General features: G+C 61.7%; 61 protein-coding genes, 3 pseudogenes and 1 riboswitch (2 of these 65 only partly in view). Of the genes and pseudogenes, 25 read left to right on the top strand and 39 right to left on the bottom strand.

What is annotated here, in order from left to right; all coding sequences use genetic code 11:
• Both DEM27_RS33465 and DEM27_RS03055 read right to left on the bottom strand, forming a co-directional pair.
• Positions 1–411, bottom strand: the 5' portion of a protein-coding gene (locus DEM27_RS33465) for a hypothetical protein (RefSeq protein ID WP_128755428.1). It extends 288 nt beyond the left edge of the window; the window shows 411 of its 699 coding nt (coding positions 1–411); it begins with the start codon at positions 409–411; its stop codon lies beyond the left edge, outside the window.
• A gap of 389 nt (positions 412–800) precedes the next feature.
• Positions 801–1,382 carry a recombinase family protein gene (locus DEM27_RS03055; RefSeq protein WP_109456690.1) on the bottom strand — a complete coding sequence of 194 codons (582 nt, stop codon included), beginning with the start codon at positions 1,380–1,382 and terminating at the stop codon, positions 801–803.
• A gap of 503 nt (positions 1,383–1,885) precedes the next feature.
• Between DEM27_RS03055 and DEM27_RS03050 the strand changes: the two genes are divergently transcribed.
• Both DEM27_RS03050 and DEM27_RS03045 read left to right on the top strand, forming a co-directional pair.
• Positions 1,886–2,506, top strand: coding sequence for a hypothetical protein (locus DEM27_RS03050; RefSeq protein ID WP_128755427.1), 621 nt, complete (start codon positions 1,886–1,888; stop codon positions 2,504–2,506).
• Between the two features lie 39 nt (positions 2,507–2,545).
• Positions 2,546–3,001 (top strand): hypothetical protein, encoded by a 456-nt coding sequence (locus DEM27_RS03045; protein ID WP_109456688.1) that lies wholly within the window; start codon positions 2,546–2,548, stop codon positions 2,999–3,001.
• A gap of 5 nt (positions 3,002–3,006) precedes the next feature.
• Here DEM27_RS03045 and DEM27_RS03040 read toward each other — a convergent pair whose 3' ends face one another.
• Entirely contained in the window at positions 3,007–3,786 is a 780-nt protein-coding gene (locus DEM27_RS03040) for an IS1595 family transposase (protein ID WP_128755426.1), read from the bottom strand.
• Between the two features lie 54 nt (positions 3,787–3,840).
• Positions 3,841–3,987: pseudogene (locus DEM27_RS35160) on the bottom strand (transposase); the annotation flags it as partial.
• A gap of 332 nt (positions 3,988–4,319) precedes the next feature.
• On the opposite strand from DEM27_RS35160, the gene DEM27_RS03035 reads away from it, so the two are divergent.
• A complete protein-coding gene (locus tag DEM27_RS03035) occupies positions 4,320–5,315 on the top strand; it encodes a hypothetical protein (RefSeq protein WP_128755425.1) in 996 nt (331 codons plus the stop codon).
• Positions 5,316–6,016: 701 nt separating this feature from the next.
• Here DEM27_RS03035 and DEM27_RS03030 read toward each other — a convergent pair.
• The 6 genes and pseudogenes from DEM27_RS03030 to DEM27_RS03005 form a co-directional block, all read right to left on the bottom strand.
• The gene (locus tag DEM27_RS03030) at positions 6,017–6,499 is read right to left on the bottom strand and encodes a DUF6641 family protein (RefSeq protein ID WP_128755424.1); all 483 of its coding nucleotides are present in this window, start codon (positions 6,497–6,499) and stop codon (positions 6,017–6,019) included.
• Positions 6,500–6,581: 82 nt separating this feature from the next.
• Complete coding sequence (locus DEM27_RS03025) at positions 6,582–8,606, bottom strand: flagellin N-terminal helical domain-containing protein (protein WP_109456684.1); 2,025 nt, start codon at positions 8,604–8,606, stop codon at positions 6,582–6,584.
• A 625-nt stretch (positions 8,607–9,231) separates the two neighbouring features.
• A pseudogene (locus DEM27_RS03020) lies at positions 9,232–9,666 on the bottom strand (terminase large subunit domain-containing protein); the annotation flags it as partial.
• A gap of 328 nt (positions 9,667–9,994) precedes the next feature.
• Positions 9,995–10,588: a hypothetical protein gene (locus tag DEM27_RS34340; protein ID WP_205908856.1), complete on the bottom strand. Its 594-nt coding sequence runs from the start codon at positions 10,586–10,588 to the stop codon at positions 9,995–9,997.
• A gap of 165 nt (positions 10,589–10,753) precedes the next feature.
• The gene (locus DEM27_RS03010) at positions 10,754–11,377 is read right to left on the bottom strand and encodes a LysE family translocator (RefSeq protein WP_109456683.1); all 624 of its coding nucleotides are present in this window, start codon (positions 11,375–11,377) and stop codon (positions 10,754–10,756) included.
• A complete protein-coding gene (locus DEM27_RS03005) occupies positions 11,374–11,841 on the bottom strand; it encodes a YcgN family cysteine cluster protein (RefSeq protein WP_109456682.1) in 468 nt (155 codons plus the stop codon). The genes DEM27_RS03010 and DEM27_RS03005 overlap by 4 nt, the downstream gene beginning before the upstream one ends.
• A 194-nt stretch (positions 11,842–12,035) precedes the next feature.
• Here DEM27_RS03005 and DEM27_RS03000 point away from each other — a divergent pair, with 194 nt between their 5' ends.
• From DEM27_RS03000 to DEM27_RS02990, 3 genes are all read left to right on the top strand, one after another.
• Positions 12,036–14,189, top strand: coding sequence for a transglycosylase domain-containing protein (locus DEM27_RS03000; RefSeq protein WP_420028789.1), 2,154 nt, complete (start codon positions 12,036–12,038; stop codon positions 14,187–14,189).
• 190 nt (positions 14,190–14,379) lie between these two features.
• The gene (locus DEM27_RS02995) at positions 14,380–14,970 is read left to right on the top strand and encodes a DUF1214 domain-containing protein (protein ID WP_109456680.1); all 591 of its coding nucleotides are present in this window, start codon (positions 14,380–14,382) and stop codon (positions 14,968–14,970) included.
• Positions 14,963–15,511, top strand: a complete 549-nt coding sequence (locus DEM27_RS02990) for a DUF1254 domain-containing protein (RefSeq protein ID WP_109456679.1) — start codon at positions 14,963–14,965, stop codon at positions 15,509–15,511. The genes DEM27_RS02995 and DEM27_RS02990 overlap by 8 nt, the downstream gene beginning before the upstream one ends.
• Positions 15,512–15,613: 102 nt before the next feature.
• Here the strand turns inward: DEM27_RS02990 and DEM27_RS33835 are convergent, their stop codons facing one another.
• Positions 15,614–15,784, bottom strand: a complete 171-nt coding sequence (locus tag DEM27_RS33835) for a hypothetical protein (protein WP_165823330.1) — start codon at positions 15,782–15,784, stop codon at positions 15,614–15,616.
• A gap of 492 nt (positions 15,785–16,276) precedes the next feature.
• Between DEM27_RS33835 and DEM27_RS02980 the strand changes: the two genes are divergently transcribed.
• A complete protein-coding gene (locus DEM27_RS02980) occupies positions 16,277–17,353 on the top strand; it encodes a DUF2336 domain-containing protein (protein WP_109456677.1) in 1,077 nt (358 codons plus the stop codon).
• 3 nt (positions 17,354–17,356) lie between these two features.
• Here the strand turns inward: DEM27_RS02980 and DEM27_RS02975 are convergent, their stop codons facing one another.
• The 3 genes from DEM27_RS02975 to DEM27_RS02965 all read right to left on the bottom strand — a co-directional run bounded on the left by DEM27_RS02975 (position 17,357) and on the right by DEM27_RS02965 (position 20,231).
• A complete protein-coding gene (locus tag DEM27_RS02975; protein ID WP_109456676.1) occupies positions 17,357–17,710 on the bottom strand; it encodes a DUF1491 family protein in 354 nt (117 codons plus the stop codon).
• Positions 17,711–17,821: 111 nt separating this feature from the next.
• On the bottom strand, positions 17,822–18,709 hold the full coding sequence (locus DEM27_RS02970; protein WP_109456675.1) for a peptidoglycan-binding domain-containing protein: 888 nt from the start codon (positions 18,707–18,709) through the stop codon (positions 17,822–17,824).
• Entirely contained in the window at positions 18,681–20,231 is a 1,551-nt protein-coding gene (locus tag DEM27_RS02965; RefSeq protein WP_420028788.1) for a sensor histidine kinase, read from the bottom strand. The genes DEM27_RS02970 and DEM27_RS02965 overlap by 29 nt, the downstream gene beginning before the upstream one ends.
• A gap of 448 nt (positions 20,232–20,679) precedes the next feature.
• Between DEM27_RS02965 and DEM27_RS02960 the strand changes: the two genes are divergently transcribed.
• The gene (locus DEM27_RS02960; protein WP_109456926.1) at positions 20,680–21,099 is read left to right on the top strand and encodes a DUF5330 domain-containing protein; all 420 of its coding nucleotides are present in this window, start codon (positions 20,680–20,682) and stop codon (positions 21,097–21,099) included.
• 181 nt (positions 21,100–21,280) lie between these two features.
• Entirely contained in the window at positions 21,281–21,700 is a 420-nt protein-coding gene (locus DEM27_RS02955) for a SufE family protein (protein WP_109456674.1), read from the top strand.
• Between the two features lie 4 nt (positions 21,701–21,704).
• On the opposite strand, the gene DEM27_RS02950 is transcribed toward DEM27_RS02955, so the two are convergent.
• The 10 genes from DEM27_RS02950 to DEM27_RS02905 form a co-directional block, all read right to left on the bottom strand.
• Positions 21,705–22,517, bottom strand: a complete 813-nt coding sequence (locus DEM27_RS02950; protein ID WP_245445622.1) for a DUF6456 domain-containing protein — start codon at positions 22,515–22,517, stop codon at positions 21,705–21,707.
• A complete protein-coding gene (locus DEM27_RS34525) occupies positions 22,510–22,944 on the bottom strand; it encodes a helix-turn-helix domain-containing protein (RefSeq protein WP_245445620.1) in 435 nt (144 codons plus the stop codon). Before DEM27_RS34525 ends, DEM27_RS02950 begins: the two co-directional genes overlap by 8 nt.
• Positions 22,945–23,153: 209 nt before the next feature.
• Positions 23,154–23,582, bottom strand: a complete 429-nt coding sequence (locus tag DEM27_RS02940; protein ID WP_109456673.1) for a Ros/MucR family transcriptional regulator — start codon at positions 23,580–23,582, stop codon at positions 23,154–23,156.
• A 468-nt stretch (positions 23,583–24,050) separates the two neighbouring features.
• Positions 24,051–24,389 carry a monovalent cation/H(+) antiporter subunit G gene (gene mnhG, locus DEM27_RS02935; protein WP_109456672.1) on the bottom strand — a complete coding sequence of 113 codons (339 nt, stop codon included), beginning with the start codon at positions 24,387–24,389 and terminating at the stop codon, positions 24,051–24,053.
• Entirely contained in the window at positions 24,386–24,754 is a 369-nt protein-coding gene (locus DEM27_RS02930) for a cation:proton antiporter (RefSeq protein ID WP_109456671.1), read from the bottom strand. Before DEM27_RS02930 ends, mnhG begins: the two co-directional genes overlap by 4 nt.
• Complete coding sequence (locus DEM27_RS02925) at positions 24,754–25,227, bottom strand: Na+/H+ antiporter subunit E (RefSeq protein ID WP_109456670.1); 474 nt, start codon at positions 25,225–25,227, stop codon at positions 24,754–24,756. Before DEM27_RS02925 ends, DEM27_RS02930 begins: the two co-directional genes overlap by 1 nt.
• Complete coding sequence (locus tag DEM27_RS02920; protein ID WP_109456669.1) at positions 25,224–26,777, bottom strand: Na+/H+ antiporter subunit D; 1,554 nt, start codon at positions 26,775–26,777, stop codon at positions 25,224–25,226. The genes DEM27_RS02925 and DEM27_RS02920 overlap by 4 nt, the downstream gene beginning before the upstream one ends.
• 3 nt (positions 26,778–26,780) lie before the next feature.
• Positions 26,781–27,158, bottom strand: coding sequence for a Na+/H+ antiporter subunit C (locus DEM27_RS02915; RefSeq protein WP_109456668.1), 378 nt, complete (start codon positions 27,156–27,158; stop codon positions 26,781–26,783).
• Positions 27,158–27,577 (bottom strand): Na(+)/H(+) antiporter subunit B, encoded by a 420-nt coding sequence (locus DEM27_RS02910; RefSeq protein ID WP_109456667.1) that lies wholly within the window; start codon positions 27,575–27,577, stop codon positions 27,158–27,160. The genes DEM27_RS02915 and DEM27_RS02910 overlap by 1 nt, the downstream gene beginning before the upstream one ends.
• A 4-nt stretch (positions 27,578–27,581) precedes the next feature.
• Positions 27,582–29,915, bottom strand: a complete 2,334-nt coding sequence (locus DEM27_RS02905; RefSeq protein ID WP_109456666.1) for a putative monovalent cation/H+ antiporter subunit A — start codon at positions 29,913–29,915, stop codon at positions 27,582–27,584.
• 170 nt (positions 29,916–30,085) lie between these two features.
• Here DEM27_RS02905 and msrB point away from each other — a divergent pair, with 170 nt between their 5' ends.
• A complete protein-coding gene (msrB, locus tag DEM27_RS02900; RefSeq protein WP_109456665.1) occupies positions 30,086–30,493 on the top strand; it encodes a peptide-methionine (R)-S-oxide reductase MsrB in 408 nt (135 codons plus the stop codon).
• A gap of 148 nt (positions 30,494–30,641) precedes the next feature.
• Positions 30,642–31,157 (top strand): hypothetical protein, encoded by a 516-nt coding sequence (locus tag DEM27_RS02895; RefSeq protein ID WP_128755423.1) that lies wholly within the window; start codon positions 30,642–30,644, stop codon positions 31,155–31,157.
• On the opposite strand, the gene trhA is transcribed toward DEM27_RS02895, so the two are convergent.
• A complete protein-coding gene (gene trhA / locus DEM27_RS02890) occupies positions 31,158–31,811 on the bottom strand; it encodes a PAQR family membrane homeostasis protein TrhA (RefSeq protein WP_109456663.1) in 654 nt (217 codons plus the stop codon).
• Between the two features lie 154 nt (positions 31,812–31,965).
• Between trhA and DEM27_RS02885 the strand changes: the two genes are divergently transcribed.
• Complete coding sequence (locus DEM27_RS02885) at positions 31,966–33,336, top strand: tetratricopeptide repeat protein (RefSeq protein ID WP_109456662.1); 1,371 nt, start codon at positions 31,966–31,968, stop codon at positions 33,334–33,336.
• 17 nt (positions 33,337–33,353) lie between these two features.
• Here DEM27_RS02885 and DEM27_RS02880 read toward each other — a convergent pair whose 3' ends face one another.
• Complete coding sequence (locus DEM27_RS02880; RefSeq protein ID WP_109456661.1) at positions 33,354–33,674, bottom strand: TraR/DksA family transcriptional regulator; 321 nt, start codon at positions 33,672–33,674, stop codon at positions 33,354–33,356.
• Positions 33,675–33,684: 10 nt separating this feature from the next.
• Positions 33,685–34,095 carry a universal stress protein gene (locus DEM27_RS02875; protein ID WP_109456660.1) on the bottom strand — a complete coding sequence of 137 codons (411 nt, stop codon included), beginning with the start codon at positions 34,093–34,095 and terminating at the stop codon, positions 33,685–33,687.
• A 241-nt stretch (positions 34,096–34,336) separates the two neighbouring features.
• Between DEM27_RS02875 and DEM27_RS02870 the strand changes: the two genes are divergently transcribed.
• The 3 genes from DEM27_RS02870 (at position 34,337) to DEM27_RS02860 (ending at position 37,754) form a co-directional block, all read left to right on the top strand.
• Positions 34,337–35,248, top strand: coding sequence for a VOC family protein (locus DEM27_RS02870; RefSeq protein ID WP_245445650.1), 912 nt, complete (start codon positions 34,337–34,339; stop codon positions 35,246–35,248).
• A gap of 91 nt (positions 35,249–35,339) precedes the next feature.
• Positions 35,340–36,476 (top strand): AI-2E family transporter, encoded by a 1,137-nt coding sequence (locus DEM27_RS02865; protein WP_109456659.1) that lies wholly within the window; start codon positions 35,340–35,342, stop codon positions 36,474–36,476.
• Positions 36,477–36,509: 33 nt separating this feature from the next.
• Entirely contained in the window at positions 36,510–37,754 is a 1,245-nt protein-coding gene (locus tag DEM27_RS02860; RefSeq protein ID WP_109456658.1) for an NAD(P)/FAD-dependent oxidoreductase, read from the top strand.
• A gap of 79 nt (positions 37,755–37,833) precedes the next feature.
• Here DEM27_RS02860 and DEM27_RS02855 read toward each other — a convergent pair whose 3' ends face one another.
• Both DEM27_RS02855 and DEM27_RS02850 read right to left on the bottom strand, forming a co-directional pair.
• Positions 37,834–38,571, bottom strand: coding sequence for a polysaccharide deacetylase family protein (locus DEM27_RS02855; RefSeq protein WP_109456657.1), 738 nt, complete (start codon positions 38,569–38,571; stop codon positions 37,834–37,836).
• A gap of 91 nt (positions 38,572–38,662) precedes the next feature.
• On the bottom strand, positions 38,663–39,052 hold the full coding sequence (locus DEM27_RS02850; protein WP_109456656.1) for a DUF930 domain-containing protein: 390 nt from the start codon (positions 39,050–39,052) through the stop codon (positions 38,663–38,665).
• A gap of 202 nt (positions 39,053–39,254) precedes the next feature.
• Between DEM27_RS02850 and DEM27_RS02845 the strand changes: the two genes are divergently transcribed.
• The 7 genes from DEM27_RS02845 to DEM27_RS02815 all read left to right on the top strand — a co-directional run bounded on the left by DEM27_RS02845 (position 39,255) and on the right by DEM27_RS02815 (position 45,847).
• Positions 39,255–40,448, top strand: a complete 1,194-nt coding sequence (locus DEM27_RS02845) for a DUF4214 domain-containing protein (protein WP_109456655.1) — start codon at positions 39,255–39,257, stop codon at positions 40,446–40,448.
• A 128-nt stretch (positions 40,449–40,576) separates the two neighbouring features.
• Complete coding sequence (locus tag DEM27_RS02840; protein WP_109456654.1) at positions 40,577–42,685, top strand: S9 family peptidase; 2,109 nt, start codon at positions 40,577–40,579, stop codon at positions 42,683–42,685.
• Between the two features lie 381 nt (positions 42,686–43,066).
• A complete protein-coding gene (locus tag DEM27_RS02835; RefSeq protein WP_109456653.1) occupies positions 43,067–43,414 on the top strand; it encodes a hypothetical protein in 348 nt (115 codons plus the stop codon).
• A gap of 114 nt (positions 43,415–43,528) precedes the next feature.
• Positions 43,529–44,002, top strand: a complete 474-nt coding sequence (locus DEM27_RS02830; RefSeq protein WP_109456652.1) for a hypothetical protein — start codon at positions 43,529–43,531, stop codon at positions 44,000–44,002.
• Positions 44,003–44,118: 116 nt separating this feature from the next.
• Complete coding sequence (locus tag DEM27_RS02825; RefSeq protein WP_109456651.1) at positions 44,119–44,544, top strand: MerR family transcriptional regulator; 426 nt, start codon at positions 44,119–44,121, stop codon at positions 44,542–44,544.
• Positions 44,545–44,760: 216 nt separating this feature from the next.
• The gene (locus DEM27_RS02820) at positions 44,761–45,249 is read left to right on the top strand and encodes a GNAT family N-acetyltransferase (protein ID WP_109456650.1); all 489 of its coding nucleotides are present in this window, start codon (positions 44,761–44,763) and stop codon (positions 45,247–45,249) included.
• Positions 45,250–45,274: 25 nt separating this feature from the next.
• Positions 45,275–45,847, top strand: a complete 573-nt coding sequence (locus DEM27_RS02815; protein ID WP_109456649.1) for a DJ-1/PfpI family protein — start codon at positions 45,275–45,277, stop codon at positions 45,845–45,847.
• A gap of 85 nt (positions 45,848–45,932) precedes the next feature.
• Here the strand turns inward: DEM27_RS02815 and DEM27_RS02810 are convergent, their stop codons facing one another.
• The 8 genes from DEM27_RS02810 to DEM27_RS02775 all read right to left on the bottom strand — a co-directional run bounded on the left by DEM27_RS02810 (position 45,933) and on the right by DEM27_RS02775 (position 50,590).
• Positions 45,933–46,220, bottom strand: a complete 288-nt coding sequence (locus tag DEM27_RS02810) for a hypothetical protein (RefSeq protein WP_109456648.1) — start codon at positions 46,218–46,220, stop codon at positions 45,933–45,935.
• 62 nt (positions 46,221–46,282) lie between these two features.
• The gene (locus DEM27_RS02805) at positions 46,283–47,023 is read right to left on the bottom strand and encodes a CbtA family protein (RefSeq protein WP_109456647.1); all 741 of its coding nucleotides are present in this window, start codon (positions 47,021–47,023) and stop codon (positions 46,283–46,285) included.
• A 15-nt stretch (positions 47,024–47,038) separates the two neighbouring features.
• The gene (locus DEM27_RS02800) at positions 47,039–47,227 is read right to left on the bottom strand and encodes a CbtB domain-containing protein (protein WP_109456646.1); all 189 of its coding nucleotides are present in this window, start codon (positions 47,225–47,227) and stop codon (positions 47,039–47,041) included.
• Between the two features lie 183 nt (positions 47,228–47,410).
• A riboswitch (cobalamin riboswitch) is annotated at positions 47,411–47,625 on the bottom strand.
• A 92-nt stretch (positions 47,626–47,717) separates the two neighbouring features.
• The gene (locus DEM27_RS02795) at positions 47,718–48,047 is read right to left on the bottom strand and encodes a type II toxin-antitoxin system HicB family antitoxin (RefSeq protein WP_109456645.1); all 330 of its coding nucleotides are present in this window, start codon (positions 48,045–48,047) and stop codon (positions 47,718–47,720) included.
• On the bottom strand, positions 48,044–48,229 hold the full coding sequence (locus DEM27_RS02790; protein WP_245445618.1) for a type II toxin-antitoxin system HicA family toxin: 186 nt from the start codon (positions 48,227–48,229) through the stop codon (positions 48,044–48,046). The genes DEM27_RS02795 and DEM27_RS02790 overlap by 4 nt, the downstream gene beginning before the upstream one ends.
• Before the next feature lie 63 nt (positions 48,230–48,292).
• Positions 48,293–49,210 carry a cytochrome c gene (locus DEM27_RS02785; protein WP_109456644.1) on the bottom strand — a complete coding sequence of 306 codons (918 nt, stop codon included), beginning with the start codon at positions 49,208–49,210 and terminating at the stop codon, positions 48,293–48,295.
• Between the two features lie 85 nt (positions 49,211–49,295).
• Positions 49,296–49,733, bottom strand: a complete 438-nt coding sequence (locus DEM27_RS02780; RefSeq protein WP_109456643.1) for a c-type cytochrome — start codon at positions 49,731–49,733, stop codon at positions 49,296–49,298.
• A gap of 215 nt (positions 49,734–49,948) precedes the next feature.
• Complete coding sequence (locus DEM27_RS02775) at positions 49,949–50,590, bottom strand: LysE family translocator (protein ID WP_109456642.1); 642 nt, start codon at positions 50,588–50,590, stop codon at positions 49,949–49,951.
• A gap of 133 nt (positions 50,591–50,723) precedes the next feature.
• Between DEM27_RS02775 and DEM27_RS02770 the strand changes: the two are divergent.
• A pseudogene (locus DEM27_RS02770) lies at positions 50,724–51,414 on the top strand (helix-turn-helix transcriptional regulator).
• A gap of 31 nt (positions 51,415–51,445) precedes the next feature.
• Here DEM27_RS02770 and DEM27_RS02765 read toward each other — a convergent pair.
• Both DEM27_RS02765 and DEM27_RS02760 read right to left on the bottom strand, forming a co-directional pair.
• Entirely contained in the window at positions 51,446–52,039 is a 594-nt protein-coding gene (locus DEM27_RS02765) for a YdeI/OmpD-associated family protein (RefSeq protein WP_109456641.1), read from the bottom strand.
• Between the two features lie 45 nt (positions 52,040–52,084).
• On the bottom strand, positions 52,085–52,531 hold the full coding sequence (locus tag DEM27_RS02760; protein WP_109456640.1) for a MarR family winged helix-turn-helix transcriptional regulator: 447 nt from the start codon (positions 52,529–52,531) through the stop codon (positions 52,085–52,087).
• 74 nt (positions 52,532–52,605) lie between these two features.
• Here DEM27_RS02760 and DEM27_RS02755 point away from each other — a divergent pair, with 74 nt between their 5' ends.
• Together DEM27_RS02755 and DEM27_RS02750 are read left to right on the top strand one after the other, a co-directional pair.
• A complete protein-coding gene (locus DEM27_RS02755; protein WP_109456639.1) occupies positions 52,606–53,334 on the top strand; it encodes a DUF899 domain-containing protein in 729 nt (242 codons plus the stop codon).
• Positions 53,335–53,500: 166 nt separating this feature from the next.
• Positions 53,501–54,057, top strand: partial view of a VOC family protein gene (locus DEM27_RS02750; RefSeq protein ID WP_109456638.1) — the 5' portion only. It continues 232 nt past the right edge of the window; only the first 557 of its 789 coding nucleotides appear in the window; it begins with the start codon at positions 53,501–53,503; its stop codon lies beyond the right edge, outside the window.

The following is a 54,057-nucleotide window of genomic DNA, read 5'->3' as shown; positions in this document are numbered from 1 at the left end:
TGGTTTGCCGGCATCCAAGGCAATAAGTTTCTGCTGCTCCTCCTCGACATATCGAACGAGGTCAAAGTCTCCGCGTGTTTTCGGTGGCAAAAGAACAAACGCGTGCACGTGACAACCATCATTGATTGATGCCTGAGAAAGGGTCGTTTTCGAGTCTTTTGGAACCGGCCAATCTTGGCAAAAGACCCACAGCGGTAAATCAGCAAGATCCTTGGATGGACGCCTTGTGATGCGGGAAAGAAGATGACCGTATATGCCATGCATAGAGTCGATCATTTGCTTTCGAACACCTTCATCTCCACCAGATAATTGGTTGAACATGAAGGTGAGAATGAATGGTTTGAATCCTTTCTCGATTCGATCAGTCGTCATTTCAATGTATGCATGGGTAATGTCTGTTGGTTTAATCATTAGTATATCTTTACATTAGGTAATACATAATCATATGGCGACCCGGAAGGATTGCCATTGGTAATTGGTGTAGGCAGCATCTTGTATCGTGGCTATCCGACGAAGACCTTCTGCTGCCGTTGCATTTCTTCCAACCTTCAAATGGACGACGCGCATTCGCTTCGTTCCTTTCTGGTGAACGGTTTCGGAGACCTTCGATTTCAGGAATCGCGAGTCTTTTTGACCCGCATAAAGGAAGAGCCCCTGCTGTTGTCGGTCAGCAAGAGGCTCTTCATGTGGAGGCGAACTTGACAATCGACGCGAACAAATCTCATTCGCTGCCGACAACGTTTGAGTTCAGCCTTATTTATATCATGGCTGGTTCGTGAACCGCAATTTATAATTGCAGATCATGCTTGATGCACTTCTCTTGTTCGCATGATCGTTTGCCTGCTCACGCGAAAGGTTTTCGCCAAAAGCGATATGCTTGCTCCACCAGTAAGTCGGGATCGAACCTGCTGCTTTTGATCTTCAGTAAGCCTTGGTGGTCTTCCAAGAATTTGTCCTTCGGCACGTGCACGTCGAAGTCCCGATTGCGTTCGTTCGATCAGAAGGTCGCGTTCAAACTGCGCAACAGCATTCAGCAATTGCATTGTCATTCGACCTGCTGGACTCGCCAAATCGACTCCTCCCAAAGCTAAGCAATGGACTCGGACGCCAAGCTTTTCGAGTCGGCCAACCGTTGTCGTTACGTCGATTGCGTCTCGCCCCAAACGGTCGAGTTTCGTGACGATCAAAACATCATTCCGCTCAAGCTTATCGAGCAGGCGTGAGAATCCCTTTCGTTGCGAAGTGGGCGTGCTACCGGAAACAGTTTCGGTTACAATCCGATGCGGTTCGATTTGAAAGCCTGCTGCTGCAATCTCGAGCAACTGGTTTTCAGTTGTTTGAACGAACGTTGAAACGCGGACATATGCAAAGATGCGTGACATCGATTTCCTTTTTGCACAAAAACGATGTCCACAACATCGCTCCGTTCAGAAATCAGTCAATCTATATTTTGGACAGCAGCATCTAATCTGCCCAAAAACGGTCGTTTGGTGATTTCCTCTTCTCAGATTCTGTGACGATTTGACGAAGACTGCTTACTTATTCCTGAATTTCCATCCAATTTCATGAAAAGCTGACTTTTTGAAAGGAGGGAATATTCGGGAGTGCGCACTGCATTTTCGCACCTGCTCTGACAAGTAACGAAAACATTCTTCGAATTTTATTCCATTTTTCGATAATATTTTAAAAAATGATTAACTATTGCAATCGCTTTTTGTTGTGCAATTTAGGAAACGTGAGATTGAAAGTTTGTTCTCACCACTTGGTCGCGATGTTCTTGGCTTCGGAAAATCATAAATCGTCGTAACTGGAGAGATCAAATAATCTGCTGTTTAGCTGAGAATATATTTCTCAGCCTTATCCAAAAATGAAAGGTGATATTGAAATGAATGCTATCGTAAGAAATACTTCTAGAACCTCCATGATTAATAAATTTGCGGAACTAGAAAAGGAGCGAATTGAATGGGAATCTAACGAGCAAAAAGCCGCTCATGAACGACTATACCAAATCATCGCCAGAACCTATAAGCTGTATGACGGTGCAACGCTTGCAGATATTAAGGCCGTTGCTGCAAAAGGGAAGATCAAAGTCACGAAAGCCACCACAGGTGCGCTTCTTGCGGCCAAACTTGTTTTTGGCAATGAAGACACCAAACGCAACAGCGCTATCTCCAAGGTGTTGAAAGCAGCCAAGGCTCAAAAGCTAACAGCCGAAGAGGTGCCTGATTGGATCAAAAAGAACGGCGGAATTGAACGCATTCGTCTCAATAAGCAGAGGGCAAAGAACATCTCAAAGGCCCAAAATGGACGATCCATTGCAAGATCAGAGACGGCTGTAAAATACACCATATCTGCCGAAATGAACTTCGAAATCCCCCTTGATGACGAAGGGTTTTCGGTGCTTTTATGTCGAAAGAACCCTGAAAGAGGTCATGATGTTTTTTACGCATTGAACGACAAAAGCGCGGAATTAGGTAGCAACTGCCACCAGACTCTCTGCCACTGAACTCTTAGGATCGACGCGATCCTAAAGGAGTGGTTGCGTATGGTTCTTGTCGCGGATGAATTGAAGAGAAAGCGGGCGAAGCTCGGCGAGCAGATTGAAGGGCTGCGAATCCAGATTGCCGCGCTGGAGCAGCAGCAGATCGCTTTCGATCTCGTCATTCGAACCTACGAACCCGACTACATGCCAGATGCATCAGGCACAGTTCGCCGCTCGAAGCGGGCGGCTCCCAGTCCCAACAGCATTACCCAGCTTTTCAAGGGCTTTGACCGCCGAAGCTTTGTCCTCAGAACTCTCCGCAAGGCTGAAAGCCCGATGTCTACAGCAGACTTCGCTCGCGTCTTCGCGACCGAAACGGGCCTTCCAGAAGACGACGCCAGACTGGGTCAGATCGGTAGCCGCTTCTCCCAGGTTCTTGATCAGCTCGCGAAGGCCAACCGCATCAGGCGGGCCGGAATGATCGACGGCCGCCGCTACCAGTGGGAGGTCGCGGCCTAGCCCTGCTATGCGTCAGGGCTTTCGCCGCCTTTCCAAACCAGATCCGGCGGATGGTTCCCCTGCCAGTATCCGCATAGGTTTCTCGACGTCGGCCTCGACAGCCCCTTGTAGATCATGCCCCAGAGCAGCATGCCGTTGTCGACGCGGCGATTGTCCTCGCGCCAGGCCATCTCAGCCGCGTACCAGTCGAAGTATCTGACCGAAAAGCGATGGTGGATGCCCACGTAGGCGCGCTGGATGCGGCTGAAGAAGCTCTCGACGTGGTTCGTGTTGACCCCGCCCTTCGCCTGATATTCCTCGCTGTGGTTGACGCGGTGGAGTTCCTGAAGACCTTCGAGATCGTCGTAACTGAAGTGCTCGTCCGCGTGCAGGCGAGACCCCTTGCGGACGTGCTTCCTGACCATCTCCCATGCCTCGTTGGAATCCTCGCTCCGGATGACGCGCGTCAGCGTCCGCTCTCTGCCGCGGCCGAACGGCGACTTCTCGCGCATCGTCAGGATTGTCAGGCGCTTGTTGTTCTGGTTCTCGGCTCGTCGTCGATCGACGCGATCTTCCTTTCGGTTCTCCGGCTTGATGTGGCCGCCCGCGTATTTGCCGTCGATATGAATCTCGCCCTCGAGCATCATGTCCAAGCGCCTAGACGAGATCGCCTCGCGCATTTTCATGAGAATGACCCAGGCCGTCTTGTACTGGACGCCCAGTTCGCGAGAGAGCTGCAGGGCGCTCTTGCCCTTGACCGAGTTCACCGAGAACCACAGCGCTGTCAGGATGTCGAGAAAAGGCATCTTCCGGAAGGCGAAGACCGTCCCGGTGGTGACCGAGAATTCCCGGCGGCATGCCTGGCACTTGAAGCGCTTGCGACGGATCTCCCAGCAGCTCCTGTGGCCGCAGCGCACGCACTCCGGCTTCCCGTGGCTGTCCGGCCACCGAAGGAAGCAAAAGACCTTGTAGGCCTTGTCCTCGTCGAACGTCCTGAGGTTCTTAATCGTGAAGGTGCGGCAGTAGGGCGACAGCAGGAAGTGCTGGTTGCCCCAATATTTCTACCCTCCGAAGTGCCTCCAGTTCAGAGGAGATGGAGGGCTGCGACGGACTGGTGGCGGGAAGGTTGATCGGCATGTTCGGTCCCTTGATGACTACGCGATACGACAGGGCGCCGCCGGGGTCGGCGGGCAGAAAATCAGCGTTGTCGTATGTCTATGGGCCTGAACATACCGCGGACCTTACCAACGTCCCGACGAAGAGTCGATCGGAATCTTGAACGCCCACGTTGCGCCGGCTGAGCGGTCCTTCCACGCTTAGATGTTGCGTGGAGTTTATGATGCTTTATCAGAAAATGTATAAGTCTGACGGTGAGTTAGACGCCGATCTTGTCGCGAAAACGTGCATCCTCTACTCCGATAAGGTCTATGCCTCCCCGATCAGCAAGCTTTTCGATCACGACAATCCACGCGATGCTTTCGCGGACTTTCACGACGGCACCCGAGTAGAAGACACAACGATCTACGCGATGTGCGAAGCAGCCCGCTTCGAGTATGTCAGAGCTCGCGTGTCACAAGGTGGAAGGCTGTTGATTGCGACAGTAAGATCACTGGTCGATGGCTCCCTATTTCGTGCGCGACGGAAAATCAGCGACCTGAGCGACGGAACCATCAAGAGCCGGAGCCATAGTGTCGTCATCGAGGATCGAAGAGAATTTCTTAGCGTCTTCAGTCCAACGCACCAGATCCGGGTGCATGTTCGAACCCTATGTTCTCGACATGGCGTGAGAGAAGCTCGGTCGATGAAAGTTCTTTACATCGGGAAGGGGAATGGATCCACCTATTCCGATGGCTCCCTTGATAGGTCACTCGGCGGGCACAAGCAGTTGCCGAGAGCTATGAACATGGTGCGGCACGGCCACGAGGTATGTCTGGTGTTGATGAGAATTGACCCAAACATTCTATACAGGAATTTGAATGTGGAAGCGCCGAATGAGCTTGTTAATGACACCGACTGGTACACTGAACTGTTTGAAGCCAGCTTGATTAATTATTTCAAACCGCCCCTTAACAAAAACCATGTAAGCGACAGTACCTTCCCCTCGAAAGGTCTCGTTGACAAGATCAACAACGCAAAACTCGACTTTTTGATCTGCGACATCGACACAAGTGATACCGACGTGGATCTGTGCTCAGACCGCGCAGGACTGTCGTCTGTTCACTTGATCACTACGTTTTCCAGGAAACCCGATTACGAGGAGGATCAGCCTGAGCTGCGAGCCTTCATTCGTAAGAGTGGTGAAGAGTGGCCGATGCTTCGCCAGGTCGTCTTCTAAACGTCATCAACGGACTTGGTGGCAGTTGCTACATAATTCCGCAAAAGCGTTCTCAATGCCTTCTTTGCCTGGATTGGAAAACCCGAAAATGCAAAGGAAGCCGATCCTCCAGCAACTCCTAACAACAAAACCACTGCACTTTCTGCAATGCCACAGCAAGCAGCCTAACTTTTCGTGTAACACGACATTCCCGAATTCGCATCGTTCGGGAAATGTCATTCGCAATCCGTTAGTTTCCCCTCCTTCTCCTCAATTTCGTATGGTAATTGTCTTTCCGTCTTCAATCTCAAACTGCATACTTGCTCGCCAAGTCAGAACTGAAAAGTCAGAACTGAAAAGGGCTCTTCCTTGGTTTGTTGATCCATCTCGTAACGGACCCAGAAGGGATTTTTCTCCCTCGACTTGGGTGATGCAGAGGAAGCCCGTCAATCAGCAGTTCATGCATAAGAAGCAAAGCACGATCGGTAGCTTCGGATTCTGAATTGGCAATCGTAGAATGTCCCTTTCCATGGGGGAAGTTTTGAAAATGCCCTAGTGGGGTATCGCAGGGGTTAGCAAATGAATCGGGAATGACCGGATGGCCGACCGCCAAAAAACAAAGGAACTTGCGTATGAAGCCTTTAGGTTCCCCTACCCCACAAACGTGAAAAGACACGGACATGTAATCCGTGTCCTTTTTCAGTTGACAATGCTCGAGGCGATTATCCGGCTTTGCGCAAAAGCTTGCGACGTTCAGCAGTTGCAGTTGTGAGATGCGTATCGAGTTCACCGGCACGAACAGCTTCCATCAGTGTGTCTAGGACACCCGGAAGATTGGAAAACTCACCGACCTCGATGGCGTTCTTGTCCTTCGCAAACTCGATAATCTTACCAGCATAACGCACAGAGAAGAATAGCTTGCCACTTGCATCATTGAACCAACCTTGACGCAATCGTTTCGGAACTTCGACCTTGACGAGCTTTCCTTCGTCATTTTTACGACGAATGATATGAGTTGGAGCGAAAGTCTGACCGGTGATTTTTGCTTCCACCATCCGTTTCTGTTCAGTCAAAGCAGAGATCATTTTTTCTCGATCCTTTTGAATCGGATCGATATTCGTATTAATCGAAGCAACAGAAGCGAATTTTAGAGATTTTAGGTGTGAAATGCGAAAATCCTTTCCTGAATATTCTTTGATATCCATAGATATACAGCTTATTCAGGAAAGGTCGAGTCATAATTACCTGATTCATGCAGTATTTAAATCCCGTATTTCCTACGGTGATTTATTGGTTAAACAGCTGCAGAATGTTTTCGGCGTTGCTGTTTGCAATCTGCAATGCTTGAATCCCCAATTGTTGCTGAGTTTGCAAAGCTTTCAAACGGGTTGAAGCCTCACCCATTTCAGCATCGACTAATCGACCAATTCCCTTATCCAATGTGTCCATGAGGGTATGTGCAAAATCCGTTTGGATATCAACGCGGGTTTTGATTGCACCCAACGCTGCAGCCGAATTCACCACCCGCTCAAGCATGGCATCAACCCCGTCAATGTAGTTGTCGAGATCATTCACAGGATCAGTAATATCGACATCCACAATGTCAAAATCCGCACCACGATACTTGACGTTGTCACTTACATCACTGATGAGGAAATTAGCGCTAAATCCTTGTGCTGGATCGATATCAAAAATAACCTGCGAACCGCTGGAAGTCACAGTTACATCCTGTCCCGTTAGAGCTTGGCTTAGAACGGTCGCCATGGCTGCTGCGGAGTTCACAAGGCCATCCGATGTACCAAGGGCGGCATCTACAAGGTTACGGTCGATGTTTATTGTTGTCTGAGTCCCCGTCCCCACTTTAACATCGAAGCTAATGAGAGAACCAGACGTAACAGTAAACGGCGTTGTAAAAGTGTATTGTGCCTGCGCGTAATATCCATTTGCCCTTACATAAGCCGCACTTCCAATTGAACCACCACCTGCTAAACCACTTGCTCCTGATGGCGTCCTGACAATATTGCTTAGCGTTACGCCACTAAAAGAACCGCCGGATGATTCAGTGCTTGTGAAACGTATTGATGAGCCAAATACCTTCATGACCTGAATATTGCTACCGGCTCCTGCATTGATCAATGCCTGCGTTAACACTGCAACGTAGTCATCTGCGTCATTGATGGTTCCATTAACTACGCCAAGCGAGGAGTTGATAAGAGAATCATCAATTGTGAGCGTTTGTGAAGCTAGACCATCGACGCTGATATCTAGGTTTATCTGTTCACCAACAGAGAGAACCAGCGGCAGTCCAGTTGTTGCACGTTGTTCATACCCCGAAGAGAAACCGGTAGGACCAGGTGGGTTGCGAGTAATGTTATCGACGACAACACTCGATGTTGGCGCTCCAGTATTACCCTTGCTGATAAACGTCAGTTGAGAACCCGTGAGATCGGCATAAACATAGGAATCAACGCCAGCCGCAACCAGTGCTTGATTTAGTACAGTTGCGAATGCAGCATGCGTTGCGATATTGCCATTTGCAATGCCGAGAGTTGCATCCACTAGGGTTTTGTCTATCGTAACTGTTTGTGAGATCAACCCGTCCACAGCAACATCAAAGCTGATGACATCGGAACTCGTAAGAGCAAATGGAAAACCGGTTGTAGCTCGTATGTCAGTTCCGCCAACTCCGACTGCATTAAGAGAAGCAGTTCGAAAGCCTCCTATGGTACCCAGGGAGCCTGGAGATTTTTGCAGAGACCCGCCTCCACCTAAATTGAAAAGACTAATCTCAGCGACGTCAATTGTTGTAGTGCCAACCCTAACGGAGCCATCAGACGAACGAATAAATGAGGAAACAATATCAGTGGGTAAACTCGGCAAATGCCGCAGATTTTGTGGTACATTAGTCTCAAGCCAATTGACACCGCTAAAGCTGGATGAAGCTGCAATCGATTTTAGTTGCTCCTTGAATTGATTCAATTCTTTCTGAATTTTGCTTTTGTCAATTCCAGGCTCTTTAGCGGCAACCAATTTGGCGCGAAATTCACTCAAAATATCGACCGTGGATTCAAGCCCTGTATAGGTGGTGTCAATTTTTGCAGCACCTAAACCTAATGCGTCTGCAACTGTTGAAAGTGCCATGTTGTCGGATCGCATGGTCGTCGAAATCGACCAGTAAGCAGCATTATCCGAAGCCGTTCTGACTCGCAGACCCGAACTGATCCGCTGCTGGGTCGCCTCCAAGTGATTGTTGATTGAACGGAGTGTATCAAGCGCGGATATAGCTGCGCCGTTGGTCAGGATGCTTGTCATCGAGGCCACCTATAGAATTGATTTTTAACGAAAATGCCCGTTTGGCGAGACGACGAAGTCTTTATGTCTTCGGTTACGCGAAAAGAAGAAATCAACCTGAAGTCGATTCGTCTTGAATGATTAATTCTTAGCGAGAAGGTTAATATGATGTCAATCGACATTAACGCATTTTAACGCGAAAAAACTTTGTAACTGGCTGAAATTAGTTGATATTTTTCAACGTTTGTTAACGTTAAATTAACCTATCGCAACCTGCCTACGCTGTTTCAGCCAAGACTGGTTGTCACGATAAAGTTGCGCCCAACAGAGATTTGGCACCATGGGTTTTTAAATTAAAAATTAGAAACAGATGAAATATCAACAGGCTTCTGAGACAAACAATATTTCTGGCTTGTTGTGTTGGAGCAAGCTTAGAAAGCGCACTTCGTTCGCTTCCCAAAAACAATTAGATCCGAACCTAACGCGGTGAGTCGACATTTAACACACGCCTTTTCGATGGAGCTTTTAGACGTGGAGGTTCGAATGAAAGCGGTCGTGCGCACCTTTGCACCTAGAAGCGGCCACGTCATTTTTCAATAAATGCAACGGAAGGAGTATCGCTGGCTTATCCGCTTTTCATAAAGTCCAGCTCGTCGCACCAGGCAAAGTGGAATTGCGGCCCGCGCAAACTCTCCGGGTCCTCGGAGGAAAAGATCTGCGCCATCGCCCCGTTCGGCCAGACGAGCCGCCGCCGCGACGCCTCGAAGGATGGCCGCATCCGCCGGGCGATCCGGCAGATGCCGGATACCCCGTCGATCATCACCTCGCGGGCATCGCCCAGCGTCTCCGCCACCAGTGCGATCCGCAACTCGCCCGCCAGGGGATGTCCCGTCGCCAGCCCATGCACCCATTCGGCGCCGGCCCGCGTCTTGCCCGAACCGCGCCCGCCCAAGATCAGCCAATTGCGCCAGTCACCTTCGGGCGCCTGCTGTTCGCGGCGTCCCTGAAAACACCATTCGTGCAGCAGATGCGCGGCCAGATCCTGCCGGATGTCCGATCCCCGCCTCTCCGAAGGCGACATCACCGCCGCTGCGCCCCGCAAACCATCCCCGCGCCCCGCAAAATCGTCACCGCCGGGCCGTTGCGTAGAGACTTTCGCATCTTCCCGACACGTCGTCGCCGCTTTCGACGTCACGATAACCGCCTTGCCTTCACCGGGCGCCCCATTCGCTTCGCCACCATCTCCGGCATACGCCGTGACACCGACGCCTTGGGTCTCCGCCGCCACCCGCCGTCCAGCCCAAACCGCCGCCGCGGCCGCCATGGCCAGCGGCGTCAAAACCTTGCGTCCGTCGCCGATCACCGCCATCTCGCCCGCATGCCGTTGCAAAACCTCGCCGGCCCGGCGCTCAACCGCCTCCAGCACCCGCCGAGTCTTGCGATTGCCCGCCACCGTCATCGGCTCCGGGCGGAGCACGCGCTGCAAGCCAGTCGCGCTTGAACTGTTCGAAACGCCGTCCGGCTTCCTCGGCGGCGCGGCTGTCGATGAGAGACAGGAAATACGTCCTGGCATCCGCCAGTCCGGCCGTATCGACATGGCGTTCCGCCTCCATGGCCCGATCATGGGCAAGCTGCCGCTGCAGCGCATCGACCTTTTCCAGCGTGCGCACGATCAGCGACATCGCATCCGTCGCAGCCTTCACATCCGCCCGCGCCGCCTTCGCCGCCGCCTCGTCGGCCTCGCCGTCCGTCAGCCGTTCGGCAGCGCCGCGAAGCTGGCGAAAATAATCGAATTGCGCCCGCATCTCGCGGGTCATGTCGTTGAGCAGCAGCCGCAGGTCCTCGCCGCCGTCCTCGCGCGACTTCACCTCCAGCACCACCCGCCGCGCCGCCGCCTGCAGGCCGTCTTCCGCCTCGCGCTCCGCCGTCGACCGGCCGTCATAGACCGGCGCCGCCGGCCAGGTCCCGAACAGTCCGGCATCGAATTCCACCACCGCCGCCATGCCACCCACCTGAAAAAAGCCAACAAAAAAGCGGCCCGCGCTTTCGCGCTGCCGCTTCGTCCCCGATCCGCCGCGCCCCATCCGGCCGCAACTTTCCGACTATGCCAAAACCCTATCAGACCACCGTCACGCCGTCAAGGATTATTTTCCTATTCGCGGATTTTCTCATTTCGCCGTCGTCCAGGCAAACCACAGCGCCACCAGCGCCAGGCCGACGGAAAGCGCCCGCCGCACCGCCGTCTCGCGCCCGCTCTTGCCGACAAGGCTCGTGAAGGTGCCGCACAGGGTGACGATGGCGGCATGCACCAGCGTGGCGACCGCCACATAGGCAGCCGTCAGCGTTGCGATCTGCCCGCCCGGCGGTGGCCCGGGGGCGACGAAGGTCGGCAACACGGCGATGTAGAAGATCGCCGCCTTGGGATTGAGCAGATTGGTCGTCAGCCCGCGCAGAAAGGCGCGGCGCAGATTGATGGTGAGATCCTGCGGCCCCGCCGCCGGTTCCCCGCGCCATCCGTCATAGGCCAGGTAGAGCAGGAAGGCGACACCCGCCCAGCGCAGCGTCTGGTAGAGGACGGCGGAGGCCTGCACCAGTTCGGCAAGGCCGATCGCGGCGGCCGCCCCCAGCAATCCCAGCCCCAGCCCGATGCCGGCAACGGCGGCGTAACCCCGCAATCGTCCTTCCACGACGGCCAGCATCGCCAGCCAGGTCATGTTCGGCCCCGGCGTCAGCTCGATGAGAAAGGATGCCAGCACGAAGGTCCAGAGTTCGGGCGGCAGTCCCTCGATCATTCCCGCCCCTCACCCACGGTCAGCGGCCATTCAACGACATAGTCCTCGAAATCCTCGACATCCACCTCCTCTTCGCTCACCGTCCGGCCCTGCGCGGAAATGCCCGCCTGGTGCACCGTCTCCGGATCGCCCGAAACCAGCGGGTGCCACCAGTAGAGGTCCTCGCCGTCGCGCACCAGCCGGTAGCCGCAGGTCGGCGGCAGCCAGGTGATGTCGCGGACGGTCTTCGGCGTCAGCTGGATGCAGTCCGGCACGGTCGCCTGGCGGTTCGGGTAGTCGGAGCACCGACAGCTCTCGCCGTCGAGCAGCCGGCAGGCGACGGAGGTGAACACCACCTCGCCGGTGTCCCAGTCCTCCAGCTTGTTGAGGCAACAGAGCCCGCAGCCGTCGCAGAGGCTTTCCCATTCCGCCTGGTTCATCTGGTCCAGGCTCTTGTTTTTCCAGAAGGGCTCGCCGTCCGTCATCGCATCTTTCCATACCCGCCGCCCGCGGTTTGGAATTCCGCCGGCACCGCCTTGTTCTTTTCCAGCAAATCGACCAAAAATTGCCCCATATCGGTTCTTTAACCAAACGAGCGTATCGGTATGGCTTCATGCTCTGGCGGCTCGATGTGGCCACGTCAAGGCTGAAGCGCCATTCAGCGGGAATTTGAATTCAGGTGCAGGACCCTTTCTCCCCCGAAAACCGCCCCCGCAGGAAGCGCCATCTCCTGTTGCGCATCGATTCCTGGATCGATTCCACCGTCTGGAATGCCGGCTTTCGTTTTGCCGAGATCTGGGAAGACGTCACGATCTTCTTCCGCCGTTTTCGCGTCCGCGGCTGGAAACGGGCGGTGTTCGAAGTCGTCGGCGAGGCCGCCACCCTCGGCACCGCCGGCGCCGTGGTGATGCTGACGCTCGCCCAGCCCGCCTTCGAGGAAACCAAGGACGACTGGCGCAACCACGGCGATTTCGCCGTCACCTTCCTCGATCGCTACGGCAACGTCATCGGCCACCGCGGCATCATCCATGAGGATTCCGTCGCCATCGACGACCTGCCGGATTATTTCGTCAAGGCCGTGCTCGCCACCGAAGACCGCCGTTTCTTCGATCATTTCGGCATCGATTTCATTGGCCTCGCCCGCGCCATGAGCGAAAACGCCCGCGCCGGCGGCGTCGTGCAGGGCGGCTCGACGCTGACGCAGCAGCTCGCCAAGAACCTGTTCCTCACCAACGAGCGCTCGCTCGAACGCAAGATCAAGGAAGCCTTCCTTGCCCTGTGGCTGGAAGCCAACCTCTCCAAGAAGGAGATCCTGCGCACCTATCTCGACCGCGCCTATATGGGCGGCGGCACCTTCGGCGCGGCGGCGGCGGCGCAGTTCTATTTCGGCAAGTCGATCACCGAGGTCGATCTTGCCGAAGCCGCGATCCTCGCCGGCCTGTTCAAGGCCCCGGCGAAATATGCGCCGCACGTCAACCTGCCGGCCGCCCGCGCCCGCGCCAACGAGGTCCTGAGCAACCTGGTGCAGAGCGGCATGATGACCGAAGGCCAGGTGATCGCCGCCCGCCGCAACCCGGCGACGGTCATCGACCGTAACGAGATGGAAGCTCCCGATTTCTTCCTCGACTGGGCCTTCGACGAGGTGCAGCGTCTGTCCAGCCGTTTCCCCGAACATTCCCTGGTGGTGCGCACCACCATCGACATGGGCCTGCAGAAGGCGGCGGAAGATTCGGTCGAGACCAGCCTGCGCGAATATGGCGAGCCCTACCGCGTCAAGCAGGGGGCCCTCGTGATGATCGAGAACGGCGGCGCCGTGCGCGCCATGGTCGGCGGGCGGGATTACGGCGAGAGCCAGTTCAACCGCGCCACCAAGGCGCTGCGCCAGCCGGGCTCCTCGTTCAAGGTCTATACCTATGCGGCGGCGATGGAAAAGGGCATGACGCCGCAGACGGTCATCTCCGACGGGCCGATCACCTGGCGCGGCTGGTCGCCGCAGAATTACGGCCGCTCCTATGCCGGTCGGGTGACGCTGGCGGTGGCGCTGGCGAAATCGATCAACACCGTCCCCGTCCGGCTTGCCAAGGACGTTCTCGGCATCGACACCATCGTCAAGACCACCAAGGATTTCGGCGTCGAAACGCCGATCCGCTCCGACAAGACCATTCCGCTCGGCACGTCGGAACTCACCGTGCTCGACCAGGCCACCGGCTACTCCGTCTTCCCCGCCGGCGGCCTGCAATCGCGCCGCCACGGCCTCAGCCAGATCATCAGCTACGACGGCCGCATCCTCTACGATTTCGACCGTGACGAGCCGCCGCCGCATCGGGTGCTGTCGGAACAGGCGACCGCCTCGATGAACTACATGCTGTCGCAGATCCCGGTGTCCGGCACCGCCCGCAAGGCGGCGCTCGACGGCGGCATCGTCACCGCCGGCAAGACCGGCACGACGCAGGCCTATCGCGACGCCTGGTTCGTCGGTTTCACCGGCAACTACACCTGCGCCGTCTGGTTCGGCAACGACGACTATACCTCGACCAACAACATGACCGGCGGCTCTCTGCCGGCGATGACCTTCAAGCGGCTGATGGATTACGCCCACCAGGGCATCGAGCTGAAGGCCATTCCCGGCATCGAGAATCCCTTCCCGAGCGGCAACCATGTCGGTCCTGCCCTGGTGGCGAAAACCACCGAAAAAGGCTCCGAAACCGGCCTGCCGCCGCTCATCCGCCCGCGCTCGCTCTCCATCGACGTCACCCGCCTGCTGCGCGACGTCGGCGACAAGCTGAAGAACGCACCGCCGCTCGGCACCCAGAAGGTCGCAAGCGCCGAGTGAAGCGGCGAAAAGGTGCAACAATAGGCAATCAGCCGGGAGCGGTGCCGGAGCGGACCTTGCAACCGCCTTGCCCCGCGTTCCCGGTGCAAGCACAGCCGATGCCGTGCCATTCCGATACACCCTGCCCATTTCCCCCCGGCAGAATCAATGCTAACCCTCGAACCCTTGTGATCAAAGGCTTGCCATAGACGTGTTCCGGGTTCCCCTCCTCATCGCGCTCGCACTCAGCATTGCTTTCGGCGGCGGCATCGTTTCAACGCTTTACGCGCTGAACGTGACGACCGGTTTCGGGGCGATCCGGCTCGGCGCGTGGGAGGCTTTTCCGAATGCGCAGACCGCGGCGGCCGATCCCTATGCCAAATCCCACCGCGCCCGCGCCGGCAACCTTCTCTACGGCAATGCCGAAGGTCTCGCCTTCAGCGCATCGGTCGACGATGCCGGCGGCAGGCTCGTCAGCGGCTGCAGCTATGCGGTCTCGGGCCAGACGCCGCATGCCCGCCTGTGGACGCTGTATGCCGGCAACACCGGCGGCCAGCCCTTTGCCGTCAACCCTGCGCTGCCCGCCGGCCTCAATTCCTGGACGGTGGTGCGCGAAACCGACAGCAGCTTCACGATCACGGTTTCCGCCAGGGCGCAGCCCGGAAACTGGCTGCCGCTGCCGACAGGCAACGTGCCCTTCCGGCTGACGCTGACGCTGCTCGATACGCCGACGGCCGGCAGCTCCGGGCTTATCGACCTCTCCATGCCCAAGGTCAGCCTGCTCGGGTGCGGCGATGCTTAAGATCCTGCTCGCCATCGTCGTGGGATTGGTCGGCGCGGTGCTGCTGCACCTGATCATCATCCTGTCGCTGCCGCATTTCACCGGCCTCGATGCCTATACGCGCATTCTGGCGCGCGGCGATCTCAATCGTTTTCATCTGCTGTCGGCAAAGCCTGATAAGGCCGGCCTGTCGGTCGCCGATCCGTTCATGCATGTTGCGGTCTGCAGCTTCGATGTCGATGCCGTGCCGCTGAGGCTGCAGGCGCGCGGCAGCGTGCCCTTCTGGTCGCTCGCCATCTTCGACAGCGCCTCGAACGAGATTTTCAGCATGAACGACCGGACGTCGGTCGGCGGCGGGCTGGATGTCGTCATCGCCTCGCCGATCCAGCTCACGGCGCTGCGCAAGGCGCTGCCGGAGCAATTGGCGCAGTCCATCCTGGTCGAAGTGCCGAGACCGGACGGTTACGCCGTGGTGCGCACGCTCGCGCCGCGCAGAAGCTTCGATCAGGCCGCCCAGGCCTTCCTCCAGGAGGCGAGCTGCCAGGATTTCACCGGCCGCTAAACCCACGCCGGCAAAAATGTGCCGCGGTTTTGTGTCCGGAATTCAGACCGTATCGGAGCCTTGCCGCATTCGGCGAGAAAACGGAAATGCGCCGGCACGGCCTCAGTGCTGGTTCGCCGGCTGCGCGCTCTTTGCGTCCTGCGTGGTGACGGCGAGATCACGACGCTCATACCGGACACCGGTAAACAGCAGGATCTGCGCATCGAATTTCTTCGTCTGCGGTTGCCGCGGCAGGCGTTCAAGCCTGTCCCATATACGTACTACATCTGCCATTCTCATCTCCAAAGGTTCGAAGTCTGAGACGGATGAAGAGGGTATGGATTTCACCCTGCCCTTGAGGGGGCCGATGCATCTCCGGTCAATTCCCGAAGTCATCTGCACCGTTCTCACATATCCGGCCTGTTCCTGTTCTCGCATGAACGCGCCGGATCTGCTGTTTCGCACGGGACAGGTTGACGTCCGAGGCCGGCCCCTTGCAATTCCATTGATCTATGGCCCCGGTTAACGAAGCCTTAAAACGAATAACAACACTTACTAATACAAAGTAATAGAGCGGGCTTTCGTGGCGCTGAAGCCACAATACAGCCCCGTTTTGGCCCGAAACCCGGCAAGAGCGGCCCTTTGTATCATTCCGGCACAGGCGAACGGCCATTGCCGCCGCAACCGCAACTCTTCGTCATTCGAATCAGGGTGCCGATAGTTAATAGGCCGCTAACACATTTGTTCTAATTTGAACGGATCCTTTGCGTTGTAGTGAGTAAGCCCGTGAGCGATCGGTTTCGAGAACTTGAAAGTCCCCTGGCCAAGAGGAAGAAGGATGTCGTGTTGATGGCCACCGTGTCGAGTTTCGAGAACCTTCAGTTTCCGACAAAGTCGGAACTGCGGCAGTTCGCGGAACTGTTTGCGCCACTGTTCAAGGCCTCCTCGGACGAAGCCAGGCGGCAGGCGGTCGCCGCCCTGTCGCAATGCCCGCAGGTGCCGCAGGCCGTGGCGCTGTTCATCGGCAGCCAGCCGATCGGCGTTTCGGCGATCTTCCTCACCTGCTCCCAGTCGATCAGCGACGAAACGCTGATCACCATCGCCCGCACGCAAGGGTCGGCGCATGCCCATGCGATCACCCGCCGCGAAAACCTCTCGCCGATGGTCATCGACGCCCTCGTCGACGTCCGCCAGGCCTATCCGATCAGGGGCGCCGCCGATCAGCCGCAGCCCGTGCCGGCCCCCCTTCTCGCCACGCCGGTCTCGCCCACGCCGCTCTTTGCGCCGCCGGACGTCACCGCCGAGCCGGCCGCCCCCGCGGAGACGCCTGTCGTCAACCGCGAAGAGGCCATCCGCCAGGAATTGAAGGGTCTCGTGCGCCACCTTTCGCACCCGAAGGAAGACCGGCTCGGCCTGCGCACCGCCACCGAGATGCAGGAAGCGCTGCTGGTGCGTTTCGCCCGCACCCGCGAGGCGGAGCATTTCGCCACGACGCTTGCCGACAGCCTGTCCGCCAGCCGCTGGCTTGCCGAACGCATCATGCTGGATATCTCCGGGCTGCAACTCGCCACCACGCTCGTCAGCCTCAACCTCAGCGACACGGACACCGCACTCGTCCTGACCCGCTTCTATCCGCACCTGGCCGAACGCATCGGCGATACGACGCGGGCGGAAGCCTTGCTGCAGGGTCTCGATCCGGCAGAATGCGACGTCCGCGTCGAAGCCTGGCGCCGCGCCGACAGCTACACCTTCGGCAACGGCCAGCGCGGCTCGGGCGACGACCGGGCACCGGCGGCCGCCCAGAACCGTGGCGCCCAACAACTGCGCCCGGACAGGGATCTGCGCATCTTCGGCCGTCGCTGACCGTCAGGAACCCTTGCCCTCGTCGGCGACAGGAAGCAGGTCGCCGATGTCGTCGATTTCCACTTCCACCACCCAGAGGTCGGAATCGAACCTGCTCTCGCGGGCGAGAAGTGCGGCGACATCAGCCGGTTCGACCCGGGCGAGCCGGCGCTCGAACAGCCGTCCGCCTGCATCGTCCTCACCGAAGGCATATTGCGGTGCCGGGGCATAAAGGCTTTCCAGCCCGTCGCGAAAGCGCTGGCGCACGAAGATGGCGCCGGCTTCCGCCGCGCCGTGCCGCTCGACGGCGGCAAAACCGCCGAGGCCGAAAACCCGCCGTGTCAGCGCGGCAACGAAGATGTCCGATTTCAAACGCATGCGGGTTTCATAACGCTGCCGGCGCCGGCCGGCAATGGCTCAAGGCACGTCTCCGCGACATGGAAGCCGACGGTCCGGGTGCAATTCGAACGGCGCACCCGACACCATGGCTTACAACGCGCCGATTTCCTTCATCTTCTTGAGCACGGCCTGGCTGGGCTCGCCGGTCTGGGGAAGACGGTAATGCTTTTCGAAATGGCGGATCGCGTCGCGGGTCTGGGCACCGGCGACACCGTCGACGCGGATATCGGCATAAGCGAGGTTGCTCAGCCCCTTCTGGATCTTCATCACCAGTTCCGGATCGGCGATGGCCACCGCCGGCTTCTGTTTCCGGGTCTCGGCATCGCGGATGGCGGCGGCCACCGGATCGATTTCCGATGCGCTGGAGGCAACATCCTCCGCAGGGCGCTCCTTCGGCAGAACCTTGTCGCCGCTCGCCGCCGTTCGCAGCGCCGCCAGCAGTTCCGGCGTGGCTTCGCCGTTCTGCGGCAGGCCGGCGCGGATCTCGAAAGCGAGGATGGCGGCGGCCGTGCGCGGGCCGCTGACACCGTCGGCCGCACCGTTGTAGAGGCCGCGGCCGATCAGCTCCGTCTGCACGTCGCGCACCAGCGTCGAGACGGAGGACTGCGCCGGCACCGCTTCGCCGGAGGCGGCGATGACATCCTCGATGCTGGCGGTTTCCGTCTGGTCCGGCCGCTCGATCTTGAAGGTGGTCACCTCGCCGGTTTCGGTGCGCGGTTCGGTGCGCTGGCCGGAAAAGGCGTTCGGTTCGTCGGGATTGCGCGTGCGGAAGAACGGCGAGGGATGCTCGCCGTGCTGGTACCAGAGCGCATTGGCGGAAACGAAGGAAAAGATGACGATGAAGGCCGCCGTCCCGCCGACCAGGGCGGGATTGCGGCCGATCAGGTGCAGCACGCCGTCGAAGGCCCGCGATGCAAGCCCTGGAGGGCGGCGGACGGGCTTCCTCTTGTCAGGCGCTTTTCGCGGTCGCTTGCTCATGGACATCATCCTCATGCTGCACTTCGATGGCGCCCGAAGCGCCCTTCAGGCGCGGCGGGAATTCCACCGTTCTTGCCCAGTCCGCCGCATCATCGGCGCTGGAGGCACCGGAGCCATCCATCGGCACCGTAATCGTGATCACCGTACCCTCGCCGGGCCGGCTGGAAATCGCAAAGCAGCCGCCGTGCAGCGCCACCAGGCCCTTGACCAGCGACAGGCCAAGCCCCGTACCTTCGTAGCGGCGGGTATAATCGTTCTGGACCTGTACGAACGGCTGGCCGAGCGTCGCAAGCTTGTTTTCGGCAATGCCGATGCCGGTGTCGCTGACCGTCAGCACCAGGTCGAAGCCGTTCGATGCCGCGTCGACGGTGACGACGCCGCCCTCGTCGGTGAACTTGATGGCATTGCCGACCAGGTTGATGAGGATCTGCTGGATGGCCCGCTGGTCGGCGACGATCTCGCCGATGCCGCGCTGGACGCGGCTCGTCAGCGTCAGGCCCTTTTCACGCGCCTGCAAGGCCAGCATCTCCTCGCAGGTGCGGATCGATTCGCCGATCATGAAGGGCTCGACCATCAGCTCGTAGCGGCCGGCCTCGATCTTGCTCATGTCGAGCATGGTGTTGACCACCGAGAGCAGATGCGCGCCGGACTGGCGGATCAGCCGCACATATTCGCGTTGCCGGTCGTTTTCGAGCTTGCCGAAATATTCGCCGGTGAGAATGTCGGAAAAACCGAGGATGGCGTTGAGCGGCGTGCGCAGCTCGTGGCTGACGGCGGCGAGGAACCGCGTCTTGGCATCGTTGGCCGATTCGGCCTCCGTCGCCTTGCGCGCCGCTTCCGCCTTCAGCGATTGCTCGAGCGAGATATCCCGCATCTGGCCGAACACCGACACCAGCGCGCCGTCGGCGCCACGCACGGCGGTCAGGTCCAGCTGCACATGGATGAACTGGTCGCTGGCCGGCACCACGGTCGGGCGATCGATCCTCAGATCGACGGAGATCGCCTCCTCGCCCTGGCGCAGATGGTCGAGCGCCTGCATGAAATGCAGCCGGTCCGAAACATGCAGCTGGTCGAAGAAGCCGCGTCCGGCCGGATTGCGCATCCACGACAGGAATGCCTGGCGCTCGCGGCCGGCAAGGCCGGTCACCGCGCCCAGCGGATCGAGAAACAGGATAAGACCGGCGCAGGCATCGAGATAGGCACCGTCTGGCGCCGGACGATGGACGTCTTGCCGCTCGACCGGCCGCAGTCGCGAGAGGGCAATGGAACCGACGGCGGAAAACAGGAATCCGGCTGCGACCAGCGTCACGCCGACCGGCAGGGCGACGGCAGGGCTCGCCACCGCCGACAGCGCCACCGGCACCGCGATCAGCGCGGCAGACGAGATCAGCGCAAGCCGGCGCAGGATGGCGATCTCGTGCGCCGGCACGTCGCGTCCCTCCCTCGTCCGGGCCAGCCAGCTTGCCGCCGCCCGGTCCAAAAGCGCTGTCGCACCATCCACGATCGTCCTGAAAACCTGCACACCAAAACCTTGAAAAGGGTGTCTCAACGGCCCCGACAATAGGCTTCGTGCACTTAAGGAAAGGATAAAGCAAAAGCGCCGGAACCGGCCGAAAACCGGCGAAAATCCCGTTTTCAGACATTGCGGAGGCCCTTTGTCTTTCGTGGTTAACACACGGTAAGCAAAGCGTTTTTTCGATTTTCACCTTTCGCGTTAACGATTGTGGCAGTCGATTGCGCCGCAAACCTAGGCGTTTGCTGGAGGCGGCTGCCCAGATGCTTAACGGCAGCCATTAAAATGCCGCTCAAATACGGTTCAAAATGGAAAAGACGGGATTTGAGGCAAATTTTGCGAAAACCCGAATGGCTTTTGCAAAGCGATCTTGTCATCCCGTCCCTAATGTCGGGATCAAGAAATCGCCCAGGAACAATCCGGCGCAAAGACCGGGGAAGGCAGGGAAAACGATATGATGTGGTTTGCGATCAAAGGGACGTTCTGGTTCTCGCTGGTGCTCGTGCTCCTGCCGATCTTCGACAAGGAGACGGCGACGAAGCTGCAGGGCGCCCCGCAAGTGGAGATAACCGACGCCCTGTCCGCCGCCAGCGGCGCCTATGAATATGTCAGTGCCCTGTGCACCGAAAAACCCGAGGTCTGCGCCAAGGGATCGGAAACCTTCACCGCCCTGGGATACCGTGCGAGGGAAGGCGCCCGCATCGCCTACGAATTCCTCGACAACCGTTTTCGCGACGACGGCAACGAGAAGACCGCTTCGCTCGCCACCGACACCAACGAGGCTTCCGCCCTGGATCAGGCCATGCCGAGCATAGACGACGACGTCATGACCGGCACGGTCATCCCGCTGCCGAAGAAGAAGCCGCCGCATTCCTGATTGAAGCATTGCCGCCGGTCCGGCCGACCCGTTCGAAGCGACCGACATTACCTGTCCTGACTAAGCGCCGCGTGGGTCCTGTCCCTTCCCCGCGGCGCATTTTTTTTGATTCATTCAAAACTTCATTTCTTCCGACCCATCCCTTATATGCGGAGGCAAGACGCCACGAACGGAACCGCAGATGACCCAGCTTGACCAGATCATTGACGACTTCGCCTTTCTGGACGACTGGGAAGATCGCTATCGCTATGTCATCGAACTCGGCAAGGCGCTGCCCGACCTGCCCGACGACAAGCGCATCGCGGCCAACAAGGTGCAGGGCTGCGCCAGCCAGGTCTGGCTCGTCACCCATGCAGAAGACGGCGGCAGCGATCCGGTGCTGACCTTCGAGGGCGATTCCGATGCCCATATCGTCCGGGGGCTGGTGGCGATCGTGCTCGCCACCTATTCCGGCAAGCATGCCTCCGAGATCGTTGGGCTCGATGCCATCGACGTCTTCAACAAGATCGGCCTGGTAGAACACCTGTCCTCGCAGCGTGCCAACGGCCTGCGCTCGATGGTCAACCGCATCCGCGAGGAAGCCCGCATCCGCGCCGCCTGAGCGGTCATAGTTCGGGGCGATAGTCCTCCGCGCCCCAATGCCCGATGCCGGCATGGGTTTTCCGCCGCGGCGGCTGGTAGTGGCGGGCCAGCGCCAGAAGCGCCGTGCGCAACATCAGCTTGGCCGAGCGCGCCGGCCATTGCCGTTCGCGTTCGATCAGTTCCAGCCCCTTGGAAAAGCAGCAGGCATCGAGCGCCACGCCCGACAGTTCCGGCCCCATGGCCTCGACGGCGCGGGCCACACGCGTGCGCGCGGCCAGCGCGCTGTCGCCCAACTCCGTCGCCCCGCCACGATCCCCGCGGCTTCGGCTTGCCAATCGCGGCTCCCAGCAGGCGGTGATCTTCGGCTGCAGCTGCCCGCGGGTAAAATCGGCATGCAGTCGCTCGCCGGCGCTTATGGCTTCCGGCGGCAGGAACGCCTCTCCCTGCCGCCCCTTCAGGCGCGCCAGCAGGCCGAGCGGCGATTCCGCATGGTTGATGCGCACCGGCTGGCGCACGCCCTCCACCTGCGTCGTCGCGACGGAAACATCGCGATGCTGCTCGAGAAACACCTCTTCCCCTTCCGCCATCGACCGCCGCAGGAACGTCCGGGCATCGCCGGTGGCCGCGAGCCGCAAGCCTTCGCGGCGGACAAGCCCGAGCGCCGCCGCCTGGCGCAACACATCGCTACCGAAGACGCGCTCGGTGCCGTCCTCGCGCCGCAGCAGGGCCTCGGCGGCGGAGGCAGCCGCGCCGATATCCGCCCGCTGGCGGCCAATGAAACGCAACAGCCGGACGATATCTTTCCGCTCCGCGGCATCGGGCAACAGATCACTCATGGGCGATGGCTCCGGACTGGATGAACACCGAGGTGGAAATACGCTCCAGCGCCGAGACGAAATCGTCGAAGGCCGGATCGTCGCGCCTGTCCTCCACCACGCCGCAGGCATGGCTGACCGTCGTCCGGTCGCGGCCGAAGGCCTGGCCGATATCGCTCAGCGAAATGCCGAGCGCCACATGGCAGACATACATGGCGATCTGGCGAACATGGCAGTTGGCACGGCGGCGGTCGCGACGCATTTGCACCCGGTCGGAAGCGAGCATCAGCATTTCCGCGGCCACCTGCCGGACGATACGGCATATGGTGCGGACCGGCAGGGCCGCCGGGCGCAACGCCGGCACCTGTCCCGGCCCGGCAGGCGCATCGTCCCCGTTCCCACCGGTTCCGGGCAAGGTCATCAGGTCGATCGTTTTTTCATGTGGCATCAGGCGAACTCCCATAAATAGGAATTTATTCATACACCCTAACGCAGATGCGGGGATGGAAGAAATCATCCCGCCACAACCATCCGTTGTTTTTGTTTAAAAATTTATGAATTTCAAAAGGATTTTGGGATTTTTTTCCTCACTTTATCCCCAGGCAACAAAAAACCGGGCCGAAAGGCCCGGTCGGTGTCATGCCATGGCGCGGCGGATTACTTACCGCGCTTGCGGCGCTGGCCGAGGCCCATTTCCTTGGCGAGTCGCGAGCGCGCTTCGGCATAGGCCGGCGCGACCATCGGATAATCGGGCGCGAGATCCCATTTTTCGCGATACTCTTCGGGAGACAGGTTGTGATGGGTCATCAGGTGCCGCTTCAGCGACTTGAACGAACCGCCACATTCAAGGCAGGTGATCTGGTCGTCCTGGACCGACTTGCGGACCGAAACCGCAGGCTTCTGTTTTTCGACCACGGTCACGGCGGGTGCCGGCGCCGTGGTGTTGCTCAAGGCGGAATGCACGTCGGAAATGAGATTCGAAAGCTCTCCGACCGGCACCACGTGATTGCTGACATAGGCAGCCACGATGTCGGCGGTCAGTTCCACCAACAATTCCGGGCTGCTGTCATAAGCCGAGTCTGTCATTTTCATTCTCCTGTTCAAAACCTTGCCCAGCACCCGCTTCTTCACAAAACGCAGCGCCATCAGTTCGGATACGCAACAAAAAGCCGCCTGCCAGGTGCACACACCAAGATGTTGCACCGAAACCCACCCCTAGGCTTCAACGACAGCCGGCTGTCTCGCCGCCCGGCACTGTTTTAAAGCTGTCCCCACAATATGCACCACGATTGGGCATCGCCAACTCCTGCATATCCATGACTTTCCCTCGGATAAGGCCATCGGTGAAAGCGGACAAAACTAAATCAATACCGGAACTCCGATTTTTTTTGAATTATCATCATTTGCAGAAAAGTCCAATTGCAAAATCTACCATCCCAGTTTTAAGCATTGCTCGATTGTTGCAAGCATCAAGTTTTAAAACACAAACTTGGCGCAATAGCTAAACAGAACAATTCTTGCAAATCGGCAAGGCCGAAAAAGCCGGAATTATACTTATTTCTTGTTGTCCCGGTGAGTGGCGCGCACCGATAACGTGCTGATTCGATATCCGGATCCTTTTGCTGCGCGCGCCAGGAGATGGGCGGCGACCGGCGCCGTCAGGATCAGGAAGGCGATGCCGGCGAGCGCCCTCAGGAACACCGCGAAGTCCCACGAATAAAGGCCGGCCGCGAGAAGCAGCAGGCTCGAACCGACCGTGCCGGCTTTCGAGGCCGCATGCATGCGCGTGAAAAGATCCGGAAAGCGGTTGATGCCGATCGCCGCCGTCAGCGCGAAGGCGGACCCGGCGACCAGCAGGAAAGCGCACAGCAGCGCGAGCGCATCGGCCATCATCGCCGTGGCCTCCGCGGCCGGCGGTTTCGTCGCGCGTTTCCCCGGTGCACGGCTTCCGGCGGCGGTTTCGCGGCGGTCTCCGTGGCGGCCCGATACCGATGCGACATAATGAAGCGCGCAAAGGCCACCGTCGCCAGGAAGCCGACGAGGCCCAGAGCGATGGCGATGTCGATATAGAGGAAGAACCCCGTCTTCACGGCGATGACGGCGATCAGGCCGATCGCCACGGCAACCAGCATGTCGAGCGCCACGACGCGGTCGGGAAGCGTCGGGCCGCGCACCACCCTTAGCACCGTCAGCAGCAGTGCCAGCGTCAGGAGGCCGAGCGAGAGAATGATCGCGGCGGAAAGGATGTTCTGCGCCATCAGGGGAAGGCCTCCATGATCCGGCGTTCAAAGGTTTCGGCGATGCCGCGGCAAAGGTCTTGCGGATCACGGCAGTCGAGCGCGTGAACGTGGAGAAACCGCCGATCCTCGGAGACATCGACCGAAAGCGTCCCCGGCGTCAGCGTGATGCAGTTGGCCAGGAGCGCGATCTCGAAGTCGCGCTTGAGGCGCAGCGGAAAGGCGACCATGGCGGGCCGGATGTCGAGCCGCGGCCGCAGCACGGCAATGGCGACGGACCAGGCCGACAGCGCCAGTTCGCGCAGGAAGACCAGGCCGAGCAGCAGGAGCGCCACCGGGCGGACGGCGATCGTGCCGCGGCCGCGATGCCGCCGGGTGACGCCGAGGCAGAGGATCGCCAGCAGGAGGCCGAGCAGCAGGTTGGCCGGCGCGGCGCTGCCGGTGACCACGGCCCAGACGACGGCAAGGATGAGCGAAGCCGCAAGGCGTCTCATGGCGCGGCCCCCTGCGGGAAGACGGAGCCGAGATAGGCCTGCGGATTGTCCAGCGTAATCTCCGCATCCTGCACGGTGCGCAGCAATAGTTCGGGAAAGGCGCCGAAACCGACGACCAGCGCCGCCAGCAGCAGCAGCGGGCCTATTGCCTGCCAGCGCAGTGCCAGCACCGGCGGTGCCGTCTCCTTCGCCGGACGCCAGAAAGCCATGAGGAAGACGCGGCCGAAAGCGATGGTCAGCAGGAAACCCGACAGCAGCATGGCACCCGCCAGCCACCAGGCGCCGACATCCAGCGCCGCCTTGACCAGCATCGCCTTCGGCCAGAAGCCGGAAAACGGCGGCAGGCCGGATGCCGCGAAGAACAGGCACAGGCAAAGTCCGGCAAAGCCGGCATGCCGCCCATACAGCCCGCCGAGGGCCGCAAGCGAAAAACTGCCGCCAATCCGCCCGGCTTCGCCGATGGCGAGGTACAGCGCCGTCATCAGCACCATGGAATGCAGCGCGTAAAACAGCGCGCCGCCGATGCCGCCGGGACCGCCGAGCGAAAGGCCCGCCAGCACGGTGCCGATGCCGGCGATGACCACGAAACCGAGCATGCGGCGGATGTCGTTCTGCGCCAGCGCGCCGAGCCCGCCCGTCAGCATGGTGGCGACGGCGACGGTGGCGATCAGCGGCTCCAGCTGTTCGCGCTCCGGCGGAAACAGCATGACGGTGACACGCAGCAGCGCGTAGATGCCGACCTTGGTCAGAAGCCCGGCAAACAGCGCCGCCACCGCCGGGCGCGGCGTATGATAGGCGGCCGGCAGCCAGAAATTCACCGGGAAAGCCGCCGCCTTCATGCCGAAGGCAAGCAAGAACAGCGCCGTCAGCGTCACCAGCGGCGCCGTCTCGCGCAGATCCGGCGCCTTCATGACGATATCGGCCATGTTGAGCGTGCCGAAGACGGCATAGAGGATGCCGACGGCGATGAGGAAAAGCGTCGTGGCGACGAGGTTCAGCACCGCATATTTCAGCGCCCCGTCGATCTGCGCCCGCTCCGGTCCAAGCGCGATCAGCCCGAAGGAGGCGATCAGCAGCACTTCGAACCAGACGTAGAGATTGAAGATGTCGCCGGTGAGGAAGGCGCCGGAAACGCCGGCCATCAGCATCAGCAGCATCGGGTAGAAGCCGTCGCCGCGGCCGGAGGTTTCACGCTCGCCCGCCGCGGACAGGCAGACAACGAAGGCGACGAGCGCGGCGGCAAGCGCCATCAGCACGCCGGTGAGATCGGCGGTAAAGGCGATGCCGAAGGGCGGCAGCCAGCGGCCCATCACCATCGTCACCGGCCCCGTCGCCAGCACCTGCCGCAACAGCAGGAGGTCGACCAGCACGAGAAAGGCGAGGCCTGCAACGGCAAGCAGCTGTTGCAGCCGCGGCTGGCGCCACAGCATGACCAGCACCGCCGACAGCAGCAGGCAAGAGGCGGCGGGGAGCACGACGAGCCATTGCGCCGCCGTCGCCGGGCCGGCCGCAAGGGCTGCAGAAACATCGATCACGGAAGATGCCGCCATGCGTCAATACCCTTTCGGCGGCGCCGGTTCATCGACCGGTTCGGCAAACCGCATCCTGTCGGTATCGTCGGTGCCGAGCACCCGGTAGGCGCGATAGGCCAGCACCAGCAGGAAGGCGAAGAGCGAAAACGAGATGACGATCGCCGTCAGGATCAGCGCCTGCGGCAGGGGATTGGCGGCATTGCCCGGCAGGCGATCGAGCCCGTCGGCGATGATCGGCGGCACTTCCCGCGTCAGCCGCCCGGCCACGAGCAGCGTCAGGTTGACGGCGTTGCCGAGCAACACGATGCCGATGAGCGTCCGGATGAGATGTTTCGACAGGATGAGATAGACCGCAGCGGCGAAGAAGAGCCCGGCCAGCAGGCTGAACCAGGCCTCCATCACACGCCCTCCTCTTCCTCGAGCGCCAGGACGATGGCAAGCAGCGCGCCGACGACCACCAGATAGACGCCGAGATCGAACAGCATGACGCTGGAAAGCGCCACCGCGCTGCCGAGCACATGTACGGTCACCCACAGGCCGGTCATGAACGGCACGCCGGCCGCAGCCGAGGCAAAACCGGCGATGCAGGACAGGAACAGCCCGAAGGCGGCAATCGACAGCGGATGAAAGACAATCGCCCGCCGCACCGTCTCGACACCCCAGGCGGCGCCATGGATCGCCAGCGCCGCGACGGCGACGAGGCCGCCGATGAAGCCGCCGCCCGGCGCATTGTGCCCGCGCAGCAGCACGAACAGCGAAAAGAGCAGCATCAGGCTGGTGAGGAAGGGGGCGACGGTTCTGAAGATCGGACTGTTCATGATGTCACTTGCCGCTTTGCTTTTGCGTCTTACCCAGGCGGATCAGCGCCAGGATCGCCATGCCGGCGGCAAGCACGACGGCGATCTCGCCCAGCGTGTCGGTGCCGCGGAAATCGACAATGATGACGTTGACGACATTGGCGCCGTGGGCGATCACCTTGGAATAGCTGCCGAAGAAATCGCCGAGCGCCGTGTCGAACACCCCTTCGGTCGCCTTCAGCAACAGCAGGGTGAGGCCGAGGCCGCAGCCGAGGGCGACGGCGCCATCGGCCAGCCGCTGTCCGGCCGGCCGGCGGTCGGAGGCGTGCAGCCTGAGCCGCGTCATCACCAGCGCCAGGATGACCACCGACAGCGTCTCGATCATGAACTGGGTGAAGGCGAGATCCGGCGCGCCGAACAGCAGGAAAAGCACGGCGACGGCAAAACCCTGGATGCCGAGCGCCACGATCGCCGTCAGCCGGTCGACGGCCACCAGCACGGCGGCGAGCCCGATCACCGCGATCAGCAGCATGGCGAGCTCGGACAGCGACGGCCAGGCGAATGCCGGCTCGGACGGCGCCTCGCCCCACAGGAAAAGCGGCAGCAGCAGCACCGCCGCCACCGCCGCGAAGGTGACGGACAGGTAGATATCCAGCCGGCCCGGCTGGACGAACCGCGTCACCTTCACCGCACATGCGACCAGCGCCTCGAGCACCTCGTCGAACCCCTGGTCCGGTCCCGGCCCGAGCGCCTGGAAAAACCGCGCCAGCGCGTCCCGCAGCCGGTCGAGCAGCCGATAGGCGGCAAGCCCGAGCAGGATGGTCGCCGCCGACAGGGCAAGCGGCAGGCCGACATGCGGCATCGGGCCGACCGCGATCGCCGTCGCCTCACCCCTCACCGCGCTCGCCATCGGCGAGGAGATCGCGGCATGGAAGGCCGTCGACACCAGCGCCGCCGCCAGTCCCGCGAGCGCCAGCACCAGCGGTCCGATCCACATCAGGGCCGGCGCTTCATGCGGATGCTTGAGCGTTTGCCGGCTTTCGCCGAGGAAAGGTTTTAGCGCCACGGCAAAGGCCGCGGCAAACATCAGCGCATTGCCGGCGACCGCTACGATGGTGAAAAGAATGGACCGGAGATTGCCGGCAGCGAGCGCCAGGTAGATTTCTTCCTTGGCGAGGAAACCGAAAAACGGCGGCAGGCCGGCCATAGACAGGGCTGCCAGCAGGGCGGCGGCGAAGGTGACCGGCATGGCCCGCCGCAGGCCGCCGAGGCGGGTGAGATCGCGGGTGCCCGTCCCGTGGTCGATGGCGCCGGCGACCATGAACAGCGCACCCTTGAACAGGGAATGACCGACCAGATAAAGCACCGCCGCCTCGATCGCATAAGGCGACCCGAAGCCGACCAGCAGCACCAGCAGCCCGAGCGAGGCGACGGTGGTATAGGCAAGCATCAGCTTCAGGTCGGTCTGGCGCAGCGCCATCAGCGCCCCCGTCAGCAGCGTGCCGCCGCCGAAGACGGGCAGCAGGATTTCCCAGACCGGTGTGCCGCCCATGGCGGGATAAAGCCGCATCAGCAGATAGACGCCGGCTTTGACCATCGTCGCCGAATGCAGGTAGGCGGAAACAGGCGTCGGTGCTTCCATGGCGTTCGGCAGCCAGACATGGAAGGGAAACTGCGCCGACTTGGTGAAGGCGCCGACCAGCACGAGCAGCAGCGCCGCCAGGTAATAGGGGCTCGCCTTCACCACCTCGCCGTAGGACAGGAGCAGCGACATCTGGGTGACGTCGGCGATGTTCCAGATCATCAGCAGGCCGGCGAGCAGGAACAGCCCGCCGCCGCCGGTCACCAGCAGCGCCTGCAGCGCCGCCCGCCGCGCCGCCGGCCTTTCATGGTCGAAGCCGATCAGCAGGAACGAGGTGATCGAGGTCAGTTCCCAGAAGACGAACAGCATCAGGAAGCTGTCGGACACCACGAGGCCGAGCATGGCGCCCATGAACATCATGAGGAAGGAGAAGAACCGCCCCTGCTGCGGATGGCCCTTCAGGTAACCGCCGGCGTAAAGCACGACAAGGACGCCGATGCCGGTGATCAGCAGGCCAAAGACCAGCGCCAGGCCGTCGATATACCAGGAGAAGGAAAGATTGTAGCTCGGCACCCAGGCATAACCGCCGGTCACCGTCTCGCCGCGGGCGACCTCGGCGATGAAACCGGCGAGATGCAGGAAGGAAACCGCCGGCGCCAATGCCAGCAGCCAGGCGGCGCGATGGCCGAACAGCCGGAAGAGAACCGGGGCAAGACAGGCTGCGACGAAAGGCAACGACAGGGCAAGGAAGGTCAGGTCGGCGGCACCGGCAATCATTGCCTCTCCATTCGCAGTACGGACCCGTGCCGGTCCTTCGGAAAGGATGTGATTTAGGCCAAACGAACCGGCGCCTCAAGGATTTTCGGCACCGGCGCCACGCCGCGTCCATATTGTCCTGCCAGTTAACAATGCCTATCTATTGCGCACCAGACAGAGAGGACGAAGCCATGGCGGATACCATGACCCCGAAAGTTCAGAAGACCGAAGCGGAATGGCGCGAGCAGCTGACGCCGACGCAATTCAAGATCATGCGCGAGCACGGCACGGAGCGCGCCTTCTCCGGTCCCTACTGGGATACGTTCGAAAGGGGCGTCTACCACTGCGCCGCCTGCGATGCGCCGCTGTTTATCTCCGACACCAAGTTCGACGCCGGCTGCGGCTGGCCGAGCTTCTTCCAGGCGGTTTCGCCGCATGCGGTCAGGGAACTGCGCGACACCTCGCACGGCATGGTCCGCACGGAAATCCGTTGCGCCAGTTGCGACGGCCATCTCGGCCACGTCTTCCCCGACGGCCCGCCGCCCACCGGCCTGCGCTACTGCATGAACGGCCATGCGATGGTGATGCGGGCCGGGTAGTGCCTTCACTCGGCCAATAGGGAAAAAGCCGCCCAAGCCATGATGCGGCGGCTTTTTCCTTTTGCAACGCCTGAATAAATGAGGCTGGCTGGAAGCGCTTCGGCTTTGACGTCATGTGTTTTTGGGTCCGACCATGCAGAAAACGAAAATGACGATAGTCGCAAACATGGCGCTCGCCGCCCTCCTGCTCGCCATGCCGGCGCTGGCCGGGGAGCGGCAGGACTATGTCAACAGCCGCTTCAGCTTCGGTGTCGCCCTGCCCTCCGACTATGTCGTCATCAACTCCGCCGACAACGGCGACGGCATGCGGCTTGCCTCTCCCGATCGCAAGACGACCCTGTCGGTATTCGGCACCAACCTGCTCGACAACAGCCTGGAAGAGGAAATCCGCCAGCGGATCGACATGGAGGAGAAGAACGGCTGGCAGATTTCCTACAAGAAGATCGGCCCGGGTTCGGCCAGTTTCTCCGGCTCGCGGGACGGGCGGATCGTCTATGTCCGCGCCGTGGCGCTGTGCGACGGGGCAGCGGGTTTTGCCTGGCTGGAATATGACAAGGCGGCGTTGAAGAAGCACGATCCGCTGGTCAGGCAGCTGGTCAGGACCCTGCACCCGTCCGAAGGCTGCGCCGCCGACAACAACGCCCCGCCGCCCGCGCAGCAGTGATCACAGGCTGAAGCAGGTCATGACGGCGGAATAATGCACCGCCGCCGCCGCGACGACGAAACCGTGCCAGATGGCATTCTGGAACCGCAGCCTTTCCCAGACATGGAAGACGACGCCGGCGGAATAGATGCAGCCGCCGACGATGATCAGGACGATTGCCGCCACCGGCAACCTTGCGGTGACCGGCCCGGCGATGAAGACGCCGCTCCAGCCCATGGCGAGATAAAGCAGGATCGCCAGCCGGTCGTAACGGCCGGGGAAGGCGCATTTCAGCACGATGCCGACCAGCGCGAAGGCCCAGATCGCCACCAGCATCCCGAAGACGACGGGATCGCCGGCGCCGCGCTGCAGGAAAGGCGTGTAGGTGGCGGCGATCAGCAGGAAGATGGCGGAATGGTCCATCCGGCGCAGTAGCCATTTGGTGCGCGAGACAGGCCAGATATTGTAGGTGAAGGATATCGACAGCGCCAGCACAAGGCCGATGCCGTAGATCCAGGCCGCCGCCAGTTCCCCGTGGCTGCTCCAGACGGTGGCGTAGAAGATCAGCACCGTGGCGCCGATCAGCGCAAGAACGATGCCGACACCGTGGACGATGCCGTCGGCGATGATCTCGGCGCGGTCGTACATGCGGCTGACATTGAAGAACTCGGCCATTCCGTTCACTCCGGCATTATTCGCCGGTATCATGAACCCGGCGGGCCGGTGAAGGCAAGAGAGGGCTTCTCCTGCCAGGAGCGAGCGCCGAATAAAACCGGCCATTGCCGCGTTCTAGGAATAGATCGGTCTCTCCGAACACAAAGGAACAGTCATGCGCCGGCCGTCGCTTTCCACCTCCAGCCTTGCCCTGCTGCTTGCCCTCGGCACCAGCCTGCCAGCAATCGCCGCCGATGACGGTGCTGATTGCGACCGTTATGCCGCCAGCGATCTCGATCCGAAAAAACCCGCCGGCATCGTCGGCGTCGAAACCGAGGTCATCGATGCGAAGAAGGCGGTGCCGGCCTGCGAGGCGGCCATCAAGTCCGCATCCGCGGAGATGCGCTACCACTTCCAGCTCGGCCGCGCCTATTTCGCCGCCAGGCGGGTCGGCGATGCCGTGAGCGCTTTCACCAGGGCATCGGACGGCGGGTATGCGATCGCCAGCAACCAGCTGGGCGAATTGCTGTCGGCCGGCATGTCTCCCGACCTTAGCCGGGCAATGAAGCTCTATGACGCCGCGGCGAAGACCGGCCTGCCGGTTGCCAGCTACAATCTCGGCGTCGCCTATCGCGACGGGCTCGGCACCGCGGCGGACCCGGTCAAGGCGGTGGAAAACTTCCAGATCGCCGCCAACGCCAAATATCCGCCGGCGATCTACGCGCTGGCGCTCGCCTATCGCGACGGCGCCGGCGTCCAGCAGGACAACAACACCGCGGTTTCCCTTTTGCGCACGGCCGCCGGCTTCGGCGATCCGAAGATCATGGACGAACTCGGCGACATCTACGATCAAGGCAATCTCGTCGAGGAGAACGACGACGAGGCAATCCGCTGGTACCAGGCGGCGGCGGAAAAGGGTTATGTCCCCGCCATGGGCCACCTCGCCTTTGCGCTCGGCGACAAGAAGGATGTCGGCGACAATCTGAAAAAGTCGATCGAATGGCACCAGAAAGCGGCCGATGCAGGTGACGCCTCGTCGATGAATGCCATCGGTTATGCCTATGACGAAGGCCAAGGCCTGGAGAAGAACGTCGACGAAGCGCTCAAATGGTATCGCAAGGCGGCTGAACTCGGCGATTCCGAAGCCCTGAACAACATGGGCGCGATGTACGATCTCGGCACCGGCGTGCCGCTCGATTACGCCAAGGCCGTCGATTATTACCAGCAGGCGATCGCCAAAGGCCTGGCGCTGGCCCATTTCAACCTGGCCTTCCTGTATGCCGAAGGCCACGGCGTGCCGCTCGACGGCGTCAAGGCGGCCGAACTGATGATGACGGCGCTGCGGGCCGGCGAACAGGCCGCCAAGGACGAACTGGCCAAGCCGACCATCGACTGGCCGAAAGAATTCCGTGTCGATATGCAGCGGCGGCTGAAGGAAGGCGGCGAGTTTGCCGGCACCGCCGACGGCACGTTCGGTCTCGATACGATGACGGCGATCGACCAGGCTTTCAATAGCGACAATGCCACCGAAAGCGAGGCCGAATAAACCGGCACGGAGCGGGATCAGATCTCCCGGCTGCACGCCTCGCAGAACGGCGTGTAGGGCACCGCCGCCAGCCGCGCCGGCGAGATCGGCTGGCCGCAGCGCGTGCAGGTGCCGAAGCGGCCCTCGGATATGCGGGTGAGAGCCGCGTCGATGGCGCGGAGTTCCGTCTGGCCGGCCTGCCCCAGTTCCTCCAGCACCTCGTCGTTGCTGCGCTCCAAGGCGCGGTCGTCGTCGTCGGGATTGCGCGGCGTTTCGAAATCCTCTTCGATCCGGTGCAGGCGGCTGTAGAGTTCGCGCTGGCGCCGGCGCAGGATCTGCTCGTAGTCGGGCGTGCTCATCGGCTGTCTCCTATCGGTCGACCAGTACCGAGCAGGTGGCATGACGCACCACCCTGTCGGCCGTGGCGCCGATGAAATAATTGGTGAAATCGGGCGTGTGCGAGGCGATGACGATCAAGTCGGCGCCATGTTCCTTGGCGGCGGCGAGGATTTCCGTCGCCGGCGCGCCGCAGCGTACCTCGATGCGCGCGGAGACTGCCGTCTTTTCCTGGAGAAGCGTCAGCTTTTCCTTGACCTCGCGGATGCCGGCCTCGATGAGCTGTACCGGAATGTCGATAGTCAGGTAGCTCGGCAGGCCCTCGACGACGCCAAGCAGAACGACGTCGCCGCCGGCCTCCACCAGCGTCGATGCCAGCCGCAGGATCTTTTCGCCGCGCTCAAGAACGCTGACATCCACCGGCACCAGGATTTTCTTGTACATGCTGCCTCCTTCTTACGATCGTTTCTCGATCATCCTATCCATGCGCCCGCGTGACAAGGCCTGCCTTGATCTCGATCAAGATCGGCGGAGCGATTGTAAACGTGACGTTGACGGTAAATCGCCAAAACAGAGGCTTTCATGAACAATGTCGGCAGTCCATATAGGGCAGGACACGTCCAGCGGGGGAAAGATGATGAGCGAACTCGACAGGCGGAATTTCTTGGGCCTCGCAGCCGCCGGCATGTTTTCCGCCGGCGCCGGCAAGGCCGCACAGGCAGGAGACATATCCATGACCGATACCGCGCCGTCCTATGCATTGACCCGCCCGGCCTATGTCGGCCACTCGCATCTTGCCGTCACCGACCTGCCGACGGTTTCGGCCTACTACCAGACCATGCTGGGGCTGAAGGTGCTGGAAAGGACCGCCAGCGGCGAGGTGCTCGGCACCGAGGGCCGGCCGTTCCTGACGCTGACCACCGGCGGCGACATCCGCCGCGCGCCGCGCAACGCCCCCGGCCTGTTCCACACCGCCTTCCTGATGCCCGACCGCACCGAGCTTGCCCGCTGGCTGCGCCACGCCGCCCACAACAACGTCCAGCTCGACGGCGCCTCCGACCATATCGTCAGCGAGGCCATCTATCTCTCCGACCCGGAAGGCAACGGCATCGAGATCTATGCCGACCGGCCGCACGGCGAGTGGACCTTCCATGCCGACGGCACCGTCGAAATGGCGACCAACCGGCTCGACCTGCAGGCGCTTTACGACAGCGCCCCCGCCGATGCGTGGCTCGGCATGGCAGACGGCACGGCGATCGGCCATATCCACCTGCAGGTCGGCAACATCCCGGAAGCCGACCGCTTCTACCGCGACGTGCTCGGGCTAAAGATCATGGCGGCCTATCCGGGTGCCAGCTTCTTCGCCACCGGCGGCTATCACCACCATGTCGCCGCCAATATCTGGAACAGCCGCGGCGCCCAGGCCCGCACGGACACCATGTCCGGCCTTTCCGACTACACGCTGCAATTCAACGATACGGCAGCGCTTGAGAAGGCCGTCGCCAGGCTGGACGCGCTGGAGATCAAGGCAACGCGGGACGACGGCGTCTGGTCGCTGAAGGACCCGTGGGGCATCGGCCTCAAACTGGCCGCCTGATCGCCGCTTTCGCCTGGACGACCCTCGTGAAGCCGTGCTGGAACCGGTACGGGCTTCGTGCGTTTATACGCCGACGACAGGGGGCTCAGCCATGGCATATCAGATAGACCGTCCCGGCCACGTTCAGGAACTGGCCGAGATCGCACGCAGCGGTACGGGCGACGCACCGCCGCAGATCCAGGTGCATATCGCCAAGGACGGGCTGGACCTGGCGGTGACCTGGTCGATCATCGGCATCTTCGTGCTGTTGTCGCTGGCGGTCGTCTACATCATGGCGGCGGTGCTGATGCCGATCACGCTCGCCGTGGTCGTCGGCCTCATTCTCGGCTTTGCCGCAGACAAGTTGCACAAGCTCGGCGTTTCGCCGCTGGTGAGCGCCGTTTCGCTTTCCGGCCTGTTTGCCGCCGCCGTCTTCTTCATCGTCAACGCGCTGGCCGAACCGATGACGCGGCTCGCCCAGGAGGCGCCGCAGATGATCGAGCGCGCCATCGAGCGGGTGACGCCGTTCCTCGAGCGGTTCGAATGGCTGCACATCTCGCGCGCCTCGTTCCAGAGCGGTTCGATGCCGATGGACAAGCTCTTGGAAAACACCGGCAGCGTGCTGCAGGTCGTCACCGGCAGCCTGACGCCGGCGCTGGTCCAGGCGATGATCTTCTTTGCGGCGCTGCTGCTGTTCCTGCTGGGGCGGCTGCAGCTGCGCAAGGCGCTGATCATGACCTTCCGCCGCCGCGAGAAGCGCCTGACGACCATCCGCATCCTCAACGCCATCGAGGAAGCCCTCGGCTTCTACTTCGCCACCGCGTCGGTGATCTATGCCGCGCTCGGCGTCATCGTCACGATCATCGCCTGGGCCGGCGGGCTGGCCATGCCGGCGCTCTGGGGCGTCTTCGCCTTCCTGTCGAGCTTCGTGCCCTTCCTCGGTTTCTCGCTGATGACCGTGGCACTCGCCGCCGCCGGCATCCTCACCCATGACGACCTGCTGACCGGCCTCCTGCCGGCCATCGCCTTCCTCATCGTGCACCTGGTGATGGAAAACATCGTCGTGCCGGCGATCATGGGCAAGCGGCTGGAAATCAATCCCTTCATCATCTTCGTCGCCATCATCTTCTGGACGTGGATGTGGGGTGCCGTCGGCGCCATGCTGGCCCTGCCGCTGTCGCTGATCGCCATGACCATCCTTTACGAAGTGCTGCCGGAAGACCGGCCGACACCGAACCTGCCGGGTTAAAACCGAAAACCAGACCATCAGCGGGAGACGCCCTTGAGCACTGCGGAACTTAGTTTCGAGCACACGACCCATCGCGACCTCGTCGGCGGCAAGTCCCCCTGGGGCGGCCTGCTCCAGCGGCCGCCGGGCGCGCCGCTGCAGGAAAGCTTCGCCGTCGACGTCGCCATCGTCGGCGGCGGCATTACCGGCGCGCTGGCCGCCGAGCGGATGACGGCGCTTGGCTTCACCGTCGCGCTGATCGACCGCGAGCAGCCGGGCCTTGGCAGCACCGCCGCCAGCACCGCCATGCTGCAATGGGAAATCGACTGCACGCTGACGGAACTTGCAGGGTTCTACGGTTTCGACCGGGCAGCGGCGATCTACAGGCGCAGCCTCGCCGCCGTTTCCGGCCTGTCGCAGCTTGCGGCCTCGCTGTCCATCCCCTGCGATTTCCATCCGCGCTCGACGTTCTATGTCGCCGGCCCGCAGCAGGAGCCGCATGTCCTCGCGCAAGAATTCGAACTGCGGCACCGGGCCGAACTTCCAAGCCGGTATATGAGCGCCCACGAACTGGCATCGCAGTTTCGCATCGACCGACCGGCCGCATTGCTCTCCCCGGGCTCGGCCGAGGCCGATCCGCTGATGTTGTGCTGGGCGCTGCTGAACGTCGCCCGCTCGCGCGGCGCCCGGCTTGTCGAGGCAACCGCAACACATTTCCATGAGGAAGGCGGCACGGCCGTCATCGAGACGGACGGGCGGCATGTGGTCGAGGCCCGCCATGTGCTTTTGGCGACCGGTTACGTCATGCCGCATTTCGTCATGCCGAAACAGCATTCGACGGCATCGAGCTGGGCGATCGCCACCGTGCCGCAGCCGCTGCAGCACCTCTGGCCGGATCGCACCCTGATCTGGGAAGCGACCGAGCCCTATCTCTACCTGCGCACGACGTTCGACAACCGCATCATCATCGGCGGTGAGGACGAGGACATCGCCGACCCGCAGGAACGCGACGCCAAATTGCCGCGCAAGATCGAGATCCTGCGGCAAAAGCTGCTGGACATCTGGCCATCGGCCGATCCGACCATATCGCATGCCTGGTGCGGCGCCTTCGGGGAAACCGAGGACGGACTGCCGCTGATCGGCCGCGTGCCCGGCACGAGGCGCATCTTCGCCGCCTATGGATACGGCGGCAACGGCATCACCTTCTCCTACATGGCGGCGCATCTGGCTGCCGCCTTCGTCACCGGCAAGGAACCCGGATGGTTCGAGGATTTTGCCCTGGACAGGCCGGCACCCTGACAGCGGCGCGGGCTTTCGCTTCCTTGCCCTTCTCCCCCGGGGAGAAGGTGGCCCGAAGGGTCGGATGAGGGGGGCAAGCTCAGTTGGTGCCGACTTCAGCTACGTCCGACAGGCGCACGAAGGTCACGCCGCGGGCTTTTAATGCCAGGATACCCTTGACCACACCTTCGCCGGCCGCATGGGTCGGCTGGTTGATGTGGGCGATCACCACGTCGCCATCCCTGGCCGCGGCAATACGTTTGGCCGCCTGCGCCGCGCCGAACAGCGAGCCGCCGTCGCCATTGACCGAATAACCGGCGATCTCGTAGCCCATCTTGCGCACCTCGGCGATGGCGCTCGGCGTGTACTTCGCCGTCGCCCCGCGGAACCAGCGGGGTTTTCCCAGGCCGGTGGCCACGATCGCCTCTTCGCCGCCCGTCACCTCGTCGGCCACCGCCTGCGGCGACCCGGCGGCGGCAATGCCGTAAATCTTCGTCTGGCGGTCGACGGCGGGCACGTGGTTGCGGCCGTGGTTCTCGATCTCGAACAGATCGGGGTGCTGCCGGATCATCGCCACCACCTCGGGATTATGGCGCAGCCAGCGGGCGGTGACGAACAGCGTCGCCGGGATCTTTTCGTCGATCAGCGTCGAGAGAATGCGGAAATCCGTCTTGCCCATGCAGGCATCGAAGGTCAGTGCCACCCGCGGCGCGCCCGCCTCGGCCATGCTGGAGAGATGCAGCTGCGGCTCGACCAGCGCATTCGCACCGCGCTCTACTGCAAATGCGGCCGGCGCTGCGGCAAGAAGGAAAGGCAGGGAAAGAACGGCGAGGCGCATGGAAAAACTGCCAAAGGGTTTCGGACTGGACTGGCCATAGCCGAAAATACGACACATGGCGATGGGACCTGATGCCGCCCGGCGGCATGGTTCAGTCGTAAAGATAATGTTCCCGCCAGGCGGAATGCGGCACCAGCTTGCCGATCTTGTAGTCGAGGGATCGCACGTTGACGCGTTTCGGACCGGTGGTACAGGTATAGGAGAGACGATACCACTCACCGCGGCTGCGGAAGACCGCACCCGGCGCCGAGATGGAATCCCCCTTCAGGACAGGCTCGGCAAAGGTGTAGGCGATCACCTTGTCGGCCTTGAAATCGCTCTTGTCCGCGGAAATCCGGTTCATTGCCTCCGTGTCGCAGGCCTGCTCCAGCCGGGTATTGGGATCGAGCTTTTCAAGTTGCCTGGCAATCCGCGCATCGACGGCAAAAGCAGGCAAAGCCACGAGCATCATCTGCGACGAGAGGGTGAGAATTCGGATCATTATTACCTCAACTTTTTGATTTTATTCATCAAATTGACGCCGTTCCTGACAGTTCCGCTCCAGGGCCGGGCCGGTTGGCGGGCAAGAACTGGGTAACCAATATGGTCAGAATGTGGTCTCGACAAAAATAAGGCAACCATATTGTCTTGCCGGACCGGAGCATTATGTCGCTTTCGTCGTAATCTATGAAGGGATTTTTGGGATGGCAAACGCCTACTTCGTGACGAGCCAGGGAGAACTCGGGCTGGCGGATTTTTCAAATCGCACGATCAGCGTTCTCGCGAAAACTGCAAACACCTATACGGACATCGCCATCAACAAGAGTGGCGACCTTTATGCCGTAACGTTCGATTCGCTTTATAAACTCAACCTCTCCGGCAGCAGCGTGACCGAACAGAAGGTTCTCTCCTTCAGCGCCGGCAGCATGAACGCCCTCGAATTCGCCGCCGACGGCAGCCTGTATGCCGGTGGCGGCAGCAGCGTCTACAAGATCGATATTGGCGCGCAGACCACGACGCGCATCGACAGTTTCAACTCCACATCGGCCGGCGACATCTATATCCAGCGCAACGAGTTGGTGATCTCGACGAATGCCGAGGACCTCTTGTCGATCAACCTTCAGAACGGCGCGGAGGCCGTTGCCTTCAACAATATTCCGTCGAACCTCTTCGGCCTGGCCAAGACCTCCGACAGCCTGTTCGGCTTCTACAACAAGACGGTCGTCGAATTCGACATCGAGGCGCAGACCTTCGGGCAGGTGGCCTTCACCGGCACGCTGCCGAGCGGTGTCTTCTGGGGCGCCACCAGCATCGACCAGTTCCGTGATCCGAGCCTGCCAGGCAAGGTCGAAACGATCAACGGCAGCGCCGCACTCGACCACATCACCAAGCCCTTCACCAAGTTCGACATTTCCTTCGTCGAAATTTCCGGCTCGACCGTGGTCATCCAGTTTGGCGATGTCGAGCGCCTGACACTGAATTCGGTCGAGCGCGTCGATCTCTTGCAGGGGACGCTCGCCTTCGATCTCGACGGCAATGCCGGCCAGTCCTACCGCATCTACCAGGCCGCCTTCGACCGGGCACCCGACAGCGCCGGCCTGTCCTACTGGATCAAATCGATGGACGGCGGCACGCAGCTGATCGACGTCGCTTCCGGCTTCGTCGGCTCGCAGGAATTCCAGAGCATCTACGGGGCAGACTCCACCGACACGGACTTCGTCGGCCGCCTGTACCTGAACGTGCTCGGCCGCGAAGGCGAGACCGCCGGCATCGCCTACTGGACGGGCGAGCTGCAGCACGGCACCTCGCGGGCGCAGGTTCTGGCAGGCTTCTCCGAGAGTCAGGAAAACGTCGTCGGCGTCGCCCCGGCGATTTCCGAGGGCATCTGGTACAGCTGAGCGGCAACCGCCGACGCGAAACCCCGGCGCCTTTGCGGCGCCGGTCATTTTCGCCTCGCCCTTGATCCCTTCCGGGCCTGCCTCTATCTCTGGCTGATCATTCCAGAACGATTTGCCGGAGAGCGCGTTTGTCGATTTTCAACTCCCTTCCCCCTGCCCCGATCGCCCCGAAGAAGCCGAAGCAGGATACGCGCCACGGCATCACCCGCACCGACGACTACGCCTGGCTGCGCGCCGACAACTGGCAGGCGATGTTCAAGGACCCGTCGATCCTCGATCCGGAGATCCGCACGCATCTGGAGGCCGAAAACACCTATATGAAGGCGGCGATGGCCGATACGGCCGAGCTGCAGAAGCTCCTGTTTGCCGAAATGAAGGGCCGCATCAAGGAGGACGATTCCTCCGTGCCGGTGAAGGACGGCCCGTTCGCCTACGGCACCTTCTACGTCACCGGCGGCGAGCAGCCGCACTATTTCCGCATTCCGCGCGACGGCGACCACAAGGACGAGGCCAGCCGGCAGGTGCTGCTCGACGGCGACAAGGAAGCCGAAGGCAAGGCCTATTTCCGCCTCGCCGGCATCGACAGCAGCAACGACCACAGCCACGGCCTGTGGGGCTACGACGACAAGGGTTCGGAATATTTCACCCTGCGCATCCGCAACCTCGAAACCGGCGAGGACCTGGCCGACGTCATCGAGAACACCGGCGGCGGCGGGGTCTGGGCGCCCGACGGCAAGAGCTTCTTCTACACGCTGCAGGACGAGAACCACCGGCCCTCGAAGATCTACCACCATATCGTCGGTGAGCCGCAATCGGCCGACCGGCTGGTCTACGAGGAGGAAGATCCGGGCTTCTTCATGGGCGTCGGCGGCTCGCTGCTCGACGATTTCATCTACATCGACATCCACGACCACGAGACCAGCGAATACCGGCTTCTGTCGACCAGGGACCTGACGGCCGAGCCGCAGCTTGTCGCCGAACGCGTCGAGGGCCTGGAATATTCGATGACGGAAGGCGGCGACGTCTTCTACATCCTCACCAATGCCGACGGCGCCGGCGACTTCAAGATCGTCGAGGCGCCGGTGACGGCGCCCGGCCGGGAAAACTGGAAGGACGTCGTGCCGCATACGCCCGGCAAGCTGATCCTCAGCCACATGGCCTATGCCCGCCACCTCGTCTGGCTGGAGCGCAAGGACGGCCTGCCGCAGATCATGATCCGTGACCGGGCGACCGGCGAAGAACACGCCATCGCCTTTGCCGAGGAGGCCTATTCGCTCGGCCTGCAGGGGGCCGCCGAATACGACACCGACGTCATCCGCTTCTCCTATTCCTCGATGACGACGCCGTCGCAGCTGTTCGACTACGACATGGCGACACGCGAGCGAACCTTGCTGAAGACCCAGCAGGTGCCGTCCGGCCACGATATCGACGACTACGTCACCCGCCGCGTCTTCGCCCCGGCCTGGGATGGCGAGACCGTGCCGGTGACGCTGCTCTATCGCAAGGATACGCCGCTCGACGGCAGCGCCCCCTGCCTGCTCTACGGCTACGGCGCCTACGGCATCACCATTCCCGCCTCGTTCAACACCAACTGCCTGTCGCTGGCCGACCGCGGTTTCGTCTATGCCATCGCCCATATCCGCGGCGGAAAGGACAAGGGGTTCGCCTGGTACGAAAACGGCAAGATGAAGCAGAAGACCAACACCTTCAAGGACTTCGTCGCCGCCGCCGACTACCTTCACGAACAGAAGTTTACGTCCTACGGCAGGATCATCGCCGAGGGCGGTTCGGCGGGCGGCATGCTGATGGGGGCCGTCGCCAACATGGCGCCGGAAAAATTCGCCGCCTTCATCGCCGCCGTGCCCTTCGTCGACGTGCTCAACACCATGCTGGACGACACGCTGCCGCTCACCCCGCCGGAATGGCCGGAATGGGGCAACCCGATTGACTCGACGGAAGAATACGGCTGGATCGCCAGCTACTCCCCTTACGAGAACGTCGGCGCCAAACCCTATCCGCCAATCCTGGCGCTCGGCGGCCTTACCGATCCGCGCGTCACCTACTGGGAACCGGCGAAATGGGTGGCGCGGCTGCGCGAACTGACCACCGGCACGGCGCCGATCCTGTTGCGCACCAACATGGATGCCGGCCATGGCGGCGCGGCCGGCCGCTTCCAGCGGCTGGAGGAAGTCGCCTTCGAATATGCCTTCGCCATCAAGGTGGCCGGCAGGATGTAAGGCCTTCGGCCACGCTGTCCCACATGCCGCGGGCGCTTTCGCCTGCGGCTCTTGCCAGACATGCACCGGCGGCTTGCAGACCGGCGGGCAAACGCGAAAATGACGGGGAACCTCGTTTTCGCGGTCGGCTTGCGCATGGCAAACGCGGCAGGGGCTCGGCCGCTTCCCCACGCCGCAAAAATAAGCGGCGGTTTTGCGAAGACAAAGCATGCGGGCGGATCTGAACGATCGCGACACGCTTTTGAGAAACAATCCACCGATTCGCCTTCGCCCCCCCCCGAAAGCCACGGGTTTTCAAGCGGCCCTCATGCAAGGACGCAAGTTTCGCGCAAGCTTCAATGGTTAACACTTCGTTAATCATTATTGATGGCGAGAAAAACAATGCGAATCGAGAGTGGCCTCCAGGGCTATTACTACGATCAGGGCAGGTTTCAGAAGCCAGTCGTCGATGCGGATGAAGCCGCGCCGGCGCAGAATGCCGCGCCCGTTCGTAACCCGTCCTTTTCCCCGCAGGTTGGAAGCAGCACGCTGCTTTCCTCCACCCTGTCCGGCGCGCTGTGGGCGCTCGACGGCGGCCGCAAGCCGGCCGGCGCAAACGGATTTGCCGCGTCCGGAAGCCTGCACGGCTCGGACGACGTCGACACCGACCGTCACGACACGATGGCACGCGTCAACGCGCTCTATCTCGACGACGACGATACGGTCGAACACGAACTGCTTTACGCATGATGCCAGCCGCCCTCCGGGCGGCTGATTTGTCTGCGGGACCAGGCGCCCGCAGCCGGGCGGCATGACGCCGCAGCTTTTTTGCAATCAACAGTCATTTATCCAGGGATTTTCAGCATGAAGGTTTTGAACAACGGCCTCGTGACATATTCGCGTGCCTTGTCTCTCGACAGCCTCCTCGCTCCGTCCACGCAGCAGGACGACAACCGGGGGAGCCGTTCACGCTCGTCCGTCGCCTCGATCACCGGCAGCGACACCGTTCCCGCCCCGGCCCTGTCGCAGGCGCTCTGGGACCTGAGCAGCCAAGAATCCGGCGACGACGGCGATGCCGCCGGCACCCTGACCGCCAGCAGCAACACGCCGAGCGCCCGCGATGCCCTGTTCGACGAATTGCATGAATGGGCCTCGATGACCCTCGGAGAAAAGATCCGCGCCCAGTTCCTCGATGATCGTGGCCTGACCGAAGACGACGTTGCCGCCATGCCGGCCGAGGAACGCGAGGCGCTCGAAGCGGAAATCCGCGAAGCGATCCTGCGACAGAACGGCATCGAGGAGACCGGCAACGCCCGGGAAAGCAGCGCCGGCCTCTGACCCTTTTACTTCCCTGCCGAGACCAGAGAGGCGGCCGGCATCCGGTCGCCTCTCTTGCTTTCCGGCGTGAAGCGATTATCTAATCCCTCCAGAAACTATAGCTTTGGAGGCTGAGAATGAACCTGTCGATCGGCGACCTCTCGCGCAGGACCGGCGTCAAGGTGCCGACCATCCGCTACTATGAGCAGATGGCGCTGATTTCGGCGCCGGAGCGTTCGGAGGGCAACCAGCGGCGCTACGGCAAGGCCGATCTCGAGCGCCTTGCCTTCATCCGCCATGCCCGCGACCTCGGCCTGTCGATCGACGAGATCCGCGAGCTCATCCGCCTGAGCCGCCATCCCGAGCAGCCCTGCGACGGCGCCGACCGGATCGCCGCCAGCCATCTGGCCTCCGTGCGCCAGCGCATCGCCCGGCTGCAGAAGCTGGAACGGGAGCTGGAGCGCATCGTCTCCCATTGCGAGGGCCACACGATCGGCGATTGCTACGTCATCCGCGCCCTTTCCGACCACGGCCTGTGCGACGGCGATCACCCGCCAGCCTGAGCGCCGCGCGACAGCAAAGAAGGCGGCTTGACAAGCGAGGCGATTCGGGGAATCTTCTGCGCCATGATCAAGATCTCGCACCACGTATGCTCGTATTTTTGGCTGTTCCGATAGGAGCGGCTGATTGATCATGTCAAACAGGCCGCCACCAGGGCGGCTTTTGTTTTTCTAGGGAAACGGCGTCCTGGCGGTCAAACCGCAAGAAAGAAGGAAGCCATGACCGAAGACATAGACCTCACCATTCCGCGACCGGCCGTCGTTACAATCCGTGCCGCAAAGCCGCGCGACCTGCCCGAACTCAACGAGATGATCACCCTGCTGGCCGCCCATCACGGCGATGCGGCGCAGATTACCGCCGACCGGCTGGAGCGCGACCTGTTCGGCCCCCTGCCCTGGATCCACGCGCTGGTGGCCGAAGCCGCCGGCGAGCTGATCGGATACGCCATCCTCGTGCCGCTCTACAGGGCGCAGGAAGGCAAGCGCGGCATGGACCTGCACCACCTCTTCGTCCGCAACGGCCACCGTGGCCACGGCATCGGCGAACATCTTGTCGCCCGCGCCCGCGATCACGCCCGCAATGCCGGCTGCGACTATCTTTCGGTGGCGGCTGCGACCGGCAATTTTGTCGCCCATCGCTTCTACGAACACATGGATTTCAAGCCGCAGCCGGTGACCGGCATGCGCTTTTTGCAGGCACTGGCCTGAATCGTCATTTCCGGGAGGCAAGACCATGACGAAACTGGCGATCGCCCTGACGGAATTCTATGCGGATTGGGAGGTGGCGCTGCTGATGGCCGAGGGGCGCTCCTCCTTCGGCCTCGACTTTACCGTCGCATCGCCCGGTGCCCGGCCCGTGAAGTCGATGGGCGGCATAAGGGTGGTGCCGGAGGTAGCTGTCGAGCGGCTCGACCCGCAGGATCACGCCGGCCTGGTCGTCTGCGGCGGCGAGATCTGGCAGACGGACGCGGCGCCGGATTTCGGCTCGACCATCCGCGCTTTCGCCGAGGCGGGCAAGCTGGTGGCCGGCATCTGCGCCGGCACGCTGGCGCTTGCCCGGGCCGGCGTGCTTGACGAGGTAACCCATACCAGCAACGAAGCCGCCCTGCTTGCCACCAGCCCGGCCTATCGCGGCCAGGCGTTCTACCGCGACCAGCCGGCCGCCGTCAGCGACCGCATGATCATCACCGCCCCCGGCACGGCGCCGATCACCTTCACTGCCGAAATTTTTCGCGCCCTCGGGCGCGGCAGCCGGGAGATGGAGGAGTATCTGGCACTGTTTGGCCGGGAGCATGGGGCGAACTGATCACGGCTGGCAGGCGGCGATAGGCTCGCAACGCCGCGTCACGATAGGAGACGCACGAAACGTGGGTCCCGATCCGGCAAAAATCTCAGGATGAAGGCCCGTCAAGCGCGCGGCGGATGTCGCGGCTGTTCAGATGGAAATTGCGGCCGGGCGGAACGGCCTGGGCGGCGATCTTCTGCCGGGCGGCAGTTGCGAAATTTTCCGCATGCGTTGAAAAATAGGCCAGACAATCGGCACGCTCCGGCATGCGTCCGACGAGGCTGCGGAAGGCGAGCCTGTGGATCAGGCAGATGCCGCCATGATCGGCAGCGGTAAATTGCAGGGCATCGATATCGCCCCGCCAGGTGGCGGCCGGAGCAGAATGCTCCGGCACGTCGTCCTCACGCAATTGTGGGTGCAAGGCCGTTTCGCGGCCTTGCAGAAATTGCCCTGCCGTCAAGCCGACGCCTCGAAGCGACGATAGAGGCTGCCGCTGATGGAACCGAGCAGCGCCCAGAAGATGAAGCTCGAAACGACGGCAGCGACGATGAAGCGATGCTCCAGGACGGCCGGCGCCAGAGCGGTTTCGCCCTCAGGCATCGCCGGTGCGCCGATGACATGCGGCGCGACGATCAGCACGATCCCCAGCACTGCAGCCCATGGCTTGCGCTGGAAGGCGATCAGGGCAAGGCCGGCAGCCGTGGCAGCGACCGTGCCGATCCACCAGACCTGGCGATCGAACAGCGGTGCGGCCGGCGTACCGGGCAGTTCCGGCGGCAGGCCGAGCATCGGCGCCAGCATGACGGCGGCAAAACCGCCAAGCCCCCACAACAGGCCTTCGCGCCAGCCGATCGTCTTCGACCGCAGGCTGAAGAGACCCGTCAGCACCAGCGCATAACCGATGGCTGTCAGGATGTTGGCTGCTGCCGTATAGAGGAAGCGTTCGGCGCCGTCGGCCGGCCCCCAGGCTTCTTCCTCGGCCGGTGCGGCCTCGGCGGTTGCCGGCGCCGCGGCGGCCGCTTCCTGGCCGGCCTCGGGCGTTGCGGCTTCATGGTTATGGGCGGGCACCGCGTTCTCGTAGGTCTCGGCCTGGAGAATGAGCGGCGTGGTGCCGAAATGCTGGACGGCGCTGACGGCGACGCCGACGATCAACCCGGTGAGCACCGAGGTAAAGACAATGGATCGGAAAACCGACATGATGAAACCGTTACCTCAATGGCAGGGAAATGCGTTGGCGTGGCGCGTGTCGTGCGCCGCATTGTGGACGATCTCGACATGCGAGAAGCCGACGAAACCGACGACGAACAAGCCGAGGCAGACGGCCATGGCCGACTGTACGACCGAGCCGGCCCGGGCGCCGGATGCTGCGACCGTGGTGGAAGCGTTTTGCTGAACAGACATGTATCGACCCTCTCCGATATCGTGCGTCGCATAAAAGCCATGCCCGGCCGGCGACGCGCGGCCAAAGCGAACCGATGTCGATCCTAGCGGTTTTGGGGCAGGAAAGCTGAAGCCATATGCGGCAGCGACCCTTCCGGTGACGCCATCCACACCATCAACTCCAATTTCGGGACACCCCGCCCGGTTCGGATCTCCATGATGGCAGGTCTCCTGGCTCGCAGGTCTTTGTCCTGAACCTCGCCTTCCCGGTGTCCCCACCAGTGGCCTCTTCGATTCACGACTCGCCGCGTACAGTTGCGGGGGCAGCCGCGCTTCGGGCCCCCTTTGGGTCGTCCCTAGCGCATTCCCTTTTCATCCCCGAGGCTTAGCCTTGAGGGAACCATCAAGAGCGGCAACTATCGCCGCCGCCGTGCGGCGTGTCAATATGATGGACGCAAGGAGTGTGGAAAGACACCGGCACCCGCCGGACCGTGCGCCGCGGGCTGCCGCCCTAACCGGCCGCCTTGGAAAGGACGTCCTCCGCCCACTGGTTGAGGCTCTTGCCGGCGAGATCCGCCGCCTTTGCCGCCCGCGCATGCACATCGGGATCGACCCGAAACATCATCTTTCCGGAATAGGGCTTTTGCGGCGGCTTGCCGAGCTTGCGGCAGGTCTCGATATAATCGTCCACCGCCTCGTGGAACGCCTGTTTCAGGTTTCCGACGCTATCGCCGTGGAAACCCACCACATCCGACACGCCGGCCAGCCTGCCGAAAAACAGCTCGTCTTCGGCATCGAACTCGATTCGGGCGGAATATCCCTTGTAGCTCAGGCTGTTCATGGCTTCGTTACTCCCAATTGCTGCAGATAGGCCCGCGCATCCCCGACCTGATAGCGTTTCGCTTGCCTCTCGGGATTCGGCCCATGGAAGGCGGCGACCAGCCCTTCCTTTTCGAAACGAACCCGCGAGCCGCTGCCTTCGATCAACCGGCAGCCGAGGGACAGAAGGGCGGAAAATCGCATCGAGCGTTCTGCGCTGCTTGCTGTTCATGCAAGCAACTTACGATCTGCAATCGTTCTTTGCAATCACTGTCGTGCCGGAACCGCCTTGAGATAGGCGGCGATCGCCTCGCGATCCTCCGCCGGCAGGCGCGCCATGTTCTTCTGCACCTCGACCATCGAACCGCCGACCGAATCGAAATCCGGGGTGAAGCCGGTTTCGAGATAGGTGGCGATGTCGGCCTCGCTCCATTCGCCGATGCTCTTCGAGCCGGGGGTGATGTTGGGAATGCGTCCCTTGCCTTCCGGATTGGGTGCGCCGGCCAGCCATTGGTCGGCCAGGAAACCGCCGAGCGCATTGCGCGGCGTGTGGCATTCGCCGCAATGGCCCGGTCCCTCGACCAGATATTGCCCGCGCTTCACCTTGTCGTCGGCCGACGCCAGCGTCACGCGCGGCGCGTCGGTAAAATAGAGGAATTTCCAGCCGCCGAGCGACAGGCGGATATTGAACGGAAACGGCAGATCGTGCGGCGCCGCGACATTGGTGCTTTTCGGCAGGGTGCGGATGTAGCCGTAGAGGTCGTTGATATCCTTCGCCGTCATGCGGGCATAGGAGCCGTAGGGAAAGGAAGGATAGAGATGTTCGCCATTGCGGCCGACACCGCGGGTCATGGCGTTGCCGAACTGCGCCAGCGTCCAGCCGCCGATGCCGGCCGTCTCGTCCGGCGAGATGTTCGGCACATGGAAGGTGCCGAAGGGGCTGGCCAGCGGCAGCCCGCCGGACAGCACCAGTTGCGCCTCGCCCTCCGCTCCCTTGGCGGCATGGCAACTGACACAGCCGCCGGCCCAGAAGATCCGCTCGCCGTTGGCAAGGTCGGGGTCGCCCAGCCCGGCCCAGTGCTCGTCCGGCTGCGGCGACGGCGCAGTGACGATGTAAAACGCCACGGCGCCGATGACGCCGACGCCGATCAGACAGAGCAGGATGCGGATCAGTCTGGCGAACATGGCGTTCCTCCTCGTCTCCAGTTGCAAAAGCGCCGCCAGCCGCTGGCGACCAACGTATCTTGTCGGGTGGGTCTATTGCCGGGGATCATTCCTTGATGCGATAGACCTGATGACAGCCGCCGCAATTGGCGCCGAGGGTTTTCAGGGCGGCGCCGACACCGGCGGCATCGGCCGGCAGTTGCGCCAGCACCGCGTCGGCATCGGCCGACAGCTTCAGCGACTTCGCCTTGAAGTCGTCAAAAGTCTCCCAGATCTTCGGGCTTGCGGCCTTGTCGCCGGTTTCCGAACCCGGCGGGAACTGGTCCGGGAAGGCCTTGGCGTTTTCGGAAATGGTCGACAGTGCCGCCTTGACCGCCTCGGCATCGTAAGGCTTCTCGCCCTTGGCGATGGCGGCGAGCGCGCCGGTGGCGCCGCCGACCTTCTTCATGATGGCTTCGCGATCTTCATGGGTGCCGACGGCAAAAGCCGAACCCAGGCCGAACGTGGCAAGAATGGCCGCGGTGGCGATCAGTCTCAATTTCATCTGTCTTCTCCCATGCCGCCGGCCTGGATGGCCAGTCGTGTCTAGCGATGGGTATGATTACAGGAAATAGCACCGAGGGGAGTAACAAAAGAGTGATTTTTTTCTTCGCCATGCGTCATCATCCGGTCATCACGGCGGACATTGCTTCCAAAGGCGCTTTATAAAGATGATTTTTACTTTCAACTTTTTCGTTTGCACTGCCTGCCGCCCACCGTTCAGGCGAAATGGCTGCCGATGCTCTGCCACAACATGACGGCGGCGACGACGACGAGCAGCAGGCCGGCTCCGCGCCCGACAAGGATGGTCGCGGCGGGATTGGCGATCAGCGCATCGCGGCTCCTGCCGGCGGCCAGCGCCACGGCGCCGTAGACGAGCAACTGCATCAGCGCCGTCATCACGCCCATTACCAGCGCCTGCTGCCAGACCGGGCCGTATTCCGGCCGGACGAACTGCGGATAGACGGCGAGCACGAACATATAGGCCTTGGGATTGATCAGGCAGGTGAGCGCGCCCTGGCGGAAGGCGGTGCGCAGCGAACGGCTGTCGCTGCGGCCGACGGCGTCGACGGTGATGGAGCTGCGCATCAGCGTATAGCCGATCCAGATCATGTAGGCGGCGCCGGCGACCAGCATCGGCACGAAAAGCCACGGCAGCCACCGGGCGATCAGGCCGGCGCCGAGCGCGCCGTAGAGCGTATGCACCGCGCCGCCGGCCATGATGCCGCCGGTCGCCGCAAAACCGGCGCTGCGGCCGTTGGTCAGCGCATTGGCCATGACGAACAGCATGTCGAGACCCGGCACGACGATGATGCCGAAGAGCAGAACGAGGAAAAGCCAGAGGTTGCCCATGTAGTCCATGTCAGTAAGTTTCCATCTTCTGGCGCGGAAATTTTCCGTCGCGCTTGTTTTTCAATTGCTTGGATGGTTCTATACGCAAGGGCAACTGACAGGGCTGTGTCAGTTGTGATGGCTGACGGACAAGGAAAAGCCGATGCGCAAGGCGTCCCGCCTCTTCGAGATCATCCAGATCCTGCGGCTGGCGAAAAAACCGGTGACGGCGGCGGCGATCGGCGCCGCGCTGGAGGTGACACCGCGCTCCATCTACCGCGACATCGCCGCGCTGCAGGCAATGCGGGTGCCGATCGAGGCATCGGCTATATCCTGCGGCCCGGCTTCGACCTGCCGCCGCTGATGTTTTCGATCGAGGAGATGGAGGCGATCGTGCTGTCGCTGGCGCTTCTGGAGCGCACGGCCGACGAAGCGTTGAAGCAGGCGGCGAAGGGCGTCAACGCCAAGATTGCCGCCGCCGTGCCCGGCCCGCTACGGCAGGTGCTGCACCGCAATGCCCTGCACGCCTGGGGCAGCGTCGCCCCCGCCCCCGACGGCATCGACCTCGGCCTCGTCAGGCAGGCGATCCGCGACGAACGCAAGCTGCTGATCGACTACCGGGACGAACTGGGCAACGCCACCGAACGCAAGATCCGGCCCCTGGCGCTGATCTATTATTCGGCAGCCGCCGTCATCGTCGCCTGGTGCGAGCTGCGCGCCGCCATCCGCAATTTCCGCGCCGACCGGGTGGAAGACGGCGTCCCGCTCGACGAGTTTTCCCCGGCGAAGGCAATGGTTTGCGCGAATTGTGGACGAGCGGCTGGTCGGCGGCGCCTGTGCAGGCGGTTCCCTGATTCACGGTCAGGTCAAAGCGCGCGACGTCTTTTAGTCGTCCAGCCCCTTGCCTTCCAGGATCCGCGGCGCCGCCTTGTCGATGCGGGTTTCGCGGGTCTTGGCCTGCTTGGCCGAGGAGAAGTGCAGCAGGTAGGCTTTTTGGCGGCCCGGCGTCAGGGCATCGAAGGCGGCGCTCAGATCCGGGTCTTCCGCAAGGCGGTCGCGGAACTCGTCCGGCATGGCAAAATCGGCCGTTTTCTTGAATTCCACTTTCAGACCGGCCTTTTCAACGGCAATGGCCCGGTGGATGTAGTCCTTGAGCACGGCCTCCATGCCGGCGATCTGCTCAAGGCCGGTGAAGCGGACCTGGCGGGCAGCCTGGACGTTTTCCGTCTGCTGGACAAGGATGCCGTCGGGATCGGTCATCAGCGCGCCCTTGAAGAAGAGATAGGCGCAATACTCCTTGAAGCCATGGATGAGAACGACGTTTCCCTTGCCCAGCGAATAACAGGGGCAACCCCACTTCAGGTCCTCGAACAGACCGCAGTCGAGCGCGAAACGGCGCAACGCCTCGAATTCCCGTCCCCATTTCTCCTCCCTGGCCAGAACCGTATCGATCTTGGGATTCGTTTTGCGCTCGGACACGCCGCACCTCCTCGCTGACCCGTCATCCGCGTAGCAATATGCGGTTCAGCGGATATCCCGCAAGTCCCGGCGCAGGCGTTCGGCATCGCCGCCGGCAAGGCCGGCCTCGATCTCTTCATGCGTGCTTTTCCACACCGGGAAGGCGCCGATCAGCGCCGCCCGGCCCTCTTCCGTCAGCTTGAGGCGTTTGCCGCGCCGGTCCTTCGGGTCTGTGGCGATCTCGACCAGGCCGCGGCGCGACAGCGGTTTCAGCATCGCCGTCAGCGTCGTGCGGTCCATGGCGAGCAGGTCGGCGACGGGTTTCATCGGCGGCGGCTCGGGGCGGTTGAGCGACATCAGCAGCGAAAACTGCCCGTTCGTCAGCCCGTACGGCTTCAAGACCTCGTCGAACCGGCGCGCCAGGGCGCGTGCCGCCCGCTGCGCATGCAGGCAGAGGCAAGTGTCACGCACGAAAAGCGTCGTCGAAAAAGGAATCAGGTCCTGGTTTGACATATCCGATTTATGTTGATATCAACCTATACCGTCAAGGAGAAGAAAACGAGAACACTTTGAGGAGAGTGCCTATCATGCCCCATCCTGTCGTATCGCGTGAAGAATGGCTGGAAGCACGCCGTGCGCTTCTGGTGCAAGAGAAGGAGGCGACGCGGCAGCGCGACCGTCTCAACGAGGCCCGGCTCGCTTTGCCCTGGGTCAAGGTCGACAAGGCCTATGCCTTCGACACCGCCGCCGGCCGCAAGACGCTGGCCGACCTTTTCGACGGCCGCAGCCAGTTGATGATCTACCATTTCATGCTGGGTCCGCAGTGGGAAGCAGGTTGCCCCGGCTGCTCCTTCCTGGCGGACCATCTCGACGGCACGCTGCCGCATCTCAACCATCACGACGTGACGCTTGTTGCCGTGTCGCGCGCACCGCTTGCCAAGATCGATGCCTACAAGCGCCGCATGGGCTGGCACTTTCCCTGGGTCTCGTCGGAAGACAGCGATTTCAACTTCGACTATCACGTGTCGTTCACGCCAAAGGACCTGGCGGGGGAAAACGTCTTCTACAACTTCACCGCCATTCCGCCGGAGCAGGCCCATGACGAACTGCCCGGCCTCAGCGCCTTCTACAAGGACGAGAACGGCGACGTCTTCCACACCTATTCGAGCTACGCCCGCGGTCCGGAAGAACTGATCGGCACCTACATGATCCTCGACCGCGCGCCGAAAGGCCGCAACGAGACGGAAATCATGGACTGGATGCGGCGCCACGACGAATACGAGGACAAGCCCAAGGCCGCTGCCTGCTGCCATTGACGAGCTTTTCCGGGCACGACCCCGACTCTACTTGCCTTTATCACGCCGTCATCCGCCGGCGCGATGATCGTCATCGCACGGTCCGGCGGATGCCACCGGAAAGACAGTCGGGCCGTCCCGGATCGGCCCGTCTCACGACCACCATTTGTCAAAAAGGGAGAGTTTTATGTCCGATACGCATGGCAAATTCGTCTGGTACGAACTGCTGACCCCCGACACCGCGGCAGCCGCGAAGTTCTACCACGACGTCATCGGCTGGAACGCCAAGGACTCCGGCATGTCCGGCGTCGATTTCGAATACACCATCTTCGAGGTGCCGAGCCACGATCGCGGCATTGCCGGCATGCTGCCGCTCACCGCCGAGATGAAGGCCCAGGGCATTCCGCCGAACTGGACCGGTTATGTTGCGGTCGACGACGTCGATGCCACGGCGGCAAAATTCGTCGAGCTCGGCGGCAAGATCTGGCGGCCGGCGGCCGATATCCCCGGCGTCGGCCGGTTTGCGGTCGTCGCCGACCTGCATGGCGCTGCCATCATCGTCTTCAAGCCGGCGCCCATGGACGGCGCACCGCCGGAAGACCTGCCGATGGGCACGCCGGGCGCCAACGGCTGGCACGAGCTTTATGCCGGCGACGCCGACGAGGCGCTGGAGTTCTATTCCAAGGTCTTCGGCTGGACGAAGGACAGCGAGATGGACATGGGTCCGCTCGGCAAATACCTGCT

It is taken from the genome of Rhizobium album, from assembly GCF_003122325.1.
Taxonomy (GTDB): domain Bacteria; phylum Pseudomonadota; class Alphaproteobacteria; order Rhizobiales; family Rhizobiaceae; genus Metarhizobium; species Metarhizobium album.
Note: the sequence above shows the minus strand (reverse complement) of the source record. Positions and strands in the feature narration are given on the sequence as shown.

Coding starts and splice junctions, on each gene's coding strand:
- DEM27_RS03055 (WP_109456690.1), bottom strand. CDS start 1,382: ATGTCACGCATCTTTGCATATGTCCGCGTTTCAACGTTCGTTCAAACA.
- DEM27_RS03050 (WP_128755427.1), top strand. CDS start 1,886: ATGAATGCTATCGTAAGAAATACTTCTAGAACCTCCATGATTAATAAA.
- DEM27_RS03045 (WP_109456688.1), top strand. CDS start 2,546: ATGGTTCTTGTCGCGGATGAATTGAAGAGAAAGCGGGCGAAGCTCGGC.
- DEM27_RS03040 (WP_128755426.1), bottom strand. CDS start 3,786: ATGCCTTTTCTCGACATCCTGACAGCGCTGTGGTTCTCGGTGAACTCG.
- DEM27_RS03035 (WP_128755425.1), top strand. CDS start 4,320: ATGCTTTATCAGAAAATGTATAAGTCTGACGGTGAGTTAGACGCCGAT.
- DEM27_RS03030 (WP_128755424.1), bottom strand. CDS start 6,499: ATGGATATCAAAGAATATTCAGGAAAGGATTTTCGCATTTCACACCTA.
- DEM27_RS03025 (WP_109456684.1), bottom strand. CDS start 8,606: ATGACAAGCATCCTGACCAACGGCGCAGCTATATCCGCGCTTGATACA.
- DEM27_RS34340 (WP_205908856.1), bottom strand. CDS start 10,588: ATGGCGGCGGTGGTGGAATTCGATGCCGGACTGTTCGGGACCTGGCCG.
- DEM27_RS03010 (WP_109456683.1), bottom strand. CDS start 11,377: ATGATCGAGGGACTGCCGCCCGAACTCTGGACCTTCGTGCTGGCATCC.
- DEM27_RS03005 (WP_109456682.1), bottom strand. CDS start 11,841: ATGACGGACGGCGAGCCCTTCTGGAAAAACAAGAGCCTGGACCAGATG.
- DEM27_RS02990 (WP_109456679.1), top strand. CDS start 14,963: ATGCTTAAGATCCTGCTCGCCATCGTCGTGGGATTGGTCGGCGCGGTG.
- DEM27_RS33835 (WP_165823330.1), bottom strand. CDS start 15,784: ATGGCAGATGTAGTACGTATATGGGACAGGCTTGAACGCCTGCCGCGG.
- DEM27_RS02975 (WP_109456676.1), bottom strand. CDS start 17,710: ATGCGTTTGAAATCGGACATCTTCGTTGCCGCGCTGACACGGCGGGTT.
- DEM27_RS02970 (WP_109456675.1), bottom strand. CDS start 18,709: ATGAGCAAGCGACCGCGAAAAGCGCCTGACAAGAGGAAGCCCGTCCGC.
- DEM27_RS02960 (WP_109456926.1), top strand. CDS start 20,680: ATGTGGTTTGCGATCAAAGGGACGTTCTGGTTCTCGCTGGTGCTCGTG.
- DEM27_RS02955 (WP_109456674.1), top strand. CDS start 21,281: ATGACCCAGCTTGACCAGATCATTGACGACTTCGCCTTTCTGGACGAC.
- DEM27_RS02950 (WP_245445622.1), bottom strand. CDS start 22,517: ATGAGTGATCTGTTGCCCGATGCCGCGGAGCGGAAAGATATCGTCCGG.
- DEM27_RS34525 (WP_245445620.1), bottom strand. CDS start 22,944: ATGCCACATGAAAAAACGATCGACCTGATGACCTTGCCCGGAACCGGT.
- DEM27_RS02940 (WP_109456673.1), bottom strand. CDS start 23,582: ATGACAGACTCGGCTTATGACAGCAGCCCGGAATTGTTGGTGGAACTG.
- mnhG (WP_109456672.1), bottom strand. CDS start 24,389: ATGATGGCCGATGCGCTCGCGCTGCTGTGCGCTTTCCTGCTGGTCGCC.
- DEM27_RS02930 (WP_109456671.1), bottom strand. CDS start 24,754: ATGGCGCAGAACATCCTTTCCGCCGCGATCATTCTCTCGCTCGGCCTC.
- DEM27_RS02925 (WP_109456670.1), bottom strand. CDS start 25,227: ATGAGACGCCTTGCGGCTTCGCTCATCCTTGCCGTCGTCTGGGCCGTG.
- DEM27_RS02920 (WP_109456669.1), bottom strand. CDS start 26,777: ATGGCGGCATCTTCCGTGATCGATGTTTCTGCAGCCCTTGCGGCCGGC.
- DEM27_RS02915 (WP_109456668.1), bottom strand. CDS start 27,158: ATGGAGGCCTGGTTCAGCCTGCTGGCCGGGCTCTTCTTCGCCGCTGCG.
- DEM27_RS02910 (WP_109456667.1), bottom strand. CDS start 27,577: ATGAACAGTCCGATCTTCAGAACCGTCGCCCCCTTCCTCACCAGCCTG.
- DEM27_RS02905 (WP_109456666.1), bottom strand. CDS start 29,915: ATGATTGCCGGTGCCGCCGACCTGACCTTCCTTGCCCTGTCGTTGCCT.
- msrB (WP_109456665.1), top strand. CDS start 30,086: ATGGCGGATACCATGACCCCGAAAGTTCAGAAGACCGAAGCGGAATGG.
- DEM27_RS02895 (WP_128755423.1), top strand. CDS start 30,642: ATGACGATAGTCGCAAACATGGCGCTCGCCGCCCTCCTGCTCGCCATG.
- trhA (WP_109456663.1), bottom strand. CDS start 31,811: ATGGCCGAGTTCTTCAATGTCAGCCGCATGTACGACCGCGCCGAGATC.
- DEM27_RS02885 (WP_109456662.1), top strand. CDS start 31,966: ATGCGCCGGCCGTCGCTTTCCACCTCCAGCCTTGCCCTGCTGCTTGCC.
- DEM27_RS02880 (WP_109456661.1), bottom strand. CDS start 33,674: ATGAGCACGCCCGACTACGAGCAGATCCTGCGCCGGCGCCAGCGCGAA.
- DEM27_RS02875 (WP_109456660.1), bottom strand. CDS start 34,095: ATGTACAAGAAAATCCTGGTGCCGGTGGATGTCAGCGTTCTTGAGCGC.
- DEM27_RS02870 (WP_245445650.1), top strand. CDS start 34,337: ATGTTTTCCGCCGGCGCCGGCAAGGCCGCACAGGCAGGAGACATATCC.
- DEM27_RS02865 (WP_109456659.1), top strand. CDS start 35,340: ATGGCATATCAGATAGACCGTCCCGGCCACGTTCAGGAACTGGCCGAG.
- DEM27_RS02855 (WP_109456657.1), bottom strand. CDS start 38,571: ATGCGCCTCGCCGTTCTTTCCCTGCCTTTCCTTCTTGCCGCAGCGCCG.
- DEM27_RS02850 (WP_109456656.1), bottom strand. CDS start 39,052: ATGATCCGAATTCTCACCCTCTCGTCGCAGATGATGCTCGTGGCTTTG.
- DEM27_RS02845 (WP_109456655.1), top strand. CDS start 39,255: ATGGCAAACGCCTACTTCGTGACGAGCCAGGGAGAACTCGGGCTGGCG.
- DEM27_RS02835 (WP_109456653.1), top strand. CDS start 43,067: ATGCGAATCGAGAGTGGCCTCCAGGGCTATTACTACGATCAGGGCAGG.
- DEM27_RS02830 (WP_109456652.1), top strand. CDS start 43,529: ATGAAGGTTTTGAACAACGGCCTCGTGACATATTCGCGTGCCTTGTCT.
- DEM27_RS02825 (WP_109456651.1), top strand. CDS start 44,119: ATGAACCTGTCGATCGGCGACCTCTCGCGCAGGACCGGCGTCAAGGTG.
- DEM27_RS02820 (WP_109456650.1), top strand. CDS start 44,761: ATGACCGAAGACATAGACCTCACCATTCCGCGACCGGCCGTCGTTACA.
- DEM27_RS02815 (WP_109456649.1), top strand. CDS start 45,275: ATGACGAAACTGGCGATCGCCCTGACGGAATTCTATGCGGATTGGGAG.
- DEM27_RS02805 (WP_109456647.1), bottom strand. CDS start 47,023: ATGTCGGTTTTCCGATCCATTGTCTTTACCTCGGTGCTCACCGGGTTG.
- DEM27_RS02800 (WP_109456646.1), bottom strand. CDS start 47,227: ATGTCTGTTCAGCAAAACGCTTCCACCACGGTCGCAGCATCCGGCGCC.
- DEM27_RS02795 (WP_109456645.1), bottom strand. CDS start 48,047: ATGAACAGCCTGAGCTACAAGGGATATTCCGCCCGAATCGAGTTCGAT.
- DEM27_RS02790 (WP_245445618.1), bottom strand. CDS start 48,229: ATGCGATTTTCCGCCCTTCTGTCCCTCGGCTGCCGGTTGATCGAAGGC.
- DEM27_RS02785 (WP_109456644.1), bottom strand. CDS start 49,210: ATGTTCGCCAGACTGATCCGCATCCTGCTCTGTCTGATCGGCGTCGGC.
- DEM27_RS02780 (WP_109456643.1), bottom strand. CDS start 49,733: ATGAAATTGAGACTGATCGCCACCGCGGCCATTCTTGCCACGTTCGGC.
- DEM27_RS02775 (WP_109456642.1), bottom strand. CDS start 50,590: ATGGACTACATGGGCAACCTCTGGCTTTTCCTCGTTCTGCTCTTCGGC.
- DEM27_RS02760 (WP_109456640.1), bottom strand. CDS start 52,531: ATGTCAAACCAGGACCTGATTCCTTTTTCGACGACGCTTTTCGTGCGT.
- DEM27_RS02755 (WP_109456639.1), top strand. CDS start 52,606: ATGCCCCATCCTGTCGTATCGCGTGAAGAATGGCTGGAAGCACGCCGT.